This is a genomic window from Paenibacillus camerounensis, from assembly GCF_000723885.1.
In the GTDB taxonomy this organism is placed as follows: domain Bacteria; phylum Bacillota; class Bacilli; order Paenibacillales; family Paenibacillaceae; genus Paenibacillus_AQ; species Paenibacillus_AQ camerounensis.
The window spans coordinates 1-43,682 of record NZ_CCDG010000069.1; the positions used below are offsets into that span (position 1 = coordinate 1).

General features: G+C 53.2%; 34 protein-coding genes. 21 read left to right on the forward strand and 13 right to left on the reverse strand.

Annotated elements, in window-relative coordinates; translation table 11 throughout:
• Nucleotides 1–251: 251 nt before the first annotated feature.
• Together BN3772_RS23840 and BN3772_RS23845 are read right to left on the reverse strand one after the other, a co-directional pair.
• Nucleotides 252–2,027 (reverse strand): ABC transporter ATP-binding protein, encoded by a 1,776-nt coding sequence (locus BN3772_RS23840; RefSeq protein WP_042172889.1) that lies wholly within the window; start codon nucleotides 2,025–2,027, stop codon nucleotides 252–254.
• Entirely contained in the window at nucleotides 2,014–3,789 is a 1,776-nt protein-coding gene (locus BN3772_RS23845) for an ABC transporter ATP-binding protein (RefSeq protein WP_042202796.1), read from the reverse strand. Before BN3772_RS23845 ends, BN3772_RS23840 begins: the two co-directional genes overlap by 14 nt.
• A 306-nt stretch (nucleotides 3,790–4,095) precedes the next feature.
• Here BN3772_RS23845 and BN3772_RS23850 point away from each other — a divergent pair, with 306 nt between their 5' ends.
• Nucleotides 4,096–4,998, forward strand: a complete 903-nt coding sequence (locus tag BN3772_RS23850) for a GNAT family N-acetyltransferase (protein WP_042202797.1) — start codon at nucleotides 4,096–4,098, stop codon at nucleotides 4,996–4,998.
• Between the two features lie 124 nt (nucleotides 4,999–5,122).
• On the opposite strand, the gene BN3772_RS23855 is transcribed toward BN3772_RS23850, so the two are convergent.
• Nucleotides 5,123–6,109: a DUF4003 family protein gene (locus BN3772_RS23855; protein ID WP_042202798.1), complete on the reverse strand. Its 987-nt coding sequence runs from the start codon at nucleotides 6,107–6,109 to the stop codon at nucleotides 5,123–5,125.
• 198 nt (nucleotides 6,110–6,307) lie between these two features.
• Between BN3772_RS23855 and BN3772_RS23860 the strand changes: the two genes are divergently transcribed.
• The 6 genes from BN3772_RS23860 (at nucleotide 6,308) to BN3772_RS23885 (ending at nucleotide 21,239) form a co-directional block, all read left to right on the forward strand.
• Nucleotides 6,308–6,649 carry a zinc ribbon domain-containing protein YjdM gene (locus BN3772_RS23860; RefSeq protein WP_042172895.1) on the forward strand — a complete coding sequence of 114 codons (342 nt, stop codon included), beginning with the start codon at nucleotides 6,308–6,310 and terminating at the stop codon, nucleotides 6,647–6,649.
• Between the two features lie 409 nt (nucleotides 6,650–7,058).
• Nucleotides 7,059–10,700 (forward strand): PA14 domain-containing protein, encoded by a 3,642-nt coding sequence (locus BN3772_RS23865; protein WP_052380669.1) that lies wholly within the window; start codon nucleotides 7,059–7,061, stop codon nucleotides 10,698–10,700.
• Between the two features lie 23 nt (nucleotides 10,701–10,723).
• The gene (locus tag BN3772_RS23870) at nucleotides 10,724–12,379 is read left to right on the forward strand and encodes an S-layer homology domain-containing protein (protein WP_042202799.1); all 1,656 of its coding nucleotides are present in this window, start codon (nucleotides 10,724–10,726) and stop codon (nucleotides 12,377–12,379) included.
• Nucleotides 12,324–17,744, forward strand: coding sequence for a GH92 family glycosyl hydrolase (locus BN3772_RS23875; protein WP_244444824.1), 5,421 nt, complete (start codon nucleotides 12,324–12,326; stop codon nucleotides 17,742–17,744). Before BN3772_RS23870 ends, BN3772_RS23875 begins: the two co-directional genes overlap by 56 nt.
• A gap of 131 nt (nucleotides 17,745–17,875) precedes the next feature.
• The gene (locus BN3772_RS23880) at nucleotides 17,876–18,577 is read left to right on the forward strand and encodes an ABC transporter ATP-binding protein (RefSeq protein WP_042172897.1); all 702 of its coding nucleotides are present in this window, start codon (nucleotides 17,876–17,878) and stop codon (nucleotides 18,575–18,577) included.
• 13 nt (nucleotides 18,578–18,590) lie between these two features.
• Complete coding sequence (locus tag BN3772_RS23885; RefSeq protein WP_042202800.1) at nucleotides 18,591–21,239, forward strand: FtsX-like permease family protein; 2,649 nt, start codon at nucleotides 18,591–18,593, stop codon at nucleotides 21,237–21,239.
• Between the two features lie 116 nt (nucleotides 21,240–21,355).
• Here BN3772_RS23885 and BN3772_RS23890 read toward each other — a convergent pair whose 3' ends face one another.
• Nucleotides 21,356–21,802 carry a GNAT family N-acetyltransferase gene (locus BN3772_RS23890; RefSeq protein WP_042202801.1) on the reverse strand — a complete coding sequence of 149 codons (447 nt, stop codon included), beginning with the start codon at nucleotides 21,800–21,802 and terminating at the stop codon, nucleotides 21,356–21,358.
• Between the two features lie 184 nt (nucleotides 21,803–21,986).
• Here BN3772_RS23890 and BN3772_RS23895 point away from each other — a divergent pair, with 184 nt between their 5' ends.
• The 3 genes from BN3772_RS23895 (at nucleotide 21,987) to BN3772_RS23905 (ending at nucleotide 25,535) form a co-directional block, all read left to right on the forward strand.
• Nucleotides 21,987–22,883, forward strand: a complete 897-nt coding sequence (locus BN3772_RS23895) for an SDR family oxidoreductase (protein ID WP_042202803.1) — start codon at nucleotides 21,987–21,989, stop codon at nucleotides 22,881–22,883.
• A gap of 454 nt (nucleotides 22,884–23,337) precedes the next feature.
• Nucleotides 23,338–24,819 carry a serine hydrolase domain-containing protein gene (locus BN3772_RS23900; protein WP_042202805.1) on the forward strand — a complete coding sequence of 494 codons (1,482 nt, stop codon included), beginning with the start codon at nucleotides 23,338–23,340 and terminating at the stop codon, nucleotides 24,817–24,819.
• 62 nt (nucleotides 24,820–24,881) lie between these two features.
• Nucleotides 24,882–25,535: a M48 family metallopeptidase gene (locus BN3772_RS23905; RefSeq protein WP_042202807.1), complete on the forward strand. Its 654-nt coding sequence runs from the start codon at nucleotides 24,882–24,884 to the stop codon at nucleotides 25,533–25,535.
• Between the two features lie 27 nt (nucleotides 25,536–25,562).
• On the opposite strand, the gene BN3772_RS23910 is transcribed toward BN3772_RS23905, so the two are convergent.
• Nucleotides 25,563–26,447 (reverse strand): GNAT family N-acetyltransferase, encoded by an 885-nt coding sequence (locus BN3772_RS23910; protein WP_042202809.1) that lies wholly within the window; start codon nucleotides 26,445–26,447, stop codon nucleotides 25,563–25,565.
• 52 nt (nucleotides 26,448–26,499) lie between these two features.
• The gene (locus BN3772_RS23915; RefSeq protein ID WP_042202810.1) at nucleotides 26,500–27,084 is read right to left on the reverse strand and encodes a GNAT family N-acetyltransferase; all 585 of its coding nucleotides are present in this window, start codon (nucleotides 27,082–27,084) and stop codon (nucleotides 26,500–26,502) included.
• 198 nt (nucleotides 27,085–27,282) lie between these two features.
• Between BN3772_RS23915 and BN3772_RS23920 the strand changes: the two genes are divergently transcribed.
• The 6 genes from BN3772_RS23920 (at nucleotide 27,283) to BN3772_RS23940 (ending at nucleotide 32,969) form a co-directional block, all read left to right on the forward strand.
• Nucleotides 27,283–29,220, forward strand: coding sequence for an asparagine synthase-related protein (locus BN3772_RS23920; protein WP_042202811.1), 1,938 nt, complete (start codon nucleotides 27,283–27,285; stop codon nucleotides 29,218–29,220).
• Between the two features lie 28 nt (nucleotides 29,221–29,248).
• Nucleotides 29,249–29,374 carry a paeninodin family lasso peptide gene (locus BN3772_RS30740; protein ID WP_039869839.1) on the forward strand — a complete coding sequence of 42 codons (126 nt, stop codon included), beginning with the start codon at nucleotides 29,249–29,251 and terminating at the stop codon, nucleotides 29,372–29,374.
• A gap of 92 nt (nucleotides 29,375–29,466) precedes the next feature.
• On the forward strand, nucleotides 29,467–30,402 hold the full coding sequence (locus tag BN3772_RS23925; protein ID WP_042202812.1) for a phosphoenolpyruvate carboxykinase (ATP): 936 nt from the start codon (nucleotides 29,467–29,469) through the stop codon (nucleotides 30,400–30,402).
• Nucleotides 30,403–30,404: 2 nt separating this feature from the next.
• Nucleotides 30,405–30,704, forward strand: a complete 300-nt coding sequence (locus BN3772_RS23930; RefSeq protein WP_244444825.1) for a lasso peptide biosynthesis PqqD family chaperone — start codon at nucleotides 30,405–30,407, stop codon at nucleotides 30,702–30,704.
• Complete coding sequence (locus BN3772_RS23935; RefSeq protein ID WP_042202816.1) at nucleotides 30,701–31,159, forward strand: lasso peptide biosynthesis B2 protein; 459 nt, start codon at nucleotides 30,701–30,703, stop codon at nucleotides 31,157–31,159. Before BN3772_RS23930 ends, BN3772_RS23935 begins: the two co-directional genes overlap by 4 nt.
• Nucleotides 31,160–31,172: 13 nt before the next feature.
• On the forward strand, nucleotides 31,173–32,969 hold the full coding sequence (locus tag BN3772_RS23940; RefSeq protein WP_042202818.1) for an ABC transporter ATP-binding protein: 1,797 nt from the start codon (nucleotides 31,173–31,175) through the stop codon (nucleotides 32,967–32,969).
• Nucleotides 32,970–33,567: 598 nt separating this feature from the next.
• On the opposite strand, the gene BN3772_RS23945 is transcribed toward BN3772_RS23940, so the two are convergent.
• Nucleotides 33,568–34,755: a nucleotidyltransferase domain-containing protein gene (locus BN3772_RS23945; RefSeq protein WP_042202819.1), complete on the reverse strand. Its 1,188-nt coding sequence runs from the start codon at nucleotides 34,753–34,755 to the stop codon at nucleotides 33,568–33,570.
• A gap of 272 nt (nucleotides 34,756–35,027) precedes the next feature.
• Here BN3772_RS23945 and BN3772_RS23950 point away from each other — a divergent pair, with 272 nt between their 5' ends.
• The 3 genes from BN3772_RS23950 (at nucleotide 35,028) to BN3772_RS23960 (ending at nucleotide 37,071) form a co-directional block, all read left to right on the forward strand.
• Nucleotides 35,028–35,933 (forward strand): phosphotransferase family protein, encoded by a 906-nt coding sequence (locus tag BN3772_RS23950; RefSeq protein WP_042202822.1) that lies wholly within the window; start codon nucleotides 35,028–35,030, stop codon nucleotides 35,931–35,933.
• 85 nt (nucleotides 35,934–36,018) lie between these two features.
• Nucleotides 36,019–36,456: a HEAT repeat domain-containing protein gene (locus tag BN3772_RS23955; RefSeq protein ID WP_042172931.1), complete on the forward strand. Its 438-nt coding sequence runs from the start codon at nucleotides 36,019–36,021 to the stop codon at nucleotides 36,454–36,456.
• A gap of 21 nt (nucleotides 36,457–36,477) precedes the next feature.
• Nucleotides 36,478–37,071, forward strand: a complete 594-nt coding sequence (locus tag BN3772_RS23960; protein ID WP_042202823.1) for a hypothetical protein — start codon at nucleotides 36,478–36,480, stop codon at nucleotides 37,069–37,071.
• A gap of 63 nt (nucleotides 37,072–37,134) precedes the next feature.
• Here BN3772_RS23960 and BN3772_RS23965 read toward each other — a convergent pair whose 3' ends face one another.
• Nucleotides 37,135–38,676, reverse strand: a complete 1,542-nt coding sequence (locus tag BN3772_RS23965) for an acetate--CoA ligase (RefSeq protein WP_042202833.1) — start codon at nucleotides 38,674–38,676, stop codon at nucleotides 37,135–37,137.
• Nucleotides 38,677–38,902: 226 nt separating this feature from the next.
• Between BN3772_RS23965 and BN3772_RS23970 the strand changes: the two genes are divergently transcribed.
• Nucleotides 38,903–39,403: a GNAT family N-acetyltransferase gene (locus BN3772_RS23970; protein WP_042202834.1), complete on the forward strand. Its 501-nt coding sequence runs from the start codon at nucleotides 38,903–38,905 to the stop codon at nucleotides 39,401–39,403.
• A gap of 129 nt (nucleotides 39,404–39,532) precedes the next feature.
• Entirely contained in the window at nucleotides 39,533–40,249 is a 717-nt protein-coding gene (locus tag BN3772_RS23975; RefSeq protein WP_042202825.1) for a stalk domain-containing protein, read from the forward strand.
• A gap of 114 nt (nucleotides 40,250–40,363) precedes the next feature.
• Here the strand turns inward: BN3772_RS23975 and BN3772_RS23980 are convergent, their stop codons facing one another.
• The 5 genes from BN3772_RS23980 to BN3772_RS31085 all read right to left on the reverse strand — a co-directional run.
• Nucleotides 40,364–40,489 (reverse strand): DUF4023 family protein, encoded by a 126-nt coding sequence (locus tag BN3772_RS23980; protein WP_086074733.1) that lies wholly within the window; start codon nucleotides 40,487–40,489, stop codon nucleotides 40,364–40,366.
• Between the two features lie 94 nt (nucleotides 40,490–40,583).
• Nucleotides 40,584–41,399 (reverse strand): WYL domain-containing protein, encoded by an 816-nt coding sequence (locus tag BN3772_RS23985; protein ID WP_042202827.1) that lies wholly within the window; start codon nucleotides 41,397–41,399, stop codon nucleotides 40,584–40,586.
• The gene (locus BN3772_RS23990; RefSeq protein ID WP_042202828.1) at nucleotides 41,386–42,702 is read right to left on the reverse strand and encodes a helix-turn-helix transcriptional regulator; all 1,317 of its coding nucleotides are present in this window, start codon (nucleotides 42,700–42,702) and stop codon (nucleotides 41,386–41,388) included. Before BN3772_RS23990 ends, BN3772_RS23985 begins: the two co-directional genes overlap by 14 nt.
• A gap of 161 nt (nucleotides 42,703–42,863) precedes the next feature.
• A complete protein-coding gene (locus tag BN3772_RS23995; protein WP_042202830.1) occupies nucleotides 42,864–43,151 on the reverse strand; it encodes a hypothetical protein in 288 nt (95 codons plus the stop codon).
• 261 nt (nucleotides 43,152–43,412) lie between these two features.
• A partial coding sequence (locus BN3772_RS31085; RefSeq protein ID WP_209443699.1) for a hypothetical protein occupies nucleotides 43,413–43,682 on the reverse strand: 270 nt, incomplete at its 5' end.

Genomic DNA, 43,682 nt, shown 5'->3' on the forward strand with positions numbered 1-43,682 from the left:
TGCCTTTGATTTGGGCGCAGGTGGCTGAATGTGCGAAATGAGAGGCAAAAGTGCCTTTGATTTGGGCGCAGGTGGCTGAATGTGCGAAATGAGAGGCAAAAATGCCTTTGATTTGGGCGAAGTTGGGTGCGAGCGAGCCAGTAACTGACTCAGTCCGTGCCAATCCCATCAGCATCGCCTCCCACGCCACACAAAAAAGCGGATACCCCCACAAAGGGGAGCACCCGCTCCACTATCCACAAAGTAAATTGTTAAGCCTCCATCTTCTGCGCCGTGTAGAGCCGGTGGTAGAGACCCTTGCGTGCAAGCAGCTCTTCATGCGAGCCGCTTTCGGCGATGCCTTTGTTAGCCACGTACATAATGCGGTCGCAGTTCTTCACGGTCGACAGCCGGTGCGCGATGATGAAGGAGGTACGGCCCTTGAGCAGCTCGTTCAGCCCCTTTTGCAGCAGCCGCTCAGTCTTGGCATCGATTGAGGAGGTTGCCTCATCCAGGATGAGAATGCGCGGATCAGCCAGTAGCGTTCTGGCGAACGAGATAAGCTGCCGCTGCCCCTGCGAGAGCTTGGAGCCGCGCTCATTGACCTCGGTCATATAGCCCTGCTCGAACTCGCGGATGAATTCATCGGCGCAGACGGTTTTGGCTGCAGCGATGACCTCCTCTTCTGTAGCATCAAGCTTACCGTAACGGATGTTGTCCAGGATCGTTCCCGAGAAAATAAAGCTGTCCTGCAGCATGATACCCATCTGGCTGCGCAGCGACTTCATCGTTACCCCGGCAATATCCTCGCCGTCGATCAGAATCCGGCCGCCGGTGAGGTTGTAGAACCGGGAGATCAGATTGACGACGGTAGTTTTACCGGCCCCGGTTGGCCCAACCAGAGCGACGCTTTCGCCGGCCTTGACGTCAAAGGAGATGTTCTCCAGAATATTCAGCCCCGGATCATAAGCGAAGGTTACATCGTCGAAGGTTACCTGCCCGCGTGCCGGCGGAAGCTCTTTAGCGCCTGGCACGTCGCTGACCGTAACCGGCTCATCCAGCGTCTCGAAGATCCGCTCCAGATAAGAAACGGCATTAATAAAGCTGTTGTAAAGGTTGGACAGGTTGAGAATGGGCTGCCAGAAGCGGCCCGCGTAGCTGCTCATAGCGAGAATGACACCGAAGGTGGCATCCTGGGGACTCAGCGTCAGCAGGCCGACCAGAAAGATCAGCGTCATAACGGTCGTAGCCAGATTATCAACGGTGAACGGGATGAGTGAGTTATACCGCAGGGCTCTCATCCATTCGGTCCGGAAATTACCGGCGAGCTTGGTGAAGGTTCCCTCATTATGCTGCTCGCGTGAGAACATCTGGGTGACGCCAATCCCGCTGATGCTCTCCTGCAGGTAGGCGTTCAGATTGGAGCTCTTATTGGAGACAGCCTGCCAGGCCCGGCGCTGCTTGTTCTTGATCAGCAGCATAATGCCGAGGAATACGGGCAGCCCGGCCAGTGTTACGAATGAGAGCCGGACATCGACTGCGAACATGAAGGCTGCGATGAAGATCAGGTTCACGATTTCCAGGATAAAGTTAATAATTCCGTTGGACAGTACATCCGAAACCCCATTGACATAGTTTACAACCCGGATCAGGATTTTTCCCTGCGGACGGTCATCGTAATACTTGAACGGCAGCTCCTGCAGATGCTTGAACAGATCTGTCCGGATATCAAAAATGATATCCTGCCCGACCTTAGTCATTATACGTGAACGGATTGTTGCCAGGATAACACTGACTACAATAGTGACCAGCATTAGGGCCGACCAGCCTACCAGTGCACCCTTAGCTTTAGCCGGGATCGTCACGTCAACAACATGCTGCATGATCAGCGGTGCTGAAAGGGAAATTGCAGCCGAGAGGGCGCTCAGAATGAATGCGAGAATCATCGGTTTCTTTTTACGTCTGATATAGACCATGGCGCGCCGGAAATGCTTAATATTAAACGGCGACTCCAGATTCTCATCGACGTCGAATCTATTCCTTGCCACTCTGGCTCACCTGCCTTCCAATACCTTCGTTTTGCAGCATAAATACATCGTAGTAATAACCCCGCTTCGCCAGCAGCTCGGCATGGGTGCCTTCTTCAATCAGGCGGCCGCGGTCAATAATCAGAATACGGTCTGCTTCACAGGTGGTAGAGACCCGCTGGGCAATGATGATCTTCGTGCACGGATATTCCAGCTCACGCAGACTGCGCTGGATGTGCTCCTCCGTCTCCAGATCGACCGCAGAGGTCGTATCATCAAGAATCAGAATCGGCCGGTGCACTGCGAGTGCCCGCGCCAGCGCAATGCGCTGCTTCTGTCCGCCGGATAGACCGACGCCGCGCTCACCGACTACCGTATCGTAGCCTTCCGGCATTTTGGTAATAAAGTCGTGGGCTGCAGCCTTCCGGGCATATTCCATTGCATCCTCTTCGGGCAGATCAGGATCGCCGTAAGCAATGTTGCCGTCTATCGTATCCGAGAACAGCAGCACATCCTGTGTAGCCATCCCGATATTGCCCCGTAGCTCATCAAGCTCCAGATCGCGCACATCCACCCCGTCCACCAGCACTTTGCCTGAGGTTGCCTCATAGAAGCGGGGGATCAGGTTGATAATGGTGGTCTTGCCCGCACCGGTTGAACCCATAATAGCGACCGTTTCACCAGGCTCAACAGTAAAGCTGACATCATCGAGGACGAGAGCGCTGTCATATTTGAACCGGACGTTCTGAAATTCGATCCGGCCCTCGTACCGGCGCTTCTGCACAGGGTTATGCTCATTGGCAATCGCCGGCTTGGCATAGTAGATGTCGATGATTTTGGATAAGCTGGCAAAAAACCGCTGAATATCATTAATAATAATACCGATATTGCGCATCGGGTTCGAGATCGCCCAGATCAGTGAAGTGAAGGCTGCAAACTCCCCGAAGGTAATTCTTCCTTCCATCAGGAACAGGCCGCCGGCCAGCATCAGGATGACGTTGAACGCCTGGGCAAAGCTCTCCAGATACGGGAAGTAATCAAGCCAGACGAGTGCCGCCTTTTTGTTGGCCGCTGAATAGTTCTTATTTTTGTCTGTGAATTTTTCAATTTCAAATGCTTCGCGGGCAAATGCTTTGACGACACGATTCCCGGAGATGTTCTCTTGTGTGGTCGTATTCAGCTGGGACAGCCGTTCGCGCAGGTCAATATACATCGGGCGTACGCGCTTAGCAAATATGTAGGCCACAATGAAAATCGGCGGTGCCAGGACCAGCATCCATACGGTCAATACCGCATCAATGGTGAAAAAGTAAATGACAGCGGCTGTAAAAATCGTCACCGACTCGATAATCGTCTTAAAAATCCACGCCATCGAGTGCCGCACCATATCCAGGTCACCGGTCATTTTGGTCATAAGGTCACCGGTACGGTTGCGGTCGTAATACTCACGGTCCTGCCCCTGGATTTTGTTGTACAGATAAATACGGATGTTGTACATCATGTTCTGCGAAGAACGCTCATACTGCATCGTTGTCAGATAGGCCAGACCGGTACGCAGCAGCGAAAAGCCGATCATGCCCAGACAGAGTGCAATCAGCAGTCCGCGCTTATCAGTCAGATTCTGGGCTGCATGATCGCCGGCTATGAACGTGTCGACAATGCGCTGACTGATGTACGGGTTGACAATGGTAAGTGCGGAACCCACCACCGAGAGGCAGAGTGCCAGAATATACCTTGCCCGGTTTCCCTGCAGGTTCTGCCACAGCCACTTAAGCTCAAACATTTCATCACCTGTTTCTGTTTGTTCTGTTCACGTGTGTTTCTTATAAATGAATAAATCAGAGTGATTATAACACAATAATCAGCCGATACCCGTTAACAGCAAAATTTGTTGTTACAATCACTTGAACGGGAAAAGATACAACTTCATCATTGCAGAATTCCGGCACGAACTCCATGTGCAGATTAGTTATATTCAACTTTTACCTTGCATTTTTCAATAAGCTTATCCACTATTTAAAGGGTATTATTACCAAAAAAATGCTGACTTCGCAGCTTAATGAGTGAGGCAGACGGGGGACGATGTTTGTTGGGAGATTGGATCATCCGGAATGTGAATGACGGAGATGAAGAGACGGTAGCGGCATTTGGCTTTGCGCTGCATATGCATTACCTGTATCACGGTGACTTTGAGCAGAAGAACATGTTTCTGGCGGAAAAAGAGAACGAAGCGCTCGCAATCGCCAATTTGACTTACCATGACACGTTCCACGCAGCCGGGCACGATGATGACCCGGGCTTTATCCGCTATCTCACGGGTGAGATCAGCTTTGCCGGTGAAGAGGAGGATGAAGCTGTTAAGGACGCCCTGCTGAATGCGCTGATTGCCCGTTCGCGGGAGATTAAGGCGCAGCATCCGGAGAAACGGATTGTGCTGAATCAGTATATTGACCCTGACAATCTTGCGGAGCAGAGCTATTACCTGAAACGCGGCTTTACCATTTACGAGAGCATTGTTATTTTAAAATACGATCTCAGCCGTCCGGTTCCTGCATATCCATTGCCGGAAGAAGTGCAAATCCGCCCCTTTCTGCTGAATAATGATGAGGCCCGCGGGAAATATCATCTGGCAGAGCAGGACTCCTTCAACGGGGTAGCCTGGAGCCTTAACCATCTGGCCTGGATGCAGGGCACTCCTGAAATGGTGAACTTCTGTGCCTTCAGCGGTGATCAGTTTCTCGGCAACACCTCTACCTGGAGAGTTAGCGATAGCCATAGCGTAACGGAGAACGTGTTCGTTATTCCGCAGTGGCGCAGCCGGGGCATCGCCCGGAATCTGCTCTGTACCGCACTTGCATATCTGAAGGAGCAGGGCAAAACCGTTGCCACCCTGGGCACCTACGGTACCAATAAAAAAGCCATCCGGCTATACACTCAGCTTGGATATGAGCTGGACGGCTTCCGGCTGACGCTGGGCTACGAGATGGATTAACCTTCCGGCGGAGAATGAAACGGTAAACGGGCAGCAGGGCTGGAGTAGTACTAGACATAAGGGACTATGTCACCCGTAAACGGGCGGCATAGTCCCTTATTAAGTATCTTCCAATCGTTAAATATCAGTGCGAAGAGGAAGCTGCCGCAGCGGATGAGGCGGCGGCGACGGCAATTGCCGTCTGCTGGGCAATGACAATGTTGGTCAGGCTGGTGGAGAGCGCCGAGGCCAGGATGCCGCTTTGTACAGCTTCAATATGCTTGTAGGATACCAGGGCGGCGCTGAGCAGCAGCAGCTCCTGCTTGGTGACGGACCAGCTGCCGAAGCCCTTTTGGGTCCGCAGATAATCATGGGTATCAGAAATATCCTGGATAAGCGTCTCATCGTCTGCCGGCAGCAGGGATAGAACACCGAGGGAGGATAACGTGTATTCTCTGTCCATCCGGAGGCCTCTGCTGCGGAAGGCATCGCGCAGAGCAAGTACACGTGCAGCAGCCCCGGGCGTCTCTGCGCCCAGCGCCAGCACTTGTGTCAGCGCCTGCACACTGTTGCCTGACAGGAATTCCGGCTTCAACTCCGTATACAGCTGTTCCATCCGGGCGGCACCCTGCTCGGGCTCCAGATCCGACAGCGCGAGCATGGCGGAGAAGATATAATCATCCTGCCCGGTCAAAAACCGGTGATATTCCTTCATGCTGTCATAGAACTGGCGGGTTCTGTCAGCCATCCGCTGATGCTGGTCAAAGGCGGAATGGGCAGCAATCTGGTACGCAGCAGCGACCAGATAATCGGAGGCCCGCAGCTTGCGTTCCTTCAGCAGCTCATAAACAGCCAGAGTATCGGAGAGCTGGGTCTTCCTGTCACCTGACAGTGACAGCAGGGCAGCAATACAGACTGACAAATTGCCCCGGAACGTTGAAAAGAGGCCGGTTGAGCTCTTGATCAGCTCGCTGCTGTCACGGATAGCGTCAAGGTCCGCCGCTTTATTTTCCACTGTGTACAACAGAGCAGCCAGCCGGTTGATCTGTCCGCTTTTCCAGGCAAAAGCCTTTTTAATCTGCTGGTTATTCTGAACGAATAAATCAAGCCGTGCTGCAAAATGTTCCTTCATTGTGAGCTCCTCTCATTCATTCGCGGATAGTCCATATGAAATATTTTACTATAATTAAGATAAGGGCAGGTATAGGAATATTGGGAGAAATAACCCGGCTGCCCGGATTATGGGGGTTCTTTTTGGCGCGATATGCTAGAATAGAGGAGCTGCCGCAGGCCGCAGCAGGGAACTCAAAACGAATGGAGACATGAAATAATGAATGAATTACCGAATTGTCCGCAGTGCAGCTCAGTCTACACCTACGAGGATGGAACACAGCTGGTGTGTCCGGAATGCGGGCATGAATGGACTGCCGGGGCAGAGAACGGGAACAGCGAAGACGTTAAGGTGGTTAAGGATGCCAATGGAAATGTGCTGAGCGACGGAGACTCTGTAACGGTAATTAAGGATCTGAAGGTCAAAGGGAGCTCCTCCGTGCTGAAGATCGGGACGAAGGTAAAGAACATCCGGCTGGTGGACGGCGATCATGACATAGATTGCAAAATCGACGGCTTCGGCGCGATGAAGCTGAAATCGGAGTTTGTGCGGAAGGCATAATACGATCCGGATCGAAGATAAAGCTGCAGGTTAAACTGCGGCTTTTATTCATTTTCTGGAGTGTAATTACAAAAATATACATAAAAATAAATAAAAATGCGAAAATAAAACAGGAAATATTAGGTGAATTTAGCTTCGTTTTAACTTTGCGATTACATTTCCTTAAGGAGCTGCTTAACTGCTGCAATATGCGGAGGGCCGGGGTTATCCGGCTATATCCGCTACGCCTCACAAGGAATTAAAAGGAATTAGTGGGTTGGATAAGGATTTATTGCCGGAGCCTTGTTGATAAGCTGACATCGGGTTTTACGAAAACTTAACCAGGACTTTACCATGCATGAGTTGAACCTTCGCCGGACTAAACGTATCATTTTCCCTTGATTACAACTTTCATATGGGGGGAAAAGAAGTGAAGAAGAGGTTTATGCTGGGCAGCCGTGCGCTTACGGCAGCTATGCTCACTGCTTCATTGCTCACAGCCGGCTATGTGCCGCTGCTTCCAGCCAGTGCAGAGCCTGCAGACACAGGTAATGCCGCTGCTGAAGAAGCAATCAGTGCCGGTGCTGCAGGTAATACCGGTACATCCGGAGGCACCGGAGATGGAGCAGCAGTTCAGGTTTTGGGAGATACCGGATTGCTTTCCGCAGCAGCAGTTGGAGGTACACTAATCGCCAAGGACAGCACCTGGTCCTATCTGGATGACGGATCAGATCAGACTACGGTCTGGCGCAATGTTTATGATGACAGCTTGTGGAAGCAGGGACAGGCGCCGCTCGGTTATGCCAGTAGCGGTAAAGGACTGGATCTGAAGACCCGTATCAGCTATGGTCCTGATGCCGGCCAGAAATATGCTACAACGTATTACCGTAAGGAGTTTCAGATTGAAGACCCGTCTGCAATCACCCGTCTCGCAGCTACACTGGTACGTGATGACGGAGCTGTTGTATACCTGAACGGGCAGGAAGTCTACCGGACTAACATGCCGCAGGGTACGATCCTCTATAACACTTATGCCTCCACCGCCGTCGGCGACGAACGCCTGGATAACAACTTCACTATTGATCCTGCTCTGCTGCTGCAAGGCGCTAACGTTATTGCAGCCGAGGTACATCAGGACCGCGGTGCAAGCTCCGATACTTACTTCTCTCTAGAGCTAAATGCCTCAGCAGGGGCAGCGGCCTCCAAAGACCATGGCTTACTGGGCCAATATTACACCAATAACGACAATTTTGAGTTCGTAGATTATAAATCCACACGGATTGATTCACAAATTAATTTCAGTAATCTTGATCCGGTTCTCCAGACCTGGGCCGGACGGGCGGATGATGCCAATATCCGCTGGACAGGCCGGCTGGCAGTACCGGCATCCGGTGATTATACGTTCTACATGATAGGAGACAACGGTTTCCGGATGTGGATTGACGATAAACTGGTTGTCGATCACTGGAAGAATGACTGGGATGTCGAGCAGACCAGCAGCCCTGTAACCCTGCAGGCCGGGGCGATGTACAGCTTCAAGGTAGAGTACTTTGAGGACTTTGGCGGCTCCAATCTGTATCTGCGCTGGTCCGGCCCGGGAATCGAGAAGCAGATTGTCCCTGCGACAGCCTTCTACCTTCCGGACGGCTACAATGGCCCCGTGTTTGGCACAGTCGATTCCGGAGGCCTGAGCATAGCGCTGCAGCTCACCGGTAATCTGCAGACCGTTCCTGCAGAGCTGGCTGAGCATCTGACCATTAAAGCGGGCGACAAGGCAATTCCGGTCCGCCAGGCGGTTCAAGGAAGCAGCGCTGATCAGCTGATGCTGACGCTGGGAACCATCATTATGCCGGGACAGATTGTGAACGTCGAATATGACGGACAGGGGGGACTGAAGCTTGACGGCGATACGGCTGCGGGCAGCTTTATTTTCAGCCCGGATAATCATTCGGAAGCGGTTGATTATTCACCGGTTGCAATCGCGATGTCCTTCCTGAACGAGGCGAAAACGAACCGTTCCTTCGCCTGGTATACAAGCTATGAAAGACCGGACAGCGCACCGGCCGGAATTATGGACAGCATCGTCGAGGTTGTTCCTGCGGATCAGGGCTTTGATTCTCCGGCGAAGCAGCGTTTTACCGGTGATCCTGCCGATACCAAGGCGCTTAACCTGAAAATTACCGGCTCGACAACAGGGGCTTTTATCAGCCATAAGGCTGTTGCCAGCGGGCTTGCTCCCGGAACCGCCTATAAGTATCGTGTCGGCAGCGAGGGCAACTGGAGTGCTGAAGGCAGCTTCGTGACCGAGGGGGAAAAGGAGGATAACTACAGCTTCCTGTATATGACGGACTCCCAAGGAGCAAATACCCATGACTATGAGGTCTGGGCCGATACGCTGAAAAACGGGCTGAAGGATTATCCCGATGCTAAGTTCCTGGTGATGACGGGCGATCAGGTCGATGCCGGATCACTGGAGTCCCAATGGCTCGATTACTTCGGCAAACCGCAGAATATGCTGATGAAGCTTCCGCTGATGGCAGCTGTCGGCAATCATGAAGGACCATATAACGATAACTATTATTATCATTTTAACTATCCGAACGATTCTATAGATGATCCGCTTCCTCCGGGCAGTGTCTACTCCTTCGACTACGGCGAAGCCCATATCATGGTCATGAATACGATGGACATGGGCTGGGACGAGCGCCAGCGGAATTCCTTCAATCAGCAGATTGAGTGGCTGAAGCGGGAAGTTGCCGAGACGGACAAGAAGTGGAAGGTTGTTGCGTTCCATAAGGCGATCTATTCGCTGGGGGGACATGCGGCCGAAACCGAAATCAAAGAGCTGAGAGAAACGCTGTATCCGGTCTTCGATGAGCTTGGAATTGACGTAGTGCTGCAGGGGCATGACCATGTCTTTGTGCGCTCGAATCAAATGTACGGCAACAAGGTGGTAGACAATATCTCCAAGGATGAAAACGGGAATCCGCTTAATCCGGATGGTACGCTGTACATGATTAATAATTCCTCCGGCACGAAATTCTATGATGTTAATAAAAATGTAGACCCTTATTTTGCAGCCGTTTACGAACAGCCCAAAATGCCGATCTACTCCGGGATTAGGATGACGGAAGACAGCTTCACGATCAACTCTTATAAATCCGGTGATGCTGCTCCGTTCGACACGTACACCATTGTCCGGAAAGACAGTAAACCGAAACCGGTTGAGAAGCTTTCGGCTGCACGGGCAGAGGAGAAGGCTACGCTGCTTACTTGGGAAAGACCACAGGAGCAGAGTGCCGATGATGCTGTAAGGGGCTTCCGGATCTATGAGAAGAACGGGAAGCTGGGGATGAACTGGAACGTTTATGTTCAGGCAGTTGAGGGACAAAGTGAATACGAGCTTAAAGTGGCAGGAACGAATCCGGCTGTAGATTACGAATTCATTGTCAAGGCTGTAAACAAGCGTGACAATTCCGCAGAAGCTGCTGTCTTCACCGGCGGTGAGCGTCCTGCAGCTCCAACCCTGCCGGTTGTGGATGATGCCCGCAACACGTTTGGCTGGACTCCGGTACCGGGTTATACCCGCGCTGCTGATTATGAATACAGTGTGGACGGCGGAGAGACCTGGCAGCAAGCCGCTGCGAACCCTCAGCCTATCGGGGACGGAGAATATGCCGCAGGCAAGGTTCAGGTCCGCATCAAGGGTGATGAGACAGCCGGAACACCGGCAGGTTCAGCACTGCTCTCGGATAAACCGTTTACGCTTAATGATCATAGCGATACGTACGCGTTACAGGGAACAATCAAACGGGATAATCAGCTCAAGGTTGAGGTTTCAGTGGAGAAGCTGGCAGAATACACAGGCAGTGCCTATGTGGTGTTTGAGCTCCTGGATGGCGATACTCCGCTGCTGATCAGCGCGGTTCCGCTGAAAAGTGATACTCTCACCATGTCCCAGTATTACAACGTAAAAGGTGCGGACTACCGGGTCAAGGTATTCGTATTTGATGAATTTAACAGCGATCTTGAGGTGCCTGAGCAGCTTGCCAAGCCGGCTGAGCTTCAGTGACCAGGAAAGAGAGGAATCCGAAGGTGAAAAAAGTTGTAGCGGCTGTAATGGCCTTTATGCTCCTGTGTATCCCTGCTGCAGTTTTTGCAGCCTCATCGTTCACGCTGCAGCTTAGCGTGAACGAAGCCTTACGGGGCGGCAGCATTACGCTGTCAGGCACAACGCTTGGCCAAGCAGACCAGGTTGTTGTCAAAGTGGTCAGTCCGGCCCAGACCGTATTCTATATTGATGTTCTTACAGCGGATGGAGGAGCTTATACGAAGCGGCTGGCAATTCCGGACAGTCAGGTGCTGGCTCCCTCCGGCAGCTATACCGTAATTGCCGGCAGCGGCGGAACGACGCTTACGCAGACCTTCACTATTCCGGGCGGAGATCCGGGTACGGGAACGCCAACACCAACACCAACACCAACCCCGGCACCGACAGCTACGCCTGGCCCTGCCTTGCCGGGCGGAACAGGCGGCGTACCGGCCTCACCGGCCGCAGCCGTTATTCCTGCCGGTGCCGGCGAAGCCAATGGTGCCACCGTCAAGCCGGAGGCGGCTGAAGGCGGACGTTATCAGGTAGGTGCAGATACATTAACGCAGGCCATGCAGCAGGCTGCGGGCAGCATTACAGTTGAGCTTCCGGCAACAGCAGGCGAGACGTCTGTGACGCTTGAGCTCCCGGCGAAATCAGTGGAGCAGATGAACACAGGCAGCACCGCTCTTGTATTGACAGACGGGGTAAGAACCATCTCTTTCCCGGCAGATTCAATTAAGCTGTCGGGAGATGATCAGACCCGTCTGCGGATTACGCTGGGAGCCGTATGGAATGCGGATGCGCAAGCATTAGTTACCCGTGCTACCGGGAGTGATGCCGCATATGCCCCGACTGGAGTTCTGCTCTCGCTTACTATTCAATCGGTTAACGGCAGTAATACTTCCGGCATTCATCAGCTGGGGCAACAGGCCCAGGTCAGTCTGAAGCTGACACCTGCCCAGCAGGCAGCCATGAATACAGAGCTTGCCGGCATCTATTATCTGAACGGCAACAGTGCTGAATATATGCCTGGAACCATTACAGGCGGAACAGTAACCTTCAAGACCGGACATTTCTCCACGTATGCACTGCTGGTCTACGACAAGAGCTTTTCGGATCTGTCAGGACACTGGGCTGAACCGGCAGTGAAGCTGCTTGCCGCGAAGCAGCTGGTGAACGGTGTGGATGCACAGCATTACGAGCCGGGACGCGGCATTACCCGCGCGGAATTCGTTGCATTGCTGATGCGTGCCGTAGAACGTACGGGCAGTGTGCCTTCAACGGTTGCTCAGGCACCGTTCAGTGACGTGCCGTCAAGCAGTTACTACGCGCAGCAGGCGGCTGAAGCGGCGGCAATGGGTATTATGAACGGCTATGACGGGGCATTCCGTCCGGGCGACCGTATTACCCGCGAAGAAGCGGCGGTAGCGCTGGTCCATGCAGCCAAGCATTTCAGCCTGCCGGCCGGCAGCCAGTCCAATCCGGCTTATGCTGATGCACAGCAGATTTCTTCCTGGGCTGCAGCCAGTGTGGCTGAGGCAGGAGCGAACGGGCTGATGCAGGGAGACGGCACAAGGTTCCAGCCGAGGAAGCAGGTAACCCGTGCTGAAGTGGCTGCTATGGTCAGCCGTCTGGTTCAAGCCGGCTCTTCTTTATAAGATGAAAGCGAGGGAAATGAAGCTCATGCGTAAACAACTGTTCGCCATTCTGATGTCGGTCCTGATGCTGCTCGGGCTGCTGGATTCCGTGACTGCTATTACAGTCACGGCGTCCGCCGCTGACGCCGGAATTGAGGTGTATCCGACAAGGAATGTTGCACTGAATGCAAAGGTGGCCGCTTCAGGACAAGCTAATATTAATGAACGGGCGGAATTTGCGGTAGACGGCAAACTGGATACGAAGTGGTGCGACAATACAGCCGCCAAGATCAAGTGGATGACGCTTGATCTCGGCAAGCAGTATACAATTAATGAATGGAAGGTATATAACGCAGCCATTAATGAAGGCTCGAACAGCCCGTTCTGGAACACACAGAATTTCCGGCTGCAGAAAAGTGATGACGGTGTGACCTGGACTGATGTTGATGTCGTACAGGGCAACGTACAGACGGTTGTTGACCGTTATCTGCCTGAGCCGGTAACCGCACAATATCTCCGTTTCTACGTCAGTAAAGGCGCAGCCGGGGATAATACGGTCCGCCTGTATGAGCTGGAGATCTATGGAGTGGATACCGGCAAATACCCTGCATATCCGGCGGTGAATCTGGATCCGGCTGATTATGTCGATCCGTTTATTAACACCCTGGGTGACAACGGCCAGACGAATCCCGGTCCGTCGATGCCGTTCGGCCTGGTCTCTGTGGGACCGGACAGCGATGGCGGGGCATTCAGCGGATATTATTATCAGGACAAATACCTCAAGGGCTTCTCTCAGGTGCGGTTCAGCGGCGCAGGCTGCAGCGGTGCGGGCGGTAACATTCTGATGATGCCGCAGACCGGCTCTTTTACAAAGAACGTAAATGAATATAAGCAGAAGTACGATAAGAGCAGCGAGCAGGCCTCCGCAGGCTACTACGGAGTCACGCTGGCCTCGGGAGTGGGAGTGGAGCTGACAGCTTCCGATAATGTAGGGTTCCACCGCTATACCTTCCCGGCTGCTGCCAACACGGGCTCAGTACTGGTTGATCTTTCCAATTCGTACGCAGGCATGCTGGATGCGAATCTTAAGGTTGAGAGCAACAATGAGATTACAGGCATGGTCCAATCCAAAAATGTTTGCGGTAACGGATACTATAAGCTCTACTATTCCATCCAGTTTGACCATGATTTTGACTCTTACACCTCCTGGGAGGGCAACACCACCGGATCAGCTGCTGTCCGCAGCGGCGCCAACAGCGGTGTATCGGTCAACTTCAATACAGCTTCCGATAAAGTGATCCAGGCCAAGGTTGGCCTGTCGGCGGTAAGTGTGGAGCAGGCCAGAGCCGAAGCGAAGCAGGATATTGCAGACTGGGATTTCGATGCCCAGCAGGCCAAGATCCGCGCCGCCTGGAGCGATATTCTGGGCAAGGTGGAAATTAAGGACGCAGATGAAGAGAACAAGAAAGTCTTTTATACCCAGATGTACCATACGTACCTGCATCCGAAGAATGTGACCAGCTCTGCCGGTACGTTCAAGGCCGGCAGAGCCGAGAGCACGGTACGTCAGGCATCCGAGCTTGGGGATGATTTTGAATACTATAACGGCTGGGCGACCTGGGATGATTTCCGCAAATATGCCCTATTCTCCGTGCTGGAGCCGAAAAAGTACAACAATATGGTGAAGTCGCTGGTTGATCTGTACTCAACAAGAGGAACCTACACCCAGTGGGGAGACGGCTACTGGCCGAGCCCGACAGTCCGTAACGAGTTCAACGGAGCTGTTATTCTGGATGCCTATGCCAAAGGCTTCGCTGACTATGATGCGTATACGGCGCTTAAGGGAATGGCTGTGGATGCTGATAACTTCTCAATCTCTGACGGCGAAATTTCCGGCAAGCTGGAGAAGGCGAAGAGCGCCTACTTCCCGATGAAGCTGGCAGCGCTGCTTGGGGATAAGAGCACTTATGATAAATATAAGAAGCTTGCACTGTCTTACCAGAAGCTGTGGAATGCGAACCAGGTTGATGAGAACGGCGTAAAGACCGGATTCTTCACCCCGAATGGTACCACGGTAGCCAAAAATGATGTTACTGCTGTGGATAAGTACGCTTATCAGGGCAATCTCTGGACATACCGCTGGTCTGCAACACAGGACATGAATGGTCTGGCTAAGCTGATGGGCGGCAAGACGGAAATGGCCAAGCAGCTGCAGGACTTTTTTGCCAGAAATGAATACATGGCGATTAATGAGCCGGATATTGATGTGCCATATCTGTTCAACTATCTTGGTTATCCATATCTGACCCAGTATTACGCCAGAGAATATACAACTGAGGTTGTTACCCAGAAGTACCACAACCACGGTTTATATGCCTATCCGATTCAATCGCGTGTCTATCGCGCTGATCCCGAGGGTTATCTGCCTTCGATGGATGATGATGCAGGCGGGATGTCCTCCTGGTTTGTGTACAGTGCGATGGGATTGTTCCCTGGCAACCCGGGCGATGCCAATTTCCTGATCGGCTCGCCGATTTTCTCGGAGCTGACGCTGCATCTGGACGGGGGCAAGACGTTCACCATCAAGGCTGACAATGTCTCTCCGGAGAACCGTTTTATTCAGTCAGCAGAGCTGAACGGCCAAACGTTCGACCAGGCCTGGATCAGCTATGCCGATGTGATGAACGGCGGTACGCTGGAATTCAATATGGCCGGCGAGCCGAATTACGCCTGGGGCGCTTCAGCCGCAGCTGCCCCGCCTACAGTGGATTATGATGCGGACATTGAGAATACACTCGCGCGTACCGCACTGATCAGTGCAGGCTCAGAATGGAAATATTATGACAAAGGCAAAGCGCCTGGCAGCGGCTGGACAGGAGCTGATTTTAATGACAGCGGCTGGTCTTCCGGACAGGCTCCTCTCGGATATGATAACAAGGGCTATGCCAAGACGGTTACGGGTTACGGTCCTGATGCAGGCAAAAAATATACAACAACGTATTTCCGCACCACCTTCGAAGCGGCGGATCTTAAGGATATCCTGGAGCTGGATGCCGGCCTGATCCGCGATGACGGCGCTGTGGTATACCTGAACGGCCATGAGATTATCCGGACGAACATGCCGGATGGGGCTGTGGCCTATGAGACCAATGCCAATGCTACAGTAGGCGATGAGCGGGACTGGAACCGTTACGAGATTGATCCGGCTTATCTGAAGGAAGGAATCAATGTGCTTGCTGCAGAGGTGCATCAGGTGAACTTCACCAGCTCGGACATTGCCTTTGACTTCAGCCTGGAGACGATCCGCGAGATGGTGAAGCCGAAAGCACCGACGGCTCCGGCGGTTGATGATAAGGCTAATACTTTTGGCTGGACTCCGGTACCGGGCTTTGACAACCCGTCTGATTACGAGATCAGCACCGATAACGGCGCAAGCTGGAAGACAGCTGATGCTAATCCGCAGGTTGTAGGCCCGCAGGCTTTTGCTGCAGGTGCGGTACAGGTGCGTATCAAGGCAAGTGAAGCACGGAATGTTACTGCAGGCGAAGCACTGCTGTCGGATGCTCCGTATACCTCTGATATTCTGTGGGATGTATACGATCTGAAGGCAGATGTGAAGCGTACCGGCAATATGACTGTAGATGTTTCAGGCACATTGAAGGGAAGCTATTCCGACTCGGCTGTCGCTGTAATCCAGCTGATGGACGGGAACCGGCAGGCACTGCTCTCAAGTGCAATTCCGGTACAGGCCGGCGGCTTTGAGCTGACGCAGGGCTTCGGCGTTAATGCCGGCAATTATCAGGTCAATGTCTACCTGGTCGACAATTACAACGGGAATATCTACGATTCCCTGTGGCTGGCTGAACCGGTCGAATCCCAGCCGGAGCCTGTCCCGCAGAATCCGGGTCAACCGGGTAATCCGGGCGGACCTGGCGGCGAACAGCCTGGCGGTGAAGAACCGCTTCCCGAGCCGCTTCCGGTACCGGTCAAGAACCCGGTTGTACCTGACCCGGCGGAAGAACCGGAACCTCCGGTGGTCGATAACCGCATCGTTGAGTTTGAGAGCCGCACTGCCTGGTCTGATGCGGTGAACACCTTTAATAACGGCAAGCTCAAGACAGAAACCGGCAATAACGGAACGGTTGTAGGCAATACCTTTACCGGTGCCTGGCTGTCCTTTGCGGATATCGACTTCGGAAATGAGGGTGCCAACAAGATAACGGTTGAATACAATGCCAACTCCGACCGGACTCCGGCGGATTCCGAGCTGGAGCTGCGGCTCGGGGCGGCAGACGGTGAGCTTCTTGGTACCGTAGCCCTGAAGAATACGGGAGCTGGCTGGGCGCAGTATGCAACAGCAGAGGGCGTATTGAACCGGACACTGACCGGCAAACAGACCTTGTTCGCTGTGCTGAAGGGAACTACAGACAGCGCGCGTCCATATGTGGCCAATCTGGACCGGTTCATCTGGAGCTATCAGGCGATCCGGACCGATTATGCCAAGCTGGAGCTGGAGAATTATGATGCCTGGTCGACGGACAACAATCCCGCTAACGGCGGGCCGCTGAAGACCGAAGGCGGAAAAAGCGGCAAGCAGGTTGCGAATACGTTCAGCGGCGCATGGCTGGCTTACAAGTCAATGAACTTCGGCAGCGCAGGTGTAAACCAGTGGTCAGTGGAATATTCGGGCAATTCGACGAATACCGCTGCAGACTCTTCCGTCGAGCTCCGGCTTGGCGGGGTTAATGGCGAACTGGTAGGCACACTGGCAACCCCGCCGACCGCAGGCTCGTGGGGAACGTATAAAACAGTGTCAGGAGATCTGAGCAAGACGCTGGCCGGAATGCAGGATCTTTATCTGGTATTCAAAGGCTCTAACGACTCAACCTTTAAGTACATCGGCAATTTCGACAATGCCTCCTTCTCACTGGTGGCGGCTGAACCGGATGTGACTGTAGAATTTGAGGACCGGACGGCCTGGTCGGATGCGAAGAATACCTTCAATAACAATCCGCTCAAAACAGAGAACAATAACGGCGGAAAGACAGTCGGCAACACGTTTACAGGTGCCTGGCTGACCTTTGAAAATGTCGATTTTGGCGCCCAGGGCAAAAACTACGTGTCCTTTGTGTACGATGCGCCCACCAACCGTGTACCGGCAGACGTGACGGCTGAAATCCGCCTCGGCGGTAAAGACGGCACAGTCATTGCTACAGTGAATCTCCCTAACACAGGCGGAGCCTGGGGCAGCTACAAAACAGCAGGTGCAGCATTGAGTCAAAGGCTGACCGGCAAGCAGAACCTCTACGTATCGTTTAAGGGTTCAACTACATCCAGCCTGCTGTATGTAGGCAATCTGGATAAGATGTCTTTTGCGAAAAAATAATATTAAAGCCGTTAAGGACCCATGGGATTATACTCTCCCGTGGGTCTTTGCCGTCCGCTCAGGCTCTAATGTTCTATTTATGATAAACTGGAAGGTAAAGGCGTTGCTAAAGGGAAACAGGAGGATGAGGAATGAGTTTTGTTGCTGTAAAGAATGAATACAAGCGCTACAAGATGGGCGAGACGATGATTATTGCCAACGATGGAATCGATTTTGAGATTAATAAAGGTGAATTTGCGGTCATTGTCGGTCCCAGCGGTGCGGGCAAATCGACTGTGCTCAATATTCTGGGCGGCATGGATTCGGCTGATGAAGGCCAGGTTATTGTGGATGGTACCGATATTGCCAAATTTAACAGTAAGCAGCTGACCGGCTACCGGCGTAATGACGTGGGCTTTGTGTTCCAGTTCTACAACCTCGTTCCCAATCTGACCACACTGGAAAATGTCGAGCTGGCCTCGCAGATCTCCCCGCGTGCGCTGGATGCACGCAAAGTGCTTGAGGATGTAGGCTTAGGGGAGCGGCTGAACAATTTCCCGGCCCAGCTGTCCGGCGGGGAACAGCAGCGTGTTGCGATTGCCCGGGCGCTTGCGAAGCAGCCGAAGCTGCTGCTCTGCGACGAGCCGACTGGAGCACTGGATTACAACACCGGCAAGCAGGTGCTGAAGCTTTTGCAGGATACCTGCCGGAACACCGGAACAACCGTCATCGTCATTACGCATAATCTGGCGATTGCGCCGATGGCTGACCGGGTGATTGAAATCAATAACGCCAAGGTACGGAAGATGGTTGTTAATCCTGCGCCGGTATCCGTCGACGATATCGAATGGTAAGGAGCAGACAACGATGACGAAACGGGCATTATGGAAGGATACTTTCCGCGAGATCGGGCATACCAAAGCCCGCTTTATTTCGATTTTTGCGATTATTATGCTGGGCGTCTGCTTCTTCTCGGGGATTAAGGCTGCCGGACCGGATATGCTGGATACCGCAGGGACCTTTTTCGAGGAAAAGCAGCTGATGGACTTGAAGGTGCAGAGCACCCTCGGCCTGACAGAGGATGAGCTTATGCTGCTGAAGGCCGTCCCGGGGGTTGCCGGGCTGCAGCCGGGTTATAGTGCGGATGTGTTCGCCGGTGATAACGGGACGCTCCTTAAAGTGTTCTCGTACAATCCGGACCAAGCGCTTAACCGGTACCGCCTGATGGACGGGCGCCTGCCGGAGCAATCCGGGGAGATTGTGCTGGATGACTTGCTGGCCGTGGAGTATGCGCTGGGCGATAAGATAGTGTTCACCGGGAACGGTACAGAGGCGGGCCTCTCAGCAAGCTTCGAGACGCCGGAGTATACCGTTGTCGGATTCGTCCGCAGTCCGCAGTTCATTGAAAAAAGCAACCGCGGCACGAGCACAATCGGCAAAGGCACTACAGATGCATTCGCCGTCATTTCAGAGGCGGATTTCAAGCTGCCGGTATACACGGAAGCGTATCTGTCTTTCGGGGATACTGCCGGGGTTAAGGCGTACAGTGCGGAGTATGAAACGCTGCTGGAACAGCATACGGAGGCAGTGGAGCAGGCGATGGCAGGTGTGCCGGAAGCGCGGCTCTCCGAGCTGCGCGCTGAAGGGGAAGCGGAGCTTGCCAAGGGGCGTGCGGAGCTGGAAGCAGCCGAGCAGCAGCTCGCGCAGGCGGCCGGCCAGCTGACGGAAGAGCAGCGGCAGGCCCAGGCGGGAGCAGGCAGCGGAGCGGCTGAGCAGCTGGAAGCAGCCAGGGAAGAGCTGGCTGAAGGAGAAGCGCAGCTGGCGGCGCTGACGCTGCCGAAGATCTATGTCACGGACCGGAATGCCAATCCGGGATATGCCGAGTATAAAGACAACGCCGACCGGCTGTCGGCGATTGCCAGCGTGTTCCCGGTGTTCTTTTTCCTGATTGCGGCGCTGGTCAGTTTGACAACCATGACGCGGATGGTCGAGGAGCACCGGCTGCAGATCGGTACACTGAAGGCGCTCGGCTACGGCAACCGTGACATTATGGCCAAGTTCCTGGTCTACGGCACGCTCGCCAGTCTGGCGGGAGCTGCAGTCGGCTTAGCTGTAGGGTTCACCCTGCTGCCGGCCATTATATTTGATGCCTACAGCTCGCTGTATAATCTGCCGGATCTGATTAAGAGCTTCTATCCGTCGTATTCAATTATTTCTATTATAGTAGCGCTGGTCTGCACCACCCTTACAGCCTGGTTCGCTGCCCGGGTGGAGCTGCGGGGCAACGCTGCCGTCCTGATGCGTCCCAAAGCGCCGAAGAGCGGCCAGCGTATCCTCCTTGAGCGGATCACCTTTGTCTGGAAAAGGCTGAGCTTTGTCCAGAAGGTGACAGCCCGCAATCTGTTCCGCTATAAGCAGCGGATGTTCATGACGGTATTCGGTGTGGCAGGCTGTACGGCGCTGATTCTGACCGGCTTCGGGCTCAAGGATTCCATCGGCAGCATCGCACCGAAGCAGTTCGGTGTCATCATGAAATACGATGCACTGGTAGCCTTGCAGACGGACGCCACAGCGGAAGCGCAGCAGTCCTATGAACAGCTGATCAGCGGTGAACCGGCTATTGCCGGTACACTGGATGTAGCCCAGGAGACGATGACCGCACGGGCCAGCGGTGTTAACGATCAGGATGTGTACCTGTTTGTACCGGAAGCTGCTGATTCGCTGTCTGATTATGTATCACTGCAGGATCGCAGCACCGGCGAAGCCCGGAAGCTTACGGATGAGGGGGTTATTATCTCCGAGAAGCTGGCTAAGCTGTACGGGCTCAAAGCGGGAGATACCCTGACCCTGGCGGACAGCAAAAATGAGCCGTTCGGGCTTCTCGTCACAGGAATCACCGAAAATTACGTAATGCATTATGCTTATATGACCCCGGCGTACTACACCTCCGTATTCGGGAAGGAGCCGGTATTCAACACCTCTCTGCTGAACTATAATGCACCGGACAGTGCCTGGGAGGAGCAATTCGGTGAACGGCTAACCGCTAACGGGCGTGTAGCCGCAGTCAGCTTCTCGAGCAGCGTCGGAACTGCCTTTGACGATACGATGAAAAGCATGGATGTAGTCACGCTGGTACTGATTGTGTCCGCAGCGGCATTGGCCTTTGTTGTCCTCTATAATCTGACCAACATTAACGTGTCTGAGCGGATCCGCGAGCTGTCGACCATCAAGGTGCTGGGCTTCTACGATAATGAGGTGACAATGTACATTTACCGGGAAAATATTCTCCTGACCCTGCTCGGCATCGCCGCCGGTTCGGGCCTCGGCATTGTACTGCACAGCTTCGTCCTGCAGACGGCCGAGCTGGATGCGACGATGTTCGCTCCGGTTATTGAGTGGCCGAGCTACATTTATGCGGCGGTGTTGACTATGCTATTCTCAGGCATTGTTATGGCCTTCATGCATATCAAGCTCAAACGGATTCATATGATTGAGGCGCTGAAGTCAGTGGAATAGGCTGTCGGTGGAATAGGCAGTCAGTAGAATAGGCTGTCGGTGGAATAGGCTGTCAGTGGAATAGCATGATTAAGACCCTTCCGGGAAGCCGGGAGGGTCTTTTTGCTGCGGCAGGTTTACCGCAGCTTCATATGCAGAATCGGGAACGGGTTGCCCTGTTCATCCAGCTCAGAGCGATCAGTCACATAAAACCCCATATACTCATAAAAGCCATATGCCTGTGGATTCTGTTCATTCACATCCACGCTTTGTACATTCAAATGCTCAATGGCATGGGTAACAAGCTTTTTGCCGATACCTTGTCCCATGGCCCCGGGGCTGATGAACAGCATTTCAATTTTGTGATCCTCCACGCCCATGAAGCCGAGCGGCGCCTCGCTGTCAGCGGTATAGAGGAGCAGCTGGTCTATTCCGCTGAGTCCTTGCAGAACAAAGGGGCGCAGGGCGGCAATGTCTTTTTCCGAGAGAAAAAGATGCGTAGACTGGACAGAGGTCTTCCAGATGTTGAGCAGGGTCTGGAGTAAGGATTCGTTGCGGGAGAGTAGGGATAATGAGTGGATCATCGGCGTACTCCTTTATTTTAAATTCATAGTAACTAAGTGCTGGCCGGAAAAGCAGGCAGCTTCATCAATGAGGTAAGTTTAGTTTAAAGGATAACCATCCCGGTTACATTAAAAGAGTCGAAGGATTTAGTAATTGTATAGCCCTAGTCACCAACGAGTGGAAATCACAGAGGAGGAATGTACGATGAGCGATCAATATACGGTTCAAGACCCTACCACACAATATCAGAAGGCCACAGAGGAATTCGAGCAGCAGCAGCCTGCCCCGGGACTGGAAACGGAGATGTATCCGAAGCCGGATGACGGTGCGCAGACTTATAAAGGCAGCGGACGGCTGACCGGACGCAAGGCGGTAGTTACCGGAGCGGACAGCGGGATCGGCCGGGCGACGGCGATCGCTTTTGCCCGTGAAGGTGCTGATGTAGTTCTTGCTTATATGCCGGAGGAAGAGGCCGATGCGCGGGAGGTTGTTAAGCTCGTTGAGGAAGCCGGACGCAAGGCGGTCGCCATGCCGGGCGATCTTAAGGATGAGCAGTACTGCGAGCAGCTGATTGCTACTGCGGTCGAGCAGCTCGGCGGCATTGATATTTTGGCGAATATCGCAGGCATGCAGCAATACGTGACTGACATCGCCGATCTGACGACAGAGCAGTTCGATGCTACCTTTAAGACCAATGTATACTCGCTGTTCTGGCTCTGTAAAGCAGCCATTAAGCACATGAAGCCGGGCAGCACGATCATTAATACCTCTTCGATTCAGGCTTATACGCCTGCGCCGATTCTGCTGGATTATGCGACGACGAAGTCGGCAATCAATACCTTCAGTAAATCACTTGCCCAGCAGGTGGCTGAAAAAGGAATTCGCGTCAACGTTGTAGCGCCCGGACCTGTCTGGACTCCGCTGCAGATCAGCGGCGGCCAGCCTGTAGAAGTGCTGAAGGACTTCGGCGCCAAGACACCGCTCGCCCGTCCGGGCCAGCCGGCCGAAATGGCACCTGCATACGTATTCCTGGCCAGCCAGGAATCAAGCTATGTCAGCGGTGAAACGCTGAATGCGAACGGCGGCATGCCTACGCCGTAAGAGATAGGCGCTGCTACGGAGCGGCTGCCGTGATAGCAATAACCACAGCCTCCGGCTGTAAGCCTGAGCACTCAGGTCTATCAGCCGGAGGCTTTTTGGCGTGCTATGATTAGGAGACACGGCCGCCCGGCTAACGGACAGAGAGGACGTTAATGAGGCGTTTGGACGGAATTTACTTGTCTAACGGACTCAGGTAGCCTTATTTGGCCTAATCCCAGGTCCAAGCAGCCCTAACCGCACAACTAACATCATCTGAGTCAGATACAATCTGAAGCCAGCTGTTTTCTGCCTGATCCGGAGCGCTTCCCGGCCGGCGCAACGGATCTATAGCTTGGCAGAAATCAGCTTGCGTCCCGAAGCAGTAATCTGCTACATTCGCAATGTGAAGCATGCGGAGTATGAAGCTCTTTGCTCCGGCTGTGCCAGAATACAACATGGAGGAGGAATATCAGGCTTGCAGCGATTAACGGATCTATCCAGCCCCGCCAGTAACAACCGCCTATCCCCACGCACACTAAGGGATTTCTATGACCGGCTCTGCCAATCCGGACTCGCGGTCAATACTTTCATCCTAATGCAGGACGGCGAAGTCACCGCAGCGTACTCGCGGCCTCCCTATCGTCTGGATCAGCCGCAGCTGCTGTACTCTTTAAGCAAAAGTATCACCTCCATTGCGGCCGGCATTGCCGTAGACGAAGGGCTCCTGAGGCTTACGGACACTGTAATGTCCTTTTTTCCGTACAAGCTTCCTGACACCATATCTGCCAACCTCTCCCGGATGACTGTGCATCATCTGTTATCCATGAATGCGGGACACCGGGATAATATATATGGTGCTGTTACGCAAGAGGAGGACTGGGTGCGGGCCTTTTTGGCACAGGAGGTTCCGCTTGAGCCGGGTAGCCATTATGTATACAGCACACACTGCACATATATGCTGTCTGCCATCATTGAACAGGCAGCCGGTGCGAATCTGGTTGATTATTTAATGCCGCGCCTGTTTAAGCCTTTGGACATTCCCCGGCCTGTCTGGGAGACCTGTCCGCTCGGAATTACCGCCGGAGGAATGGGTCTTAGCCTGTCACCTGAAAGCCTCGCCAAGCTCGGCCAGTTGCTGCTGAACAAAGGGGAATACGCGGGCACAAGAATTGTGTCAGAGCATTATCTGCGGCTGGCTTCCAGCGAGCAAAGTGATAACCGGCAGTCTGCCAAGGCAGGAAGGATCGATTCTGCCCAGGGCTACGGCTACCAGTTTCATTTATGCCGCAGAGGCTGCTTTCGGGGAGACGGCTCCTTTGGCCAGCTGCTATTGGTAGCTCCGCAGGAAAGGATCGTAATTGCGTCTACAGCTGCTTTTCCCGGTATGCAGCAGTTGCAGACGCTGCTTGATCTGATCTTTGAACAGCTTTTTGACCGCTTGGACCAGCAGGCTGCGGATAGCCACACAGATTTCCCGGACCCGGTCAGCACGCTAACCTGCCTGGATCCTCCAGCGGCACCCGGCAAATCTACATTTTCGCAACCCGCATCTGTGTCAGCAGACCACCCGGAGCTCAAAGGTACGTACCATTTGGATAATAATCCGCACGGTCTTAGGTCGATCATTCTAGACATGCAGGGTGAGAGGCTGATGCTGCAACGGGTTTACGCGGATGGGAGGGTTAATGTACTGCCGTTTCATTTTACAAAGAGGATTTGCGCGCAGGATGTGTTCCATAAGGATCTTGAGCTCTGCCCGCAGGAAGTGGTTACAGCTGCGGAATGGCAGAGTCCGGATACACTTATCCTTACACTGGTCTATCTAGAGACACCCTATATCGTTACCTACACAATCGGATTAGGCCGGCCCAATTCAGTCCAACTTACCTTTCAAATAAATGTGTCACTGCAAATCCCGGAATTTAGCGCAGCGGGTGTGAAAGACATCCTTTCATGAATTCATGCTATAGTTAACCCAGACAGCCTTGCCGCTGATTTATACGATAAAAGAGGTAAACCATGCAAATCCAGATCGGAGACCAGACCCTGTCACTGAACGTCCAGTACAGTAAAGGTAAAAAAATATCGCTGAAAATAGACGGGGCCGGCCGGCTCAATGTTAAAGCCCCCAAGGGGACGGCGGATGAGGTTATTCTTAACGCAGTTCAAGGACATAGCGCCTGGATTGCAGAGAAGCTGCGCAGCCTGGAGGCGGCCAAGCAGGTACCGCAGCCGAAGGCATATGAAGAGGAAGAAAGCTTTTTATACCTGGGTAAGGAGTATCCGCTGCATGAGCTGATCGGAACCGGTGAGCGGGATGCAGAGGCGTTGAAGCTTGCGCTGAAGAAGTTTTATTTTACCAGTCTGAAGAAGGTGGTTGCCGAGCGGATGCCGCCCTATCAGAACCAGCTGAAGGTTAAGCCGAAGTCGTTCGAGATCGTAGAGTCCCGGACCAAATGGGGGAGCTGCAGCGCAGATAAAAAGCTGACCTTTAACTACAGGCTGGCCATGGCTCCGCCGGAGGTGATCGATTATGTCATTGTTCATGAGCTGTGCCATCTGCTGCATATGAACCACGACCGGTCCTTTTGGCGGCGGCTTGGCGGCATTATGCCGGATTATAAGGACAAGGAGGAATTCCTTGCCCGTTTCGGCGAATTCATGACCCTGTAATTCACGGGCTCCGGTAACCGGACCCGTCTAGGCGATTGAAGTGGCAGGATGCTTGATGCCCCCGGGAAAAGCGTCACCGGAGCAGGCTCTTACGAACAGTCCGCTGTCATAAGGAGCGCTGCTCATTTCAAGCCCGCTATAATCAGGCGTGTAATGAAAGATAATCCGTGCCGTGCTGCTATCCGCAAGCTTAGACAGTATGGCATGAATATCGGGTGCCTTGCGGCTTATAACGTCATACATATGCAGCTCATTCCCCTCCTGCCGGCAGATCACAATGACCTCTTCCTCCTCCAGATAATAGACATCCCCGCTGAACACATTCAGACAGTAAAACATCAGCAGACCCAGGCCGCCGTCTGTACCGAAACGCTGCGACACCGGCAGACGCCGGGAGGCGAAGGTATGAATGAACGCCAGATCCTCTGAGCAGGAGCCATCCAGCTTGCGTATAAAGCTCTGCTTCGCGGTAGGAAGCTGCTGCGGCTCATATGCGGCAGTATAAAGCTCTTCCCGGGCCGGAGTGAAGCCAAAACGCGGGTAGAAATCCAGCACACTGTCATTGGCGAACAGATACATGAGATCACAGCTGCCGCCGTGGGCCTCCATAACTTTGTTCATTAATGCTGCGGATAAGCCCTGCTGCCGGTAGTCGGGATGTGTCATCACGGTGCCGAGCTGAACGGCTTTTTTGACGCGCCCCTCAACAATAACATCCAGCAGGTTCACCGATACATTCGCAACAATCTGCTCCCCCGCAGCATAGGAAAACGGGATATATCGTTCGTCCCAGAAGCCCGCCTGATACCAGCGGTTCAGCTCCAGGCCGAACGTATCCGCAGCAAGCCGGGTGAAGCTGGTCCTCAGCTGTTCATTTTTTTGGTAGTCTGTAACAAACTGCAAATGATCCATATCCATGCCTCCTAATGTTCATCCCTACATGTTACCTGTACCCCCCACTGCTTCAATACTCCACCCCGCGTACCCTGGCAAAAATCATCGTATCCCGCAGCTGGCCGTCCACATCACATTTGTCATTACGGAGGATGCCTTCGAGTGTGAAGCCGGACCGTTCAGCTACCTTAGCGCTATGTATATTTCGGGTGTCGCAGCGGATCTCAATCCGGTTCGCCCCCAGCTCTGCGGCTGCAAAGTCTGCAATGGCCTGCACAGCTTCCGTGATATATCCCTGTCTGCTGTAAGAGGTCCGTACCCAGTAACCGATCTCAAACTTACGTGTCTGCCAGTCAATCCGGTGCAGGCCGCTGCTGCCGACGAGGATTCCGGTACCCTTCCGGAGCAGAAGCAGGCGGATGTCCTTGCGCTCCAGGAACTCCAGCCGGGATCTGCGGATGCTGGCCTCAGACTGTTCCGGGGTAGGAAGGCTATTGGCCCAGGGCATCCAGGGACGAAGCTCGTCCAGGCTCTCGCGAACAGCTTCATTAACTGCGGCACCATCTCCCCATAATGCCGGCCGGATCAGCAGCCGGCTGCTTTCAAAGTGTTCGGGAATATCGAAAAGAATAGGCTCTAACGGAGAATTATCCATAGTACCGCCTCCTGATGGTTCTTATAGGAATTTTGTCCTAACTATATACCACCTAAGTATACTAAGAACGCTATCTTAAGAGTAATAAACTTTCCTCCTTCGTGTAATTCACAATCTTTGGGCGGAGCGTTATCTTATATAGTAAGAAATGTTCTTTATTAAGAACTATGCAGGATGTCAGTAAGTGGAGGCCTTGAAATGAGTGCAATCGCCGGTATCTATCATCTGCAGCAGCACAATCTGGACCCGGAACTGGGTATGAATCTGATGAAGCAGCTTAACCGTTATCCGGCTGATGATTTGAGAGACTGGCAGGACAAGAGCATTTATCTCGGATGCCTGTCACAGTGGATTACTCCGCAATCTGTACATGAGCATTTGCCATACTATGATCCGGAGCGGAAGCTTGCCATTACGGCTGATGCGATCATTGACAATAGAAATGAGCTGTTCGAGGTGCTGGGAATTCCCCGGGAAGACCGGGAAGCGATCCCCGACAGTCTGCTTATATTACTTGCCTATGAAAAATGGGGCGAAGAGGCTCCTGTGCATCTGATCGGCGATTTCGCCTTCATGATTTGGGATGCGCGGCAGCACAAGCTGTTCGGGGCGAGAGACTTTTCGGGTAACCGCACCCTTTATTTTCATCAGTCCGGCACAATCTTCGCCTTCTGCACCGTCATTCATCCGCTGCTGTCGCTGCCGGGTGCAGGACAGGGGCTGAATGAGCATTGGGTGGCCGAGTTTCTGGCCATTCAGGACAGAGTGGATGCTGCGGACTGCTTCTTAACCGTATATGACTCGGTTGGACAGCTTCCTCCCGCTCACTCCGTCTCGATAACCGGCGGTAAGATCGTCTTCTCCCGCTATTGTACCATTCAGGCTCCGCCGGAGCTGCGGCTTGGGTCCAACTGGGAGTACGAGGAGGCATTCCGGGAGGTGTTTGGACGGGCGGTGAAGGATAGGCTCCGTACCTATCGTGCAGCAGGCGCTAACCTGAGCGGAGGGCTGGATTCCGGTTCAGTCGTCAGCTTTGCGGCAGAGGAGCTGCGCCGCCGCGGCCAGCCGCTCTATACCTTCAGTTCATATCCTGTAGACGGCTTCACCGGCTTCAAGCTCGGCAACCGTGTTGCAGATGAACGCCCATATATTCAGGAAACAATAGATTTTGTGGGGAATATTCAGCCGAGCCTGATGAATTTTCCGGAGCGCAACTCCTATAACGATATCGAGGATTGGCTGGGCATTATGGAGATGCCCTATAAATTTATCGAGAATTCTTATTGGCTCAAAGGGATCTATGAGCAGGCCCAGCGGCAGGATATCGGTATCCTGCTCAGCGGACAGAGAGGGAACTGGAGTGTCTCCTGGGGACCTGCCCTGGACTATCAGGCCAAGCTGCTCCGGGAATTCCGCTGGCTCTCCTTCTACCGGGAGAACAAGGGCTATAACGAGTCCATGCAGGCGAACCGCAGGCTGGTTATGAAGATCGTAGGCAGGAAGGCTTTTCCTGAAATACGCAGCCTGCTATCCCGGAGACAGAGCCAGGAGGAGCTGCCGGAGCTGATTGACCCCGGATTTGCCAGACGCACCGAGGTGTATGAGCGGCTTCAGCGCTCCAATATAGCCGGGGATCCTTCCGCACAGAGCATTTATGATTTCCGCAAAAGACATTTCGAGCAGCCGCACATCTGGAATGTTAACGGTACGGTTGCTACGAAGCTGTCGCTGAAATACCGGGTATGGGACCGTGACCCGACGAATGACCTGCGCGTGATCCGCTTCTGCCTCTCCATTCCCGAAGAGCAGTACGTCCAGAAGGGGGTGGACCGTTCGCTGATCCGCCGCGCTATGGCCGGGCGCCTGCCGGACAATGTCCGGCTCAACCGCAAGCGGCGCGGGGTGCAGGGGGCGGACGGCATCCAGCGGATGCTGCCGGAATGGGGTGCTTTCCTGAGTGAGCTGCGGGAGATGACACGTGATCCGCAGGCTGCGGTATATTTGAACAGCCCGGGGCTCGCCGGATGCTTGGACCGGCTGGGTAGTGAGCCCGAACCTCATCTGATTTTTAATACGGATTTTCGCCTGCTGGCACGCGGACTTGTCTTTTACAGGTTCCTGAAGCGCCTGTCTTGAGGAAATCGCTTGAAAGGGGGTGACATACATGAAAAAGGAATACAGCAAGCCTGCTTTGGAAGTACTCGACGTTAAGATGACTATGGCTGGACCGGGACTGGCAATCGCCGACTCCTTCCAAAGTGATCCGGATGAGATCGTACATCACTCCTAAGAGCATTTGGTACGAGGAGCCCTCATCCCCCTGAGCTTGCTGGAGGGGGATAAGGGCTATTTCCATCATCTTGAGGCAGAGGAGGAACGGGTATGGCAAGTACAGTCCAAGGTCTGGCGTATCAAGCTTTCGGCTTGCAGATTTTCAGTGAATTTCTATTACCGGAGCTTCCCTTAGCAGAGGGTCCGGGACTAAACGGCAGCGTGGCAGTAATGCGCGGAGATCTGGCAGAGCGCTGGCAGGCCATTCCCAAGATCACTCCGAATGTTGGCGTTCTGGGTACAGAGGTCATGTTTGAGGCAAAGGGCAAGGCGGTATATTCCGTTCAGGATGGTATCCGGATTACAGTTGATCCGGTGGCCGGAGCCGATATGGACAGCGTTCGCCTGTACATTCTGGGGAGCTGCATGGGCGTTCTGCTTATGCAGAAACAGATTTTGCCTCTGCACGGAAGTGCGCTTGTGCTCAATAACCGGGCTTATGCGCTTGTAGGACAATCCGGAGCGGGTAAATCTACACTAGCCTCCTATTTGATGGAGCAGGGTCATCTGATGCTCAGTGACGACGTTATTCCCGTTATCGTGCAGGACGGCCAGCCGCTTGCAGTTCCAGGCTATCCCCAGCAGAAGCTGTGGCAGCAGAGTCTGGACTATATGGGAATGAATTCGTCCGGCTACCGCCCGCTGTTCGAGCGGGAGACCAAGTTTGCTGTTCCGGTGCATGACCGTTTTCACAAGGAGCCGCTGCCGCTTGCCGGCATATTCGAGCTTGCCGTATCTCCTGAGAACGGGCCTGTAACCGTGCAGCCTGTTAACGGAATGGAAAGATTTCATACGTTATTTAATCATACCTATCAGAAGGCGATGATTGACCGGACCGGCATCCGGGAATGGCATTTCGGTATGCTGGCTTCCTTTATGAACCGGCTGCCAATCTACCGGATTACCCGGCCGCAGCAGGGGTTTAGCGCCCCGCAGCAGAGTGCGCTGATCTACGACACGATTAAAACAAAGACAGAGGAGGGTTAATGATGAGTACAGCAAACGTGTTATCTCTTGAAACGGTGCTCGTCCAGCAGCCGGGGAATATCGCAAGCGACATGGACGGCGAGAAGGTGATGCTGAATATACAGAACGGCAAGTATTACAATCTGGGCGAGGTTGGCGGAGAAATCTGGTCGGCGATAGCACAGCCGGCGCCGGTAAGCCGGATCGTGGAGGTTATTCAGCAGACATTCGAGGTTCCGGTTGAGACAGCAGAGCGGGATGTACTGGAATTTGTGCATAGCCTGCTGGCCGAGGGTCTGGTCGCCGTTGCTTCCGCATCATGACGGGCATCCGGCGGCTTCACCTGCTGTTAACGGATGACCGCGCGGTCCTGGCCCTTCTTCCGGAGGCGTTATGGCACCTGTTCATTGCAAGAATCCGCCTGCTGTTCCCCTTTGCCCGTACAGCCTCGCGGCTTGGCCGGCAGTCGCAGGAGACCGCCGGAGAAGTGAGCGCAAGGGATGCGCATACCATTAAGCGGATTACCCGGGCGATCCGGGGCGGCAGCAGGCTTACCCCCTGGAAGAGCACCTGCATGGTGAGAGCCGTTGCCGCTCTGGGCATGCTCGAAAGACGCGGAATTGAGAGTACGCTGTACATGGGGGTTGCCAGGGATAAGCAGGGGCAGATGATTGCCCATGCCTGGCTGCGCAGCGGACCGTATTACGTGTCCGGTGATGATGTCATGCGGGGATTTGTTGTGGTTCAGAAATTTGCCAAGGTGATACAAGCCGAGTAATCGAGGTGGGATCATGCAAGCCATTATCTATTATGTCCGGCAGCTTCAGCAGCTGTCCGGAGTCAAGCTGTATTTGAATTTGCTCGGCATGGTCATCAGCGGTCTGCTTGAGAGCTCAGCTATCCTGCTGCTGGTACCGATGCTCGGTCTGGCAGGACTGCAGCTTGGCGGGGCAGGAGCGGCCTTTAATCTTCCTATGCTCGGCTTCATATCAGAGCTGCCGCAGACAACGGCGCTTATGCTGGTGCTGGGCGCCTACATCGGCATTGTGCTGTGCCAGAATCTGATTGCGCGCTTTGTGGCGGTCCGCAATGTGGAGATTCAGCAGACCTACGGCCGGCAGCTGCGATATGAAGTCTACAGTGCCCTGCTGCGGGCAGAGTGGTCTTTTTTCCTGAAGAAAAGAACCTCCGACCTGGTTAACCTCATGACTACGGAGATCGCCCGGGTGCTTGCAGGCATCAGCTGCTTCCTGCAGTTTCTTACCTCAATGCTGTTCACGCTGGTGCAGATCGCCTTTGCTTTCTGGCTGTCGCCGCAGATGACGCTCGCTGTGCTTGTCTGCGCTGTCCTGCTGTCTCTGTTCTCGCGCAGGTTCATCCGCAAAGCCAAAAAACTGGGCAGCCGCAGCACCGAGCTCGGCAAAACATATCTTGCCGGTATTACCGACCAGCTGAATGGAATCAAGGATATCAAGAGCAATAATCTGGAGCAGTCGCGGCTGGAGTGGCTGCACGGGTTTACCGGAGAAGTGAAGCATGAACAGCTGGAATATACCCGTCTGCGTTCCAACTCCCAGCTGCTCTACAAAATGTCCTCGACCCTGCTGATTGCCCTCTTTATCTTCGTTTCGTTCCGGTTTCTTCATGTAGAGGGGCCGAATCTGCTGCTGGTCATTCTGGTGTTCGCCAGACTGTGGCCGACTTTTTCCTCTTTGCAATCTTTAATGGAGCAGCTTGCCTCCGTTCTGCCTTCCTTTAAGCAGCTTAAGGACATGGAGGGGGAGTGCCTGCGCGCTGCTGAGGAAGGCCCGGCAGCAGGAAGCGGAACGGCACCTGTACCGATGGTGCTCGAAGAAGGCCTTGAAGCACGCGGCGTCCATTTCCGCTACGATCCCCAGAAGCCTGAATACTCCATGCAGGATTTGAATGTTAAGATTCCCGCTAACCGCATGACCGCCATAGTCGGACGTTCCGGTGCAGGCAAAAGCACGCTCGTAGACCTGCTTATGGGACTGATGCAGCCTGAGTCAGGGATAATTCTGGTCGATGGTACACCGATTTCGGGGGAACACCTGCTGTCCTACCGCCGTTCTATCGGCTATGTCGCCCAGGACCCGTTTCTCTATAACGCTACAATCCGCGATAATCTGACGATGATCAAGCCGGATGCCAGTGAAGAGGAGCTATGGGAAGCGCTGGAGTTCGCCTCCTCAGCCGGGTTTGTGCGCAGGCTGCCGGAAGGGCTGGATACGCTGATCGGCGACCGCGGCATCCGCCTGTCCGGCGGGGAAAGGCAGCGACTGGTACTGGCCCGGGCCATTATCCGCAAGCCGTCGATCCTGGTGCTGGATGAAGCGACGAGTGCACTCGACACCGAGAATGAGCAGAAGATCCAGGAGGCGCTCGACCGGCTGAAGCACTCGGTAACCTTGATTGTCATTGCCCACCGCCTGTCCACTATCCGCGGGGCTGACCAGATTCTGGTGATTGACCAGGGCCGGGTGATCCAGCAGGGTGTCTACGGCAGGCTGGCCTCCGAAACAGGCGGCATGTTCAGCCGGCTGCTCAGCGGCCAGGAGGCCATGTAGCTTCGGGTTTATGCAGGCTGGAACAGCGGCGTTGTCCAATTTATAAGAATCATAGCAAAGCCCCGGTCTCTACTCATTGTAGAGGCTGGGGCTTTGACTTTGAGATGCTGCATGTATTTGCATGCTATAGTATGAAGCGCCTTCCCGGGCCGGTATTGTCTATTGTCTTGCGACTTCAGATATTTTTCTACTACGTTAGGTGTTTGTTCTACTACTTCAGGTGTTCTCCTGCGATGTCAGCAGTTCTCCATAGCCGGCCGCGTATATAATCCGGAGGCCGCTTAAATTTAGTTTGATTTTGGTCACTTCATTTTAGTGTTTTGCGGCTTTCACGGCTATTAGCTGGAAAAAGGTAATCTAATATGGCTGGTTTATCGCTTTGAGAGCAATTCCGGCGATATTAGGTGGCGTTTTTCCAGCTAATCCCCGGGAGGACGCGCTCATCTGAGAGTTAGATGACGAATTTCCAACTAAGTAAATATATTAGGCCTATATTCAAGGCTTAACCGCCCATGGTTAGCAGACTCGCATATGGCAGGCCCTTATAACGCCGGCCACAGACTCTACCAATAAATAAGCAAGCATCCCCACCCGCAGCTTAAGCTTCCTCCCGGCCGGTTGCCTTACGCCAGCTCCAGAGAAACGGACGCAGCGGAAAATACAGCACATGCAGCGGCTTCGGCAGCGGCAGCGTCCGGGCATCCACTGCATAGGGATACAGGAAGCCGGCTGCCCGCAGCATACGGTTCCGGGCGGTTAAGATTGCCGGCTGGTAGGCTTTAAAGTGCCGCTCTACCTCCGGTTCCAGCGGAGGGTCATTCAGATTGACCATCCTTGCTACATAGAATACAGCATCCTGAGCCAGCTGCCGGGCTTTGGGCTTGTCCATCAATCCTGACAGACTGGGATCAACCTTAGTGTCCAGCAGGTCAGCGGCAAGAATCAGCGTCTGTCCGGCAATCGCTTCACCATTATACTGCTTCAGCAGCTGGAGCAGCTGCTCACTGTCCGGCTGCTGGAGCAGCAGCATTTTGATGTCGAGCAGCCAGCGCAGCCGGGACCAGGCATGGCGCGCGCCGTGCGAGACAAGGAAGAGGAACAAATCCTCGCGGCCCAGATAGCGCACGTCAGGACCCAGCAGAGTGCTTGTGCGCGCATGCTTCCACAGTGTCTTGAAATCTGGTTCTGCTGAAGGCCCCGGACCCAGCCGCCAGTGGACCTCAAGCTTAATCTTGCTGTCTGGATGATTGAAGGTTAAGTGATGCTCCCGCCATTTCCAGTCACCGAGAATACTCTCATAGACCTCTATCTGCTCGTACCCCAGCCGCAGCAGGTAATCCGCCGTCTCTGATAGCCGGTCTATAGGCACCATGAAATCAAGGTCGCGTGAGGTGCGGAGAGAGAAATCACCGTACAAATCTTCAGCAAGCACAGGGCCCTTTAGAAAGAGGGAACCGATTCCCAGCTCATTCAGTCCAGCGCCGATCCGGGCCATTTCCCCGCTGAGCTGCAGCATTCGTACAGTGTTGCTTCGGTACTCCTGCTGCAGCCGTTCACGGACATGGGCAGGAATGAGCTGATTAGACATCCCGCTGAGCTTGGGATACAGAAAAGGGAATACACGGTGATGCAAGGTTAACCGGATAAACAGCTTCCAGTCTATCTCTGCGAACAGCTGCGGACGCTGCTCCGTCAGCCCGTCAACCGAATCCGCTGTAAGTAAGTGAAGAAGAAGCGATATTTCCTTAGATAAACTCCCTCTGTCAAGGGTATACCGGTCAGTCATAGGGACTCTCCTTACTGGAAAATTAGGTGGGTCTGGAGTCAATTCCGTTCATTTTAACGAAGGCACAGAGAGCGTAACACCGGCAGCGGAACGTGTCAATTTGAAAATTACAATAAATAGATTATTTTAAAAATAATAGAATCACCCGCTGAAAGACAGGCTTTAACTCTTATAACGCATTTATAGGTCGAATGTAACAGGTAATTCCGATATAATATTTCAATCAACGCTTATCCGGAAAGGTTAGGCCCGGAGCGAAAGGGGCGGACAAGATGACGGATGCCTGCATACCTGAAATTCCCGGCGCAGAGAACTGGCGCAGAATTGAACAGGTGCTGAAAGGCTGGTCGGATGACAAGAAGTATTATATAGAAGACCATGAGGGAACGAAGCTGCTGCTCAGGGTTTCAGCGGTGAACACCTATGCGCGCAAGAAAGCCGAATTCGAGCTTATTCAAAAATTCAACACACTGGATTTTCCAATGTCGCAGGCGCTCCGTTTCGGTACCTGTACCGGCGGGGAGGTTTATATGCTGCTGACCTGGGTGGAGGGAGTGACACTCGAGGACTGTCTGGCTGATTTACCTGTGCAGGAGCAGTATGAGCTGGGAGTGGAGGCAGGGGGCATTCTCCGCACAATCCACAGTATCCGCAAGGATAAGGAGCTGTCCGGCTGGGAAGCGGCAATGCAGGCTAAGATATTGAGACGGATCAGGGAGTATGAGAATTGTCCTTACCGTCTGGAGAATGATGCTATGGCTATCCGTTATGTTCAGGAGAACATCGGGCTTATTCACAACGTAGAGAAGGTATACCACCACGGAGATTTCCATGCCGGTAATCTGCTGTATACCCTGGAAGGCGGGGTCGGTGTGATTGATTTCAACCGCTGGGATATTGGCGATTATGCTGAAGAGTTTTACAAGGTCCAGTTTTTTGACCGGAAGGTAAGCATTCCTTTCGCAAAAGGAAAACTGGATGGCTATTTTGTTGGCCCGCCGCCGGATACGTTCTGGCAGAGACAGGCATTGTATGTGGCGTACAGCTCTCTTTTCTCAATTAAATGGTCCATTCCCTTCGGGAAAGCAGATATTCAGGGGATGATGGAAATCGCCAGACAGGCTTTTCGGGATTACGATGATTTCCGCAGACTGGTCCCGCGCTGGTATACAGAGTAATTTCGGCGCTAAAGATTGAAATTAACCAGCGCAAACGGTAGAATTGCACTACCAACAGATTTAACCAAGAAAGGGATTGTATCTTTTGACTAATGAAGAACTGAATCAAGAGCTGCCGGAGAACTATTCGGAGCTGAAGAAGGCGGCCGGCCGTACTGCAGACTGGAGAGCACGCCTTGCGGCTGTCGAGGAACTGGGCAACTGGAACCACAAGCAAGTTATTGACATCCTGAATCGTCTGGTGACCAGCGATCCTGTATATACTGTTCAAGAAGCTGCATACCGGAAGCTGAGTGCGTTCGGCGAGGAGGTCACTGCACCTTCCAAGGACAAGCCTGAGCTGTTCAAAGGGATCGGCAAAATTATGCTGCGCATCAAGAAGAGTCTTCCGCGTGAGCATTCCTACGGGGATTTTAAAGAGAAGCTGCAGAAGATGCGGATTGATATCTACGATGCTTACGAAGGCGAAAAGGGCGAAGAATTTGATAAGTGGCTGGAGCAGCAGTGGCTTGCAGCAAAATAGTAAAGGGTGACATAATCCGATATGCATAACGATTCATATCAATCCCCGCTGGCTGCACAGTTTCAGGAGTACCTGGGGCTCTCTGCAGGATTCCGGCCTGATTACATTGCCAGCCTTGGCAAAAGCTCTGAAGGAAGCAAGACGCTTACGAACCTTGTGCCGGATGCTCCCGGGCTGCTCCAGGTGATTTACGGTCAGGTGGCCGGGACAAGCAGTGACGAAGAAGAGCCGAGCCTGATCGAGTTCATTCCCGGCTACCGCCTTATTCATATTGCCGAGTATGCGCAGGAGATGCAGGTGCTGGCTGAAATTCTGGAGGAGAAGGGACATAGCGCAGGGGGCCGGGTTTTTCCTATCCTGACTAACTACGGCAGTGATTTTATCTGTCTGTGGCAGCAGGAAGACGGTTCGGAAGTGATCTGTGACCTGCTGAACGACTTTGGCGATCTGGTTGTGATGTACAGCGCACCGGAGAAGTTTTTGGAGACACTGTGTGAATTTTATAAGCAGGAAGCTTATTTTCTGGATGAAGACGGGTTCCTCGACTGTGATTTGATCAAAGAAGGCGAGATCGGAACGGAACTGAATCCGGGAGCGCAGTACTGGTCAGAATAAAGAACAAAGCCCCTATACCCGCTGGTAAGCGGAGCATGGGGGCTTTTTGCTGCCTGCGGGCAATTATTGCTGTGCCTCACGTTTTTCCTGCTCACGCAGTTCGACGCGGCGGATCTTGCCCGAGGTTGTTTTCGGCAGATCGCTAATGAATTCAATTTTACGCGGATATTTGTAAGGAGCTGTCATTTCTTTGACATGGCTCTGCAGCTCCTTGATCAGCTCAGGTGAACCTGCATTGCCGTCCTTCAGGACAATGAAGGCTTTGACAACAGAACCGCGGATCTCATCGGGACTGGCAACAACGGCACATTCCTTAACCAGCGTATGCTTCATCAGCGCATCCTCGACCTCAAACGGGCCGATGGTGTAGCCGGAGCTGATGATAATGTCGTCTCCCCGGCCCTCAAACCAGAAATAGCCATCCTCATCCTTACGCGCCCGGTCGCCGGTTACGAAATATTCCCCTTGAGTAGCATTGGCCTTGCGGTCCGGGTCTTTATAGTAAGTTTTGAACAGGGCAGGCATGCTGAGATGCACCGCAATATCGCCCACGACATTTGGAGGCACCGGATTTCCATTCTCGTCGATAACCTCGGCGATGCCGGGAGCAATGGATTTGCCCATTGACCCGATACGGACCGGCTCATCCTTCAGGGCGGCGATGATCAGCGTGCTTTCCGTCTGCCCGTAGCCGTCGCGGATTGTAATATCAAAATGCTGCTGGAAGGTATTGATGACCTCCTGGTTCAGCGGCTCACCTGCGGATACGGCGCAGCGAAGCTTGGACAGGTCATACCGTGACAGTCCTTCGGTCTTCGCCATAAGCCGGTATTCCGTAGGTGTACAGCACAAGACCTGGATGCCCTCATCCTGCAGCAGCTGCAGATAACGGTCGGGATGGAAGGCGCCATTGTACACAAAGCCGGTAGCCCCATTGCCGAGCACCGTCAGGAACGGGCTCCAGATCCATTTTTGCCAGCCCGGGGCTGCCGTAGCCCAGACGGTGTCTGATTCCCTGATTTCCAGCCACTGCGGGGAGGTGATCCGCAGGTGGGCATAGCCCCAGCCGTGGGAATGCACAACTGCCTTCGGATTACCGGTAGTGCCGGAGGTATAAGCCAGAATGGCAATGTCATCGCGGCTGGTGACAGGCGCATCAAAGAAATCCGGTTGTCCGTCCATCAGGCTCTCCAGGTCGCTCCAGCCTTCTTCAAGCTCATCTGTGTTACCGGATACTGACAGCCGGTAGTCGAGGGCAGGGAGATCATCACTGATCTTATTAACTTCTCCGGTTACCTCGGACCAGACGAGGACTGCTCTGGCTTCCGAGTGACGCAGGCGGTAGGACAAATCCTTGGCCCGCAGCATCTCCGAGGAAGGTATAACGGCCAGTCCCAGCTTGAGGCAGGCCAGATAGATAACATAGGCAATGATGCGGCGCGGAACCATGACCAGAACGCGGTCGCCTTTATGAAGACCCAGTCCGGCCAGTCCGCCAGCCAGCCTGTTGGCTTGGCCGAGCAGATCACCGTAGGTAATTTCCTCGGAGCTTCCATTTTCGTGTAGCCATTTAAGCGCGATCTTGTCCGGAGGATGCTGCTCCATTTCCGAAGTCAGATTGTAAATTTCGGGTGCAATGAAACGCTGATTGTCCAATTGAACATCTCCTAAATTAACGTGATAGTTGCAGCTGTCCTCTAGTATACCATGTTTTATTAGGACCAGGTGCTAATCAGTTTCATTATCTTTAGTGAAATTTTGGTTACTATAGTTATAGAGAAAATAATAAACAGGGTGAATCGTTACAGACTTGCCGGAAAGCGAGATAGATATGAAGCCTGCACAATTCGATGAAATCTTTTCTATTATGGAGGATTCTTTTCCCGAAAGTGAATTCAGAACCTATGGCAGCCAGAAGGCGCTGCTGGACAATCCTCATTACCGGATCAGTACCAGACAGGATGCGGGGGGCCGGATCATCGCTTTTTTGGCGGCATGGGAGTTCCCCGAGCTGCGTTTTGTTGAGCACATTGCCGTTAGCCCTAATATTCGCGGCGGCGGCACGGGCAAGCTCTTGATGAACAGTTATCTTGCCCGCTCGGAGACGCCCGTGCTGCTGGAGGTGGAGCCGCCGGACGGTGAGCTGGAGCGGCGCCGGATCGGATTTTATGAGCGGCTTGGTTTTCACCTGAATCCATTCGATTATGTCCAGCCTCCGCTGCGCCCCGGCCAGCAGGATCTGCCGCTGCGCATTATGACCTATCCGCGTCCGCTTCAAGCGGCGGAATTTCAGCAATACAGGGAGATTCTCTATTCCAAGGTATATAAATAGACTGGCTTCAGCAGCTTTGAAATCCTTCTTTACAATCCGGATACAAGTTCGAAACAAGTTCATGATTAAATGAGTTCATAGCAAAGAACAACACAAACACTAAACTAACCACTAAGGAGACGATATTCAATGAAAAGCAAAAAAATGATTATAGCAACTATGGTGTTCGGAATGGCTGTTACAGGCTCGGCCGGTGTCTACGCAGGAACGAATCTGCAGAAGATTAGCGCTTATCTGAATCACAGCATCGGGTTCAAAGTTAACGGAGCTGCTTATACCCCTGTTGACGGCAACGGTAAGACACTGGCTCCAATCACTTATAACAACACAACCTATCTGCCGGTGCGCGCATTGGCCGACGCCTTGAAGGTTCCCGTAACCTTTGACGCCTCCGCCAACCAGGTCGTGCTGGGTACTTCCGCCGGAACAGGGACGCCTGATAGCGGAGCAACCGTTACACTGGCGGCTGTGAACTACAGCACAGCACAGAAAGAGCAGATTACCAAAGCTTTCGCGAACTACCAGGGCTTCGAAACAGCCTATGCCCCGGCCCAGATGATCAGCGGAGACAGCTTTGTAAGTGTCGGCGGCGGTGAGGACGGCGTATCCTTCCTGTTCAAGCACATGCGTGTTAACATTTCGCCGCGTGACTACTCCTACGATTACGATGGAACGACAGTGAAGCTGTCCAATGGAACAAGCGCCAAGTGGTATACACCATCCGATATTCCGATGCTGACCTTCAAGCTGGATGACCGTTATGTAACCATCAGCTCCCCGGATCAGTCGCTCAGCAAAGCGAAGCTGGAGAAGGTAGCCGTGAACGTTGCCAAACAGGCCAAATAAATTCATTCACTAACCCTTATCCATATAAAAAGAGAAAGCAGCAGCCGGCTCTGTACATACAGAAACGGCTGCTGCTTTTTTGCAGAATATAACGGCCAGCCTGTACACCAGCCTCTACTTATTGGTGCTGTGTGTTTTATTGGCTAATCGGGCCTGCGGAGAGCCTTGACCCCTGCGTTTATTCTTCTCCGCCTTGCGCTGATTCTCCTGAAACTTGGTTACAAATTCATGTGTATTCATACTTGTCAGCCTCCTAAGCGAAATTAAGCATAGCCTGGTCAGAACTGACTTTACTATGCCCTTTCCCCAAAGGGCTGATGCATGGAGCGGAAGCTTATTCCGCCGGCGGCTCCAATGCCCCGTACTGGGCCAGTGCTTTCATAGCTGAGTCACGCATCCGCTTTTTGAGTACAGCCCCCTCAGTCACACGCACTCTTTTGCCCAGAAAACGGAGCTTTGACAGCACATACTCACCTTCGTTTCCAAGGTAGGTCAAGGCGACGGAATAGATACCGGACAGCTCGTCATAATGAACCTCCTTCTCAAAGCAGGAAAAAGCGTACAGGATGCGCGACAGCTCCCGGTTATATTCCGGCTGCACCTCAATCACGGCACGCTGCTTCCGGCTCTCCAGAAGATCGCCGATTTCAGCTAAGGCTGAAGCACAGGCCTCTTCCTGAACGGGTACTTCGGAGACAGAGGCGATTTTGGACAGGCGGACGCTGAGCAAATCATGCCGCTTCCAGCTGTACCAGAGCAGATACCATTCCCGTTTGACCATAGAATACTCCAGGCGGTAAGGCAGGCCGGATTGCTTGGGGCTGATCATGCCGTCCTTCAGGAGAAAAGTCAGCCGTACCCCGTGCTTGTGCTGTATGCAATGCCGTAATGTCTTCAGAAGCGGATGAAACACCTGCCGTTCCCTGCTTGCGGCTTTGTGAATCAGGTGATCGTGCAGGGGGAGCGCTTCGTCCTGATACAGGAGAGTGCGAAGCTTGTCAAGGGTGGGGCCTGAGAAGGCGTCGGCGGATGAAGGGTGGTCCAGCATCAGCTTCAGCCATGCGCGCTCGTGGGCAGTAGAGAGGAAGGCGCCGGATTCACCCAGCCTGGATAGGACCCTGTAATTAAAAATCTTTTCAAACGGATTCATAGTAAGCCAGCAGCTCCTTCCATTCCTGGATCATCTCCTGCCGCAGCTGCAGGGGCTCGAGAATTTCACAGCTTGAACCAAAGCTCCGCAGCCATGGCTTGATCTCGGTATATCCGTTAACGTTAATCTCATAGATAAAAGAGTGCTCGTCCTCCCCGGTGATTACGCCCCATTGCCCCTGCAGGAGTACCCGTTCCTTGACAAAGTTCTTCCCGCCGCCCGCAACCGGGTTAAGAAATCTGGCGCGGATGGTCACCGGTTTGCCCGTGTCAATCATCCAGCTCAGAGCCAGCATACCGTCCAGCCGCTTTTTCTCAGCCTGAAACAGATCTTCAGCTACGGCTTCGGCCTCTGCAATCTGGGTAATGCCCTCCAGCCTGTATTTACGGACTCCCTTGCGTTTATCGCATGCCAGCAGATACCATCTTCCATATTGATGATCATAGACGATCTTGAGCGGCAGCATCTTCTCCAGCCGGCCCTCTGTTTCCCGCTCAAACAATGGATTGGTCGGCCTGGCTGAGTAATTCTTGCCTTCCTTTGGAGAAAAGTATAGAAACTGTACCTTGCGCCGCTCCCTGATTGCCGATAATAGAGGGTAGAGGTGGGCTTCATCAAGAATTCGCGAATAATAATGATATTTATATAAAAAAGGATCAGCTGCCGCATCCGCCAGGCTCCGGCGGTTGAGCTGCTTTTTGAGGCTGTCCCGCAACAGATAGCCTTGAACGGAAGGGACCTGCGTATTCGCCATTACATCTACGAAATCGAACAGCTCACATAGCTCGTCGCCGGACAGCTGGCGGATGAGGTCATCATACAGCCGGTAGCGGTATGGCCGGGGTCCGGGCTGCTTCGCAATGACTCCGACTTCCTCAAGATACCTCAGGTCCCCGCGCAGTGTTTTCTCATCAGGCCAAATCTCCTCCTGCTCTTCACCGCTGCAGCATACCTCGAGCAGCTCTTTGATTGTCAGCGGCCGTTCGTTTAAGCCGGCAAGGATGCGGGAGAGACGCAGCGATTCCGATTCCTTCAGCGACTTGGCCCGGAAGAGAAACAGCAGAGCCGGTTCGGCGGAATCATAGTAATTGAATCTGAAGGTATCAATAAAAGCCTTGTCCTGATCTTCAGGCGGCTCAACCTGTATGGTCTGGACGACTTCCTTTAGTTTTTTTACGGTTTTGTCAAAGGTATGTACCGAGATGCCGAGACGCTCGGCGAATTGCTGGCGGCTGTAAGCCCCGCTTGTCAATACAAGCATGCGCAGGAACTGGATTTCCTTATCAAAGCTTTCTCTGGCCATGGCTCTCCTCCGAATCTGGGAATGTACTTCTAATTGTAACAGGGGCGGATGACGGTTGAAATGCTGATCTTGGCAGTTTATGGGGAACATGAAGCTGGCGAGCAGGTAAGGGAGGCGGTCAAAACAGCCCCCCGGCGCTTCCCTGCCGGAGGGCTGTTTACTTACTTTCTTCTATAATACCTGTGCCAGTCTTGAATGGCCCCGGCAAGCGTGGGACAACGGTGTCTTCTCCAGTCTGCGGTTTCCCATTCCTTTATAGCCTGCTGCTTGGTCTGATACGAACTGTAATCACAGATATTCCAGGAGCAATACAGCTTTCTGTACCATTTGCCGTCTGAGACTCCAGAATGATAACGGCGTACAGCCTTGGCTGCCTGGCGCTTTGCCCAGATCGTTCCGGGGGTTGTAGCATCATTACATACCGGCTGCTTTTTCACGCTTCTGCTCATATACTCTAACCTCCTTATGGGAAGCTAGAGATCATGCAGCGTTTTAATGGTGATCACCCCATCTTCATTGGTGTAATTATCCATACGTTAATTGATGCAGTTATTGACGCTGCAGGGGACAAAAGGTTGCTGGCTATAAGCTAATGATCTGGCCTTAAAATAAAATCAAAAAAATACTTGCATAGTTTCTCTCAGCATGGTATATTATATTTCTGGCCGCGAAACGCTGAAAAGCGTCGAAGCTAAGCTCGAAAAAAGAAATTAAAAAAAGAGCTTGCAACGAACGAGCGGTTGTGATATAGTATAAGAGTTGCTGCTGACGAGAACATCGAAGGCAATGACGAGCTTGATCTTTGAAAACTGAACAACGAGTGAGTATCTGGAGATCGCTTCGGTGAAATCCAAAAGTAGAGAATGCAAATTCTCGTCAGATGTTTCAAAATGAGCATTCGCTCTTTTCGATAGTTTTCGGATGGTTATTTCCTCGGAGTGATTCGGGTGAAGTGATTGCCCGGAAAAACCTAATTGGAG

What these genes read in the sequence shown, in the direction of transcription:
- BN3772_RS23845 (WP_042202796.1), bottom strand. Translation starts at nt 3,789, where the DNA reads ATGTTTGAGCTTAAGTGGCTGTGGCAGAACCTGCAGGGAAACCGGGCA.
- BN3772_RS23855 (WP_042202798.1), bottom strand. Translation starts at nt 6,109, where the DNA reads ATGAAGGAACATTTTGCAGCACGGCTTGATTTATTCGTTCAGAATAAC.
- BN3772_RS23860 (WP_042172895.1), top strand. Translation starts at nt 6,308, where the DNA reads ATGAATGAATTACCGAATTGTCCGCAGTGCAGCTCAGTCTACACCTAC.
- BN3772_RS23880 (WP_042172897.1), top strand. Translation starts at nt 17,876, where the DNA reads ATGAGTTTTGTTGCTGTAAAGAATGAATACAAGCGCTACAAGATGGGC.
- BN3772_RS23885 (WP_042202800.1), top strand. Translation starts at nt 18,591, where the DNA reads ATGACGAAACGGGCATTATGGAAGGATACTTTCCGCGAGATCGGGCAT.
- BN3772_RS23890 (WP_042202801.1), bottom strand. Translation starts at nt 21,802, where the DNA reads ATGATCCACTCATTATCCCTACTCTCCCGCAACGAATCCTTACTCCAG.
- BN3772_RS23895 (WP_042202803.1), top strand. Translation starts at nt 21,987, where the DNA reads ATGAGCGATCAATATACGGTTCAAGACCCTACCACACAATATCAGAAG.
- BN3772_RS23905 (WP_042202807.1), top strand. Translation starts at nt 24,882, where the DNA reads ATGCAAATCCAGATCGGAGACCAGACCCTGTCACTGAACGTCCAGTAC.
- BN3772_RS23910 (WP_042202809.1), bottom strand. Translation starts at nt 26,447, where the DNA reads ATGGATCATTTGCAGTTTGTTACAGACTACCAAAAAAATGAACAGCTG.
- BN3772_RS23915 (WP_042202810.1), bottom strand. Translation starts at nt 27,084, where the DNA reads ATGGATAATTCTCCGTTAGAGCCTATTCTTTTCGATATTCCCGAACAC.
- BN3772_RS23920 (WP_042202811.1), top strand. Translation starts at nt 27,283, where the DNA reads ATGAGTGCAATCGCCGGTATCTATCATCTGCAGCAGCACAATCTGGAC.
- BN3772_RS30740 (WP_039869839.1), top strand. Translation starts at nt 29,249, where the DNA reads ATGAAAAAGGAATACAGCAAGCCTGCTTTGGAAGTACTCGACGTTAAG.
- BN3772_RS23925 (WP_042202812.1), top strand. Translation starts at nt 29,467, where the DNA reads ATGGCAAGTACAGTCCAAGGTCTGGCGTATCAAGCTTTCGGCTTGCAG.
- BN3772_RS23930 (WP_244444825.1), top strand. Translation starts at nt 30,405, where the DNA reads ATGAGTACAGCAAACGTGTTATCTCTTGAAACGGTGCTCGTCCAGCAG.
- BN3772_RS23935 (WP_042202816.1), top strand. Translation starts at nt 30,701, where the DNA reads ATGACGGGCATCCGGCGGCTTCACCTGCTGTTAACGGATGACCGCGCG.
- BN3772_RS23940 (WP_042202818.1), top strand. Translation starts at nt 31,173, where the DNA reads ATGCAAGCCATTATCTATTATGTCCGGCAGCTTCAGCAGCTGTCCGGA.
- BN3772_RS23945 (WP_042202819.1), bottom strand. Translation starts at nt 34,755, where the DNA reads ATGACTGACCGGTATACCCTTGACAGAGGGAGTTTATCTAAGGAAATA.
- BN3772_RS23950 (WP_042202822.1), top strand. Translation starts at nt 35,028, where the DNA reads ATGACGGATGCCTGCATACCTGAAATTCCCGGCGCAGAGAACTGGCGC.
- BN3772_RS23960 (WP_042202823.1), top strand. Translation starts at nt 36,478, where the DNA reads ATGCATAACGATTCATATCAATCCCCGCTGGCTGCACAGTTTCAGGAG.
- BN3772_RS23965 (WP_042202833.1), bottom strand. Translation starts at nt 38,676, where the DNA reads ATGGAGCAGCATCCTCCGGACAAGATCGCGCTTAAATGGCTACACGAA.
- BN3772_RS23970 (WP_042202834.1), top strand. Translation starts at nt 38,903, where the DNA reads ATGAAGCCTGCACAATTCGATGAAATCTTTTCTATTATGGAGGATTCT.
- BN3772_RS23975 (WP_042202825.1), top strand. Translation starts at nt 39,533, where the DNA reads ATGAAAAGCAAAAAAATGATTATAGCAACTATGGTGTTCGGAATGGCT.
- BN3772_RS23980 (WP_086074733.1), bottom strand. Translation starts at nt 40,489, where the DNA reads ATGAATACACATGAATTTGTAACCAAGTTTCAGGAGAATCAGCGCAAG.
- BN3772_RS23985 (WP_042202827.1), bottom strand. Translation starts at nt 41,399, where the DNA reads ATGAATCCGTTTGAAAAGATTTTTAATTACAGGGTCCTATCCAGGCTG.
- BN3772_RS23990 (WP_042202828.1), bottom strand. Translation starts at nt 42,702, where the DNA reads ATGGCCAGAGAAAGCTTTGATAAGGAAATCCAGTTCCTGCGCATGCTT.
- BN3772_RS23995 (WP_042202830.1), bottom strand. Translation starts at nt 43,151, where the DNA reads ATGAGCAGAAGCGTGAAAAAGCAGCCGGTATGTAATGATGCTACAACC.